This is a genomic window from Accumulibacter sp., assembly GCF_029255125.1.
GTDB lineage: Bacteria > Pseudomonadota > Gammaproteobacteria > Burkholderiales > Rhodocyclaceae > Accumulibacter.
This window is the reverse complement of record NZ_JAPUVR010000037.1, coordinates 1-54881: the sequence shown is the minus strand read 5'-3', so window position 1 is coordinate 54881 and position 54881 is coordinate 1. Positions and strand designations below refer to the sequence as shown.

Sequence of the window (54881 nt, the reverse complement as noted above, 5' to 3'; positions counted from 1 at the left end):
ATCGAAAGCGTATCAAACTGCAGGCCGGCGGCCTGCATCTGCTCGGCCAGCTCGCGCAGCTCGCGAAAGGCGTGCCGCTGTTCGAGAAACTCCGTGCTCGGGCGTGGAATGGTCATCAGGCCGCGCAGGCGCAGCCTGGGCAGCGCGGCAATCGCCTGCGCCAACGGCAGCGCTGCGGCCGGCGCAACGCCGCTTTTGCTCGCCTCGCCGCTGACATTGACCTGCAAGCAGACTGACAGCGGTGGCAGACTGGGCGGCCGTTGGGCCGAGAGACGCTCGGCGATCGGCAAGCGATCAAGCGAATGCACCCAGGCAAAATTCTCCGCCACCAAGCGCGTCTTGTTGGCCTGCAGCGACCCAATGAAATGCCAGTCGAGGGCCAGCGGTGCCAGTTCGCGGGCTTTCGCGACGCCCTCCTGGACATGGTTCTCGCCAAATGAAAGTTGCCCGGCGGCAGCCACGGCGCGGACGCAATCGGCCGAGCGCATCTTGCTCACGGCAAGCAGGCGAACCTCCTCCGGCTGGCGTCCGAATTGCCGCGCAGCAGCGGCAACTCGCGCGAGAACGGCTTGCAGCTTGGCGGGAAGTGTGGTCATAATCGGGCGTTGCGCAGATTAGTCGAAGTATAGCACTGCCCCCCTGCAACCGCCCGAGGACCGAACCGGATGGACATCACCGAACTGCTCGCCTTCAGTGTCAAGAACAAGGCGTCTGACTTGCATTTGTCGTCGGGTTTGCCGCCCATGATCCGGGTCAATGGCGACGTGCGCCGGATCAATCTGCCGGCGATGGAGCACAAGGATGTGCACTCGATGGTGTATGACATCATGAGCGACGCGCAGCGCAAGCACTACGAGGATAGTCTGGAGTGCGACTTCTCGTTCGAGATTCCGAATCTGGCGCGTTTCCGCGTCAACGCCTTCGTCCAGAATCGCGGTGCCGGTGCGGTCTTCCGAACCATTCCGTCGAAGGTGCTGACCCTCGAAGAACTTAATTGTCCACGCATTTTCAAGGACATTTCAGAGTATCCACGGGGCATCGTGCTGGTCACCGGACCGACCGGTTCGGGCAAGTCGACCACCCTGGCGGCGATGGTCAACCACGTGAACGAGACGGCTTATGGCCACATTCTGACTGTCGAGGATCCGATCGAATTCGTGCACCAGCCAAAGAAGTGCCTGATCAACCAGCGCGAAGTGGGTCCGCACACGATGTCCTTCCAGAATGCGCTCAGGTCTGCTCTGCGCGAAGACCCGGACGTCATCCTGGTGGGCGAAATGCGCGATCTGGAGACGATACGCCTGGCGCTGACGGGTGCGGAAACTGGCCACCTTGTCTTCGGTACGCTGCACACCTCGAGTGCAGCCAAGACGATCGACCGGATCATCGACGTATTTCCCGCGGCCGAGAAGGAGATGGTCCGCGCGATGCTCTCCGAGTCGTTGCGCGCAGTCATCGCGCAGACGCTGCTGAAGACGAAGGATGGCCAGGGGCGTGTCGCAGCGCACGAGATTCTGATCGGCACGCCGGCGATTCGCAATCTCATTCGCGAGAACAAGGTCGCACAGATGTACTCGGCGTTGCAGACAGGACAGCAGTTCGGCATGCAGACACTCGACCAGAGCCTGACCGAATTGGTCAAGCGAAACCTGGTGTCTACGGCTGAGGCGCGTAGCAAGGCAGCCAACAAGGACGCTTTCTACGGCGCCTGAAGCCCGGTGCAGACGGGGGAGACGGAATGGAGCACGATCAGGCACTGAAATTCATGCACGAGCTTCTGCGCTTGATGATGCAGAAGAACGGGTCTGACCTTTTCATCACCGCGCACTTTCCACCGGCGATCAAGATCGACGGCAAGGTGTTGCCGGTTTCCAATCAGCCGCTCCAACCTCAGCATTCCGCCGAGCTTGCGCGTTCGATCATGAACGATCGTCAGGCGGCCGAATTCGAAGAAAAGAAGGAGTGCAATTTCGCCATATCACCGACCGGAATCGGGCGCTTTCGGGTCAATGCGCTACTCCAGCAGGGGCGGGTGGCCATCGTCTGCCGGACGATCAACATGACGATTCCCACGCTGGACGAGCTTGATTTGCCGCTCGTCCTGAAGGATATCGCGCTCACCGCGCGCGGCTTGGTGATCTTCGTTGGTGGTACCGGAACAGGCAAGACGACCTCACTGGCGGCGCTCGTCGACCACCGCAATCGAAGCACCCAGGAACACATCATCACGATCGAAGACCCGATCGAATTCGTGCACGAACACAAGAAATGCATTGTCACCCAGCGCGAAGTCGGGGTCGACACCGATTCCTGGGAAGTGGCGCTGAAGAATACGCTGCGCCAGGCGCCGAACGTCATCATGATGGGGGAGATTCGCGATCGCTCGACGATGGATTACGCCGTCGCTTTCGCGGAAACCGGGCACCTCTGCCTGGCGACGCTGCACGCCAACAGCACGAACCAGGCGATCGACCGCGTGATCAACTTCTTTCCGGAGGATCGCCGCGCGCAACTCCTGATGGACCTGTCGCTCAATCTGCGAGCGATCATTTCGCAGCGGCTCCTGCCCAAGAAGGATGGCAAGGGGCGCGTCCCGGCAGTCGAGATCATGCTCAATTCGCCGTTGATCTCCGATCTGATCTTCAAGGGGCAGGTGCACGAAATCAAGGAAGTGATGAAGCGCTCGCGCGAACTCGGCATGCAGACCTTCGATCAGGCGCTGTTCGATCTGCACGAAGCGGGTCAGATCACCTATGCCGACGCGCTGCGCAACGCCGATTCGTTGAACGACCTGCGCCTGCAGATCAAACTGCACGGCAAGGAATCGAAGGACCGGGATCTGACCGCCGGTATCGGCCACCTGGACATCGTCTGAAATACCTGCGACTCCAGGTCGTCGCCGCAACACCGGTGCGCCACGCTTGGCATGGTCCAGCCAGGGCCGCCGCGCTGCCTGTGTCTGGCGCGTAGCGACGCGCCGCCGCTGTCAGCCGCCATTTCGGCCGATCAGGCTGGGTCTAGCCGGTCGTCGGCTGGGCAGTACCGGTGAGCGGGCGGCGGTTGCTCCCGGCGACCATTCTGAACTCGTACAGACGGCATTCGAGCGGCCCGTTGAAGAGCGGGGTCTTGCGGCTGGGGGTCAGGCGGACGAGTCGCGGCAAGCGCGTGTCGGGGCTGACAAAGAAGCACGTCCAGCCGACAAACCGGCGCTTCAGCGCGCTGCCCAGACGAGCGTAGAATTCCGCTGCTTCCTCGTTGGTGTGAACGCGTTCGCCGTACGGCGGATTGGCGATCATGATGCCTTGCGCCGCCGGTGCTTCGCGTTCGAGCAGGTTGCTGACTGCCAGCGTGACGGCGGGCAGCAGGCCGGCGCGATCAAGATTGGCCAGGGTGGCGCGCACTGCTGCTGGCGAAAGATCGCTAGCGAAGATCGCTGTCGCGCCGGCCACCTGCTGTTCCGCGCGCGCCGCGTCAGCAAGCTTCTGCCAAACTTCCGGGGCGAAGTGGTGCAAGCGCTGGAAGGCAAACGAGCGTCCGCTGCCGGGCGCGATGCCAAGGGCGATCTGGGCAGCTTCGAGGACAAACGTGCCGCTGCCGCACATCGGGTCGAGCAGCGTGACCCCGGGCTGCCAACCGGTAAGACGCAGAATGCCGGCCGCCAGGTTTTCTTTCAGAGGCGCGTCGACGGACTTCTGGCGGTAGCCGCGCTGATACAGCGGCGCCCCCGAGGTGTCAACATAGAGCGTGCATTCATCTTCGCCGAGAAAGGCGTGCACACGGATTCCCGGCTGACGGGTGTCGACGTCCGGGCGCCGACCCGTGTCGCGACGAAAGCGATCGCAAATCGCGTCCTTGATGCGCAGCGTGACGAAGTCGATACTCCTTAGCGGGCACTTGATCGCATTGACGTCCACCCGGATCGTCTGCTCGGCGGTGAACCACTGCGGCCAGGGGGTATCGAGGGCGAGCCGGAAGATGTCTTCCTCGCTGCGATAAGACCCGTGTGCGACGCGCCACAGGATGCGCGTGGCGATTCGCGAGTGCAGGTTGGCCCGATAGCAGGCCGTCCACTCGCCGACGAAGTGCACACCACCCGGAATCTGGTCGCCGACATGCGCCCCGGCGATCGTCAGATCCTCGCTCAGCAAGGGCTCGAGGCCGCGTGGGCAACTGGCAAAAAAGGTTTCCACGATGGTTGCTCCAGTTGGCGGAATCAGAACGGCTTGAGAACCGCAAGGTAAGTGGCTGCCAGCAGGGCGAGCACCGGCATCTCGTTGAACCAGCGAAACCAGACGTGTCCACGCCGGTTTTGCCCCAGCCGAAAGCTGTGCAGGATGCGACCACAATAGGCATGATAGGCGACCAGGAGCAAGACGAGTGCCGTCTTGGCGTGCAACCATCCGCCTGCAAAGCCGAAACCAAACCACAGCCAGAGCCCGAGGGCAATCGCCAGCACGCCAATTGGCGTCATGAAGCGATAGAGCTTGCCCGCCATCAGAAGCAGCCGCTCGCGCTCGGCGACGCTGCGCGGCTCGACCATTGCCAGGTTGACGAAAATGCGCGGTAGGTAGAACAAGCCGGCAAACCAGCTGACTACCATCCACAAGTGCAGAACCTTCACGATGAGCACTGCTGCTTCCTTTCCACCCAGGCTGCGTCAAGGCCATCGCGTACCTGTGGGTAACGCAAGGCGATGCCTAGTTCGCGCTTGATTCGCTCGTTGCTCAAGCGCCGCGATTCGCGCATGAACGAGAGCTGGACGGCCGACAAATGCTGCTCTGCTGCGCTTAGCGCGAGGCGCGGCGGGCGCGGCAAACCGAAACGGTCGGCAAGCAGATCGAAATAGTCACCCATCCTGATTTCCGAATCGTCGGTGGCATTGTACGCCCGGTTGGATCGTCCTCGACGGAGCGCGGCGCACGCCAGCATGGCCAGATCGTCGGCATGGATGTGGTTGGTGAACACGTCGTCGTCGGCACGCAAGACCGGTTTGCCCTCGGCCAGACGGGCAAGCGGAAGGCGCTCGGCGGCATAGATTCCCGGGGCGCGCAGGATGCTGACGACGACTCCACGGCGGCCAAACGCCCGCAACTGGCGCTCGGCGTCGACCCGTCGCCGGGCACGCGCGCTAATCGGCTGCACGGCACAGGTTTCGTCGATCCGCCGGCCTGCACAGTCGCCATAGACGCCGGTCGTGCTTATATACACGATTCGCTGTGGTAGACTGCGCCCACGGGCGAGGGCAGCGAGTAGCTGGCGAGTGCGCCGGTCGCCTTGTCCGAGGTGGGCGGGGTCCTCGCCGCTGGTCGGTGGAGGAGCAAGGTGAACGACAACATTGGCCAGGCCGGCGATGCGCCGCAAGCTGTCCGGCTGATCGAGGTCGGCAACCACCGGATGCGCGCCCTGCGAACGCCAGAACGAGCGCTGTGCGGCATCACGAATCAGCGCAAGAATGTGGTAGTGGCCACGGAGGCGGGGCAGCATGCGGCGGGCAATGTCGCCGCATCCGACGATCAGCAGCTTCTGCACGGTGCGATTCTTCCGGGTTCAGACATCAGCGAAAAGGCAATGGCTTATCAGGTCACTATTCAGGACAGTCAGCGTACTTTTCTTGCCGAGCCGGACGAGACCATCCTCGCCGCGGCCTTGCGGCAAGGTGTCAAGCTGCCGTACGGATGTCGCGAAGGCGCCTGCGGCACCTGCCGGGGACGCGTTCTGCTCGGTCAGGTCGAACACTGCGAGGCACAATTGACGGCGCTCAGCGAGGCGGATCGGCAAGCCGGTTGGGCGCTCTTCTGCTGTGCCAGAGCCTGTAGCAATCTCAGCATAGAGTGTCGCGAAGCCGCTGCCGGCAATGATACTCCGATCCGCACCCTGCCGGCACGCATCGTCAGGCTGACCCGCGCTGCTCCCGACGTCATGCTCGTCGACCTGAAGCTTCCCAGCGGCGACCGCTTGGAGTTTCGCGCCGGTCAGTACATCGACATCCTGCTCGGCGAAGGCAGGCGGCGCGCTTTCTCACTGGCCAATTCGCCGCAGACCGACGGCTGCCTGCAACTGCACGTGCGCCATGTCGTCGGCGGGCGCTTTACCGATCGTCTCTTCGGGCAGATGAAAGAGCGCGACATTCTTCGTCTGCGCGGCCCTTTCGGCAGCTTCTTCCTGCGCGATGCGCCCGACAAACCAGCCGTTCTGGTCGCCGGAGGAACCGGCTTTGCGCCGATCAAGGCCATTGTCGAGCAGGCGATCGCCGAGGGTAATGCACGCGCCCTGCACGTCTATTGGGGTGCCCGCCAGCGCGTCGATCTCTACCTGCTTGAACTCGCTGAGCGGTGGGCACGCCAGCATGCGAATGTCCGCTTCGTCCCGGTTCTTTCCGACTCACCGAAAGGCGAGTGCTGGCGTGGCCGCACGGGTCTGGTTCATGCAGCGGTGATGGCGGACTGGCCGCAGCTTGGCGGCTGTCAGGTCTATGTTTGCGGCTCGCCGGCGATGGTTGCCGCTAGTCGCAGGGATTTTCTGGCCCACTGCGGTTTGCCGGAAGAAGAGTTCTTCGCCGATTCATTCGACTTTGCGGCCGATACACTTGAGGCAATTGGCGCCTCCGATGATGCTGAGGAAAGAGTAGAAGACCATGCGTGAAGTTTTCCTGTCGCACCAATCGATGGTCAATCGTCAGAGCAGGATCATTGCAACGCGGCTCGTGCTGAATCTTCCCGAGGCGGGGAGCATGGCGGATGCGGTGGGTGCGCTCAACGCGCTTGCCAGCGTCTGGCCAGCCGGCGACAAGCCGCTTTTCGTCAGTTGTGGCAAGGCGAACTGCACGGCTGAGTTGCTCGACTGGTCGCCGCCGAGGAACGCGGTGATCGAGATCCCGGCCGCCAGCCTGGTTGGCGAGCGCGGTTCTGCCTTGCTCGGCGCGCTGCAGGTTTGGCAACCCAGTATCTGTCTCCAGTTTGATCCGGCCGCCGTCCAGGCGCTCTCAGCCGCCGTTCAGTTTCGCTTCATCGGTTTCGATGCGCAGCAGTTCAGCCTGTCGCAGTTGAAGATGCTGGGCGCGCGGACGCGGGCGCTGGGCATCGGCATTGCTTTCAATGTCGAGAACAGCGAGGATTTCCACGCCTGCCTGGACGCTGGGCTGAGTGCCGCGTGTGGCTGGTTCTTCACGAAGGCGATTAATCCGTCGACCAAGACGCTCACTCCCGGACAAGCGAACATCGTGCGCGTGCTCAATCTTGTCCGCAAGAATGCCGAAATCCGCGAGATTGAAACCATCCTGCGCCAGGACGTGGCGATCTCCTACAAGCTGTTACGCTATATCAACTCGGCAGGTTTTGGCCTGTCGTGCGAAATTCAATCGTTCCGCCATGCGGTGAGCATCCTCGGTTATGACAAGCTGAACCGCTGGCTGTCGCTGCTGCTGGCTACGGCCAGCAAGGATCCGATGGCCACCGCGCTGACGCACACGGCCTTGTGGCGTGCGCGTCTGCTCGAACTGCTGGCGCAGGGTCTGGTCGACCGCTCGGAGTATGACAACCTGTTCATTACCGGTGCCTTCTCCCTGCTCGACGTCCTGCTCGGCGTCGGCATGGAGCGGGTTCTTGAAACCATGCGCCTGCCCGATGTCATTTGCGACGCGCTGCTTGGCAACGGCGGTCGCTATGGCCCGTTTCTCGACCTGGCGCTGGCCAGCGAGCGTGCCGATGGCGCGGGTATGGCCGAACAGGCGGCGATGCTCGGGCTGCGCGCGGAAACCGTCAATCGCGCGCAACTGCAGGCTTTGGCGTTTGCCGAGTCGATGGAGTTCTAGGCGCGCGGCGAGTCACTCGCCGAGGTAAGCGGCTCTCACCTTGGGGTCGGCGAGCAGTTTGGCCGATTCTTCGGTAAGACTGATCGTGCCGCTCTCCATGACGTAGCCTCGTTGACTCACTTCCAGCGCCAGTTTGGCGTTCTGCTCGATGAGCAGGATGGTCATCCCCTGGCTGGCGACCGTGCGGATCACCTCGAAGATCTTCTGCACCATGATCGGCGCCAAGCCCATCGATGGCTCGTCGAGCAGCATCAGCTTGGGCTGGCTCATCAGCGCACGACCAATTGCCAGCATCTGCTGTTCGCCACCGGACAGGGTCCCGGCGACCTGCTGCGCGCGTTCGGCAAGGCGCGGAAAGAGGCTGAACACGTGTTCAAGGTCGCGTTCGACCGCCTGCTTGTCGTTCCGGCTGAAAGCGCCCATGCGCAGATTCTCGCTCGTCGTCATGCGTGGGAAGATGCCTCGCCCTTCCGGGACGAGCGCGATGCCTTCCGCCACCAACTGATGGGCGGGCAGCGAGAGAAGCTCCTTGCCACGGTATCGCACATTTCCACCGACCGGATTGACCAGTCGGGCGAGCGCGCGCAGCGTGCTGCTCTTGCCGGCGCCGTTGGCACCGATCAGGGCCACCATCTCGCCTTCGTCGACATGAAAGCTGATTCCGCGAACCGCCTGAATTCCCCCGTAGGAAACGCGCAAGCCATTGACTTCAAGCATATCTGATCCGTTTCTTCAGGCCAGTGAACCGCCAAGATAAGCCTCGATGACGCGCGGATCACGTTGTACGACCGCCGGCACGTCCTCGCAGATCTTCTCGCCATAGTCGAGCACGGCCACTCGTCCGCACAGCCCCATCACCAGTTTTACGTCGTGTTCAATCAGCAGGACGGTCACTCCATCTCGGCAGATTCCCTCGACCAGGACGCGCAGGGCGTCGGTTTCCGTCCCGTTCATGCCGGCGGCCGGCTCGTCGAGGGCAAGCAACTTCGGTTCGGTGGCGAGCGCGCGGGCAATCTCCAGGCGGCGCTGATCGCCGTAGGACAGGTTCTTGGCGTAGTCGTGCGCGCGTTCGTGGATGCCGACATAGTGCAGGAGTTCTTCCGCACGACGAGCGATTGCCGCTTCTTCGGCGCGCGTCGAAGCGTTGCGGGTGATCGCCCCGAGGACGCCGGCGCGCGTTCGCAAGTGGCGTCCAACCATGACGTTCTCGATCGCCGTCATGTTGCCAAACAGGCGAATGTTCTGGAAGGTGCGGGCGATTCCGACCTCTGCTGCCTTGTGCGGAGCGTCCGCCGCGAGGCGTGCGCCGTCGAAGACGAAGTGCCCGCTTTCGTTCTTGTACAGACCGGTCAGACAGTTGAAAAAGGTCGTCTTGCCAGCGCCGTTTGGCCCGATCAGGCCGTAGATTTCGCCTCGCCGAATCGTCAGCGAAACATCGTGCAGCGCCTTGACGCCGCCGAAGTGCTTGGCCACAGCATGTGCTTCAAGGAGAACCTGTTGCGCGCTCATGGTCAATCCGTGCTCTCGGACAACTCGCGCCGCCGCTGTGGTGACGGCCACAGTCCGGCCGGGCGAAAACGCATGACCAGCACCAGAGCCAGACCAAAAACGAGCATTCGCAGACTCTCCGGGTCAATCAGCAGGCGGCCGAAAACCATCTTCTGAAGAGGCTCTATCCCGTAGCGTAGCGCTTCCGGCAAGCCGGTCAGGAGGACGGCACCAAGAATTACGCCGGGGATATGCCCCATGCCGCCCAGGACAACCATGGCCAGGATGGTGATCGACTCCATCAGCGAGAAACTCTCCGGGCTGACGAAGCCCTGCATGGCGGAGAAGACGCCACCAGCGATTCCGCCAAACGAAGCGCCCATGGCAAAAGCGAGCAGCTTGATGTTGCGCGTATTGATGCCACACGCTTTGGCTGCAACCTCGTCCTCGCGTATCGCCTGCCAGGCGCGACCGATGCGGGAATCCTGCAGGCGAATGTTGATCACGATGACCAGAATGGCCAGACCAACGAGCAAGAAGTAGTACTTCTGCGGTCCACTCAGCGTCACGCCCAGGAAGGTGCTGCTTTGTGACAGCGAGAAACCGCCGATGCGGATTGGATCGATCAGAGTGATTCCCTGGGCGCCGTTCGTGATGTTCACTGGCGCATTCAGGTTGTTCATGAAGATACGGATGATTTCCCCGAAACCGAGGGTGACGATTGCCAGATAGTCACCGCGCAGCTTGAGCGTCGGCGCTCCGAGCAGGACGCCGAAGACGCACGCCAACCCCGCGCCAAGCGGCAGGATCACCCAGAACGGCAGGTGAATGGCAAAGTGCGGTGAGGCAAGCAGGGCATAGGTGTAGGCGCCCACGGCATAGAACGCAACATAGCCGAGGTCGAGCAAGCCTGCGTAACCGACGACGATATTCAGGCCGAGCGCCAGAAAAACGTAAAGAATGGCGAAGTTGGCGATGCGTACCCAGGCCTGCCCGCCGAGAGCGGCAACGAAAGGCACGAGGAGGAGTACGACGCCGACCACCAGCAGAGCCAGCCAATGCTGATGCCGCGCCAGGGATTTGATCGCAGTGCTCATGCCCGATCTCCGGTGCGCTCGCCAAACAGACCCGATGGACGAAACATCAGGACGATGATGAGGACGATGAAAGCAAAAATGTCCTGATAATGGCTACCGAGGAAATCGCCGGTCAGATCGCCGATATAACCGGCACCGAGCGCCTCGATGATGCCGAGCAGCAATCCGCCGGCCATCGCTCCGGCGAGGTTGCCGATGCCGCCGAGAACGGCTGCGGTAAACGCCTTCAGGCCAAGCATGAAGCCCATCTGGTAGTGGGCGATCTCGTAGTAGGAGCCGACCATGCAGCCGGCAATGGCGCCCAAGGCCGAGCCGATGACGAAGGCCATGGCAATCACGCGATTGATATCCACCCCCATCAGCGACGCAACCTGCGGATTCTGTGCCGTTGCGCGCATGGCCATGCCGATTCGCGTGCGGTGTACCAGATAGATCAGGCCGATCATCATGAGCGCGGCGAGAAAGACGATCGACACCTGAACGTTGGTGAAGCTCGCGCCACCCAGGTCGTAAATTTGTTTGTTGATCATCGGGGGAAAGGTAATGTAGTTGCGGCCCCAGATGATCATCGCCACGTTCTGCAGGACGATCGACATGCCGATTGCGGTAATCAGCGGCGTCAACCTCGGCGCGTGGCGCAGCGGGCGATAGGCGACACGTTCGAGCGCCCAGCCCAGCACCATGCAGACCAGCGTCGACACGGCCAGTCCGAGGGCGAGGACCAGCAAGGGCGGCATTCCCGAACCGGCCAGCGAGACGATGACTGTGAAGGCGACCATCGTGCCGATCATCACGACTTCGCCGTGTGCGAAGTTGATCAGCCCGATGATGCCGTAGACCATTGTGTAACCCAGGGCAACGAGGGCATAGACAGCGCCCAGCGTGACGCCGTTGATCAGTTGCTGGATGAGAGTATCCATGGTCAGATTTTTTGCACCAGATGATCGCGTTTCAGGCTTCCTGCCTCGACCGCCAGCGTTCCGCCGAACGCTGTCGGAGAGTGGTGGCGGGCGTGCAAGGCATACCCGGTCAGTTGCCGCCAGCCGGCAACAAGCGCAGGCACGGCAGCCTTGCTGCCGTGCCGCGCGCTGTGAAGCTTGTCCGGAGCTTCGCTTGCGAGCAGGTTACTTCTTCGCTTCCGGTGCTGGCGCTGCAGCGGGCGCAGCGGCCGGCGCCGGTGCGGCCGCCGCCGTCCCGCCTTCAGTCTTCAGGGTGACCAGCTTGCCGTCCTTGATTTCGAAAACGGTAATTGCACCGTTCTTGATGTCGCCCTTCTCGTCAAAAACGATCTTGCCGGTCACGCCGTCATAGCTCGTCTTGCCGACTTCCGCCAGGTACTTGGCCGGATCGACCGAGTTGGCACGCTTCATCGAATCGATCAGCACCATCACGGCATCGTAGCTGTACGGCGAATAGATCTGGATTTGCCCATACTTCTTGGTGAAATCTTCGACGAATTTCTGGCCATTGGGCAGCTTGTCGACCGGCAGACCGGCCTGTGTGCAGATGACGCCTTCCGACGCAGGCCCGGCCAGTTTGATCAACTCGGGCGAGCAGCCGCCGTCACCCGTGGTGAACTTCGCCTTGATGCCCAGTTCCTTCATCTGCTTGAGCATGGGTCCGCCGACCGCATCCATTCCGCCGAGGAAGATCACATCCGGGTTCTTCGCCTTGATCTTGGTCAGAATGGCTTTGAAATCAGTCGCTTTGTCATTGGTGAATTCACGCGCGACGATGTTGGCGCCGGCTTCCTTGGCGGCCTTCTCGACCTCGTCCGCCAAGCCCTGACCATAGGCCGTACGGTCATCGATGATGGCGATCTTCTTCGCGCCCATATCCTTCGCCGCGTAGGTGCCGACGACCGAACCCTGCTGAATGTCGTTTGCCATGACGCGGAAGGTCGTCTTGAAGCCCTGCTGGGTGTACTTCGGATTGGTTGCCGAGGGCGAAATCTGCGGTAGACCCGCCTGATTGTAGATTGCCGAGGCGGGGATCGTCGTACCCGAGTTCAGGTGACCGACGACGCCCGCGACCTTGGCATCGACCAGCTTCTGTGCGACGACCGTACCCGTCTTCGGATCAGCCTGATCGTCCTCGCCGAGCAACTCGAACTTGATGACCTTGCCGTCGATCTCGATCTTCTTGGCATTGGCATCGTCGACCGCGAGGCGTGCACCGTTCTCGTTGTCCTTTCCGAGGTGCGCGATGGGACCGGTCAGCGGGGCGACATGGCCGATCTTGACGACCATTTCGGGCTTCGGTGCGGGCGCCGCGGCGGCCGGCGCGGGAGCTGGGGCGACAGCCTTGGGTTCTTCCTTCTTGCCACAGCCAATCACCGCCAGCGAAGCAGCCAGAACGACAAGTACACCGGGAATACGTACATGGTCCATGAGTTTTACCTCCAATGTTGTGGTGTTACTGGGATGGCGAACGGGCGATTGTCCAAGCACATCATGACCTTGTCAACATGCGCGTGGCGGTGCGAGCGCTGCGCCTGCTGGTCTGGAGGCATAAAAACAAAAAACCGGCCAGCGGCCGGTCTTCTTGTCGCGCCGAAGATTACTTCTGGCTGAGGATCCACTTGACCAGTTTGGTGGCTTCTTCCGGCTTGACGGTAGCGTTTGGCGGCATCGGTACTTGACCCCATACGCCCTTGCCACCCTTGATCACCTTCTCCGCCAGCATCGCCTCGTCTTTGGCCGTGTACTTCTTCGCGACGTCCTTGTAGGCCGGGCCGACCAGTTTCTTGTCGATGGCGTGGCACGACAGGCAGTTCTTTGATTTGGCCAAGGCTTCATCGGCCTGGGCGACGCCGGCAGACAGGATGCCGGCCGCAGCCAGCAGGCACACGTGGATCGCTTTCATGCTTTACTCCGTTCGGATGGGTGGGTTGAAACAGTCGGATAGTATTTCACTTCGGGCAAGTTGGGAAGACTGTTGACCTGCCTTGCCGCAAGCGCCTACCACCAGCCGCTAAACGCACCTGATCTGCCCTCGTTGACGCTTTGCTGTGGGCGAGACGCTCGACCGCCGGAGGCCTCGCCGCGCGCTCCGGCTCGCGCGCGCCGATCAGCGTCCCTGGATCTGCCCGATATCGCGTACGGCCCCGGTTGCCGCCGAGGTAGCGAGCAGTGCATAGACCTGCAGCGCGTGCGAAACGACACGCTGGCGGGCAACCGCCGGCTGCCAGGCGGCGTTGCCACGCGCCAGCATGGTTGCTCGGCGGGCTGCCAGCTCGTCGTCTTCGAGCGCGAGGTGAATGCGACGTTGCGGGATATCGATTTCGATCATATCGCCGTCAAGCACCAAGGCGAGCGCGCCACCTTCGGCGGCTTCCGGCGAAACGTGTCCGATCGACAGCCCGGAAGTTCCGCCCGAGAAGCGCCCGTCGGTGAGCAAGGCGCAGACCTTGCCCAGTCCCTTCGCCTTCAGGTACGAGGTCGGATAAAGCATTTCCTGCATTCCGGGTCCGCCTTTCGGCCCTTCGTAACGAATCACGACCACATCTCCCGGCTTGACCTGATCGCCCAGGATGGCGTGCACGGCGTCGTCCTGACTTTCGAAGACGCGTGCCGTGCCGCGGAACAGCCAGATGCTCTCGTCGACTCCGGCAGTCTTGACGATGCAACCGTCGCGTGCAATGTTGCCGTAAAGAACGGCGAGGCCGCCATCCTGCGAATAGGCATTGGCTTGGCTGCGGATACAACCGCGAGTTCGGTCGAGGTCGAGTTCCGGGAAGCGCCGGTCCTGGGAGAACGCCGTCTGCGTCGGAATCCCGCCGGGCGCTGCCTTGAAGAAATCGATCACCTGCCGATCCTGCGTGCGCCGCACATCCCAGGCATCGATCGCTTCGCCCAGGCTGCTCGCATGCACCGTTGGAACGTCACGATGAATCAAGCCGGCGCGTTCGAGCTCGCCGAGCAGGCCGAAAATTCCGCCGGCGCGGTGCACGTCCTCGATATGGTAGTCGGGTGTTGCCGGAGCGACCTTGGCCAGGCAGGGAACCCGGCGCGAGATGCGATCGATGTCTGCCATCGTGAAGTTGACGCCGGCTTCGCGCGCCGCCGCCAGGATATGCAGGACGGTATTCGTCGAACCGCCCATCGAAACGTCCAGCGCCATGGCGTTCTCGAAAGCGGCGAAGCTGCCGATCGCGCGTGGCAGCACGGAAGTGTCGTCGTCCTCGTAGTAGCGCCGGCAAAGCGCAACGACGCGTCGGCCGGCCTGGACGAACAGATTTCTGCGCTCGGCGTGGGTGGCCAGCAGAGTCCCGTTGCCGGGCAGCGAGAAACCCAGCGCTTCGGTCAGGCAGTTCATCGAATTGGCGGTAAACATGCCCGAGCAAGAGCCGCAAGTCGGGCAAGCGGATCGTTCGAACGAGTCCACTTCCTCGTCCGAGCATGCGGTGTCTGCGCCCTTGACCATTGCGTCAACGAGGTCTACGGCAATCAGCTTGCCTCCCCAGTTCACCTTGCCGGCTTCCATCGGGCCACCCGACACGAAGATCGTCGGTATGTTGACCCGCAGCGCGGCGAGCAGCATGCCGGGCGTGATCTTGTCGCAATTGGAAATGCAGACCATTGCATCGGCGCAATGCGCATTGACCATGTACTCGACCGAGTCGGCGATCAGATCGCGTGAAGGCAGCGAGTAGAGCATTCCGTCGTGTCCCATGGCGATTCCATCGTCGATCGCGATGGTATTGAATTCCTTGGCAATTCCGCCCGCCGCCTCGATCTCGCGCGCGACCAGTTGTCCGAGATCCTTGAGGTGGACATGGCCGGGGACGAACTGGGTGAACGAATTGACGACGGCGACGATCGGCTTCCCGAAGTCACCGTCGCGCATTCCGGTTGCCCGCCAGAGCGCGCGCGCGCCGGCCATGTTGCGGCCATGGGTGGAGGTACGGGAACGATAGTGGGGCATGGCAGGTCTCCAGGCGAGCGCGCTCGAAGGTGGGAAGGATATAATCGGGATTCTATCCGAAAGCTCTGAGGTGTTACCGGCGTGCTGATTCATCCTCAGTTCAACCCTGTGGCGCTGTCGCTTGGCCCGCTCAAGGTGCACTGGTACGGGCTGATGTATCTGCTCGCCTTCGCCCAGTTCTGGTGGCTTGGCCGGCGGCGCATCCGCGGGCACGCTGCGGTGATCAGGCAGGGGTGGACCCTCGGGCAACTCGACGATCTGCTGTTCTACGGTGCTCTTGGCGTCGTCATCGGCGGCCGTCTGGGACAGGTTCTGTTTTACGAGCCAGGCTATTATCTGGTTCAGCCGCTCGAGATCTTCGCGCTGTGGAAAGGGGGCATGTCGTTTCACGGCGGTTTCCTCGGCGTCCTTGTCGCGATGGTCCTGTACGCTTGCAAGAGCGGTCGCGCCTGGATCGATGTCACCGACTTCATCGCGCCGCTCGTGCCGCTGGGTCTGGCCTGTGGTCGCCTTGGCAATTTCATCAACGGCGAACTTTGGGGCAGGGTTGCCGACTCGGCCCTGCCGTGGGCAATGGTCTTTCCGCACGTCGATGAGTTGCCGCGCCATCCCTCGCAGCTTTATCAGGCGGGTTTCGAGGGGCTGGCGTTGTTCGCCATACTCTGGCCATTTGCCGGCAAGAGCCCGCCGCGCGGTGCGATCTCGGCGGCTTTCCTGATCGGTTACGGCGTCTTTCGCTGGCTTGCCGAGTATTTTCGCGCCCCCGACGCGGGGATCTTCGGGTTATCGCACACGGTAAGCATGGGGCAGTGGTTGTCGCTGCCCATGATCCTGGGTGGAATCGTTTTGTTCGTCTTCGCCTATCGCCGAGCTGGCTGATTCGTCTGGCGCACTGGGTGCAAGACAAAGGAGAAGGGAATGCCTGCAGGAATTGTCAGCCGCGGGCTGACCAAGGTGCGCACCTTGCTCACTGAGGGAGGCGGTTTGCGTCGTCTCGAAGGGAAGGAACTGGCGCGCACACGCGATCTGCTGCACGAATGCGCAACGGCTGTCGGCGGCGAGGTGTCGGCCAGGCAACGTGCCGTCCGTCTGGCCGACACCTATCTGCGCCTCGATGACGAGGGGCGCAGCAGCTTTCTGCGTCTGATTGCCACCGAGTTCGGGCCCGATCCCGAGCAGGTTGCGACGGCGCACGCCGCTTACCTGGCGGCGATTGGCAGCGACGCGCAATGGACGGCCGAATCGGAGCTGCGCAATGCCATGCGCTCTCCCCGTCTGCGCATACTCACGCAGTTCAACGCGCTGCCGCAAGGGGTCAAGTTTCTCGTCGACCTGCGCGCAGATCTTTTGCGTTATGCCGAACACGACTCGGCGCTGCAGTCGCTCGACCGCGAACTCGAGACCCGCCTTGGGGCATGGTTTGACGTCGGCTTTCTGGAGTTGCAGCGCATTACGTGGAGTTCGCCGGCGGCGCTGCTCGAGAAGCTGATCGAGTACGAAGCGGTGCACGAGATCCGCTCGTGGAGCGATCTGAAAAACCGGCTCGACTCCGATCGCCGCTGCTACGCCTTCTTTCATCCGCGCATGCCGATGGAGCCGCTGATCTTTGTCGAGGTGGCGCTGACCGATCACCTGGCCGATAACGTGCAGGCGCTGCTTGATGAGCAGGCTCCGGTTTTCGACGCGCAACGCGCCAGCACGGCGATTTTTTATTCGATCTCGAACACGCAGGTCGGCTTGCGTGGCGTTTCCTTCGGCAACTTTCTGCTCAAGCGTGTGGTCGAGGCACTGAAGCGTGACTACGCGCGGCTGACCACTTTCGCCACGCTCTCGCCGCTGCCCTCGTTCAGGCGCTGGGCCGAGAAGAACCCTGAGGCGTGGCAAAAGGCGTTCAGCGCGGCTGACCTCGAGCGCATCAGGCGCCATCTGACAACCAACGACGCACCGGTCGCCGCTGCCGAGGATCTGCGCACCTTGCTTTCGGGCGATCGCTGGGCCGATGATCCGCGTCTGGTGCGTGCACTGCAGCACGGTCTAAGTCGCCTGGCCGCGCGTTACCTGCTCAACGCCGGCCGCGACGGGCGGCTGGTTGATCCGGTGGCGCGCTTTCACCTGGGCAACGGCGCGCGCATCGAGCGCCTGAATTTCCAGGCTGACTGGTCTGTACGTGGGCGTCGCCAATCCTATGGGATGATGGTGAACTATCTGTACGACCTGGACTCGATCGAAGAAAACGTCGAAGCCTTTTCACGCGACGGGCAGCTGGCCTGTGCCGCCGCGCTACGCCGTTCTGCTCGCGATGCTTAGTTGGTCAGCGGCAGAACCTTTCCGTGCAACCTCCTACGACCCAGAAAGACCATGCAATGAATCAACAACGTCCCTTCAAAGTTCTCGGTATTCAGCAGATCGCCATCGGTGGCCCTGACAAGATGAAACTCCGCCAGTTGTGGGTCGACATGCTGGGCCTCGAGATTACCGGCAATTTCGTCAGCGAACGCGAGAACGTCGACGAAGACATCGCGGCGATGGGTACAGGCCCATTCAAAGTCGAAGTCGATCTGATGCAACCGGTTGACCCGGAGAAAAAGCCGGCCGTGCATGCAACGCCGCTCAATCATGTCGGGCTGTGGATCGACGATCTGCCCAAGGCGGTTGAATGGCTGGCTGCCAACGGCGTACGTTTTGCACCGGGCGGCATTCGCAAAGGCGCTGCCGGCTTCGACATTACCTTTCTGCATCCAAAAGCCAGCCCGGAGTTCCCGATTGCCGGAGAGGGCGTGCTGATCGAACTGGTGCAAGCGCCGCCCGAGGTCGTTCAGGCGTTTGCCAGGCTCGCCTGAGCGAGGACGACCGTCGGGGACTTCTTGCCGGGAATTTCGGCACGCGATCTCGGTCGGGACACTTCGGGAGCGAAGCGCCTCGGCCGAAATCCTTGCCGGGTTGGCAAAGTTTGCACGTTTTGTGCGCAAGAATGTTCATTTCCGCGGAAAAAGAGACGATAATTGCTGCCCCAGGCCAGTCAGACGCAAAACCACATAATGGAGGCACCAATGAGTGAAGAAAAACCCGTCTCGGGCGGTGAGCTGCCGGCCAGTGCGCCAGCCAGCACCGCCAGCGACGCCGTGAGCCAAGCGGTCCCCCCGGCGGCCGAAGATGCGGTGCCGGCCAAGGCGGCAGCCAAGGCAAGCGGCAAGCAGACCTCAGCCAAGGGTAATGGCGGGAGCAGCGGGCAGAATGCACCAGCCAAGAAGGCGGCTGCCAAGGCAAAGCCGCAAAATGGCGGCAAGGCGAAGTCAGACGACGGCAAGACGGCTGTCGCCGAGGATACGACTGCTGACGGATCTGCACGCAATGGTACGCGCAAGCCTCCGCTGAAATTGAAGTTCTACGAAGAGACCCTGGCGAAGCTGCAGATCGAGCTGGTCAAGCTGCAGGAGTGGATCAAGTTCAAGAAGCTGAAGGTCGTTGTTCTGTTTGAGGGACGCGATGCAGCCGGCAAAGGTGGAACGATCAAGCGCATCACGGAAAGCCTCAGCCCCCGGGTGACCCGCGTCGTCGCCTTACCCGCGCCAACCGATCGGGAACAGACCCAATGGTATTTCCAGCGTTACGTGCAGCACCTGCCGGCCGGTGGCGAAATGGTTCTGTTTGACCGTAGCTGGTACAACCGTGCGGGCGTCGAGCGCGTCATGGGGTTCTGCACCGACGAGGAATACCGCGAATTCCTGCGCACCTGCCCGGAATTCGAGCGGATGCTGGTGCGCAGTGGCATCATTCTGATCAAGTATTGGTTCTCGGTCAGCAACGAAGAGCAGGAGCGGCGTTTCCAGAAGCGCATATTCCATCCGGAGAAGCACTGGAAACTCAGCCCGATGGACCTCGAATCACGCGCTCGCTGGGTAGAGTACTCGAAGGCCAAGGACGCGATGTTTGCGCATACCGACATCAAGCAGGCGCCGTGGTATGTGGTCGATGGTGACGACAAGAAGCGTGCGCGCCTGAACGTGATCACTCACCTGCTCAACATGATCGATTACGAGGATCTGACGCCCGAACCGATCGTCCTGCCGCCGCGGCAAAGCGAACATGGTTATGTCCGGCCGCCGATCTCTGACCAGACCTTCATTCCCGAGATCTACTAGACCAGACGCCTAGGCCACGATCCGGTGCGCCGATGGCGAAAGCCGGTCTAGCGCACAAACACGCGGAGGAGGAGCCAGTCGGCTTCTCCTCCGCGCATCGTTTTCGCCGATCCCACCCTTTATTCAGCGTGTCAGCGGTTCTTGCTGCCCGCTACTTATAGTAACCGACCGCACAGACCTGATCGCCAACCTTGGTGACATAGGCTACCTTCTGCACCGGCTCGGTTTGTCCAGGACGTGGCCACATGTAGGCGACCTCGGCAAACGCTCCCTCGCTGGCGGCTGCGTATACATCGGCGCCAAGCGGCTTGCCAGTCTTGTCCTTCAGGTCCTTCAGGCTCTTACCGAGAAGCGTCGGATGGGCGGTGAAGTTGCCGTCTGGGCCGCCGCAATAGGGGTACAGGTCACGGTCCTTGAACCCGCCCTCGCCCTTGGCGAACATGCCCAGAGCCTTCGCCTTGTCGGCTTTCACGGCTGCCACGGCCTTCTCGAGCATGGCTTTTGCCTCGCCCGGAGTGCCGAACTCTGCCGACCAGGCCGTCCCGGCAAAGCCAAAAACGGCGAGAGTGGAAACCACTGCCAGTTCGCGTCGCATCGAAACCCTCCTTGTCAGGTGATGGGAAATTTTCCAGGCTGCGCGTTTGACCGGGCAGCAAGCCCGCGTCGGCGCAGTCTGCTTGCCGGATGGTAGCGCAAATTCCGCTGTGGCATGCGCTCTGGAGAAGTTAATTTATCGCGGCTGGCCCCCTTGTTCGTGGCGAGTCAATCGGCGATAATCAAGCAAGCGTTTGCTTGAATCGCGCACACCTCGTCAAGAAACCAACCCGTCCCAGGAGAAAGTCAGAATGTTCGCGAAAGCGTACCCGCACCTGCTTGCCCCACTTAACCTCGGATTCACGACGTTGAAGAATCGCGTCCTGATGGGTTCGATGCACACCGGCCTGGAGGAGGCGCCGCAGGGTTTTGCCCGCCTGGCTGCCTTCTACGCGGAGCGTGCGCGCGGTGGTGTTGGTTTGATCGTCACCGGTGGCATCGCCCCTAACCAGGATGGCGTGGTGATGCCGGGTGCAGCGGTGCTGGAGAATGCAGCGCAGGTCGAGGAGCACCGGCAGATCACCGAAGCGGTGCATCGGGCAGGTGGCAAGATAGCCCTGCAGATTCTGCATACTGGACGCTATGCCTACCATCGTGGTGCGGTAGCGCCGTCGGCCAGGCAGGCGCCGATTTCGCCGATTCGTCCACGCGAGCTCAGTGAAGAGGACATCGAGCGTACACTCGACGACTATGCTCGCTGCGCCAGTCTGGCCCGCCTCGCCGGCTACGACGGCGTCGAGGTGATGGGATCGGAAGGTTATCTGATCAACCAGTTCGTTGCGCCGCAGACCAATCTCCGCCAGGATGCCTGGGGTGGCAGCTTCGAGAACCGCATCCGTTTTGCCGTCGAAAGCGTCCGCCGGGTGCGCGCTGCGGTCGGTACCGACTTCATCATCATCTTTCGCCTGTCGATGCTCGATCTGGTCGAAGGCGGCAGCACGTGGGACGAGATCGTCAGCCTCGCGAAAGCGATCGAAGCGGCTGGCGTGACCCTGATCAATACGGGTATCGGGTGGCACGAGGCGCGAATTCCAACAATCGCCACAATGGTCCCGCGGGCGGCGTTTACCTGGGTCACCAAGCGCCTGATGGGTCAGGTAGGCGTTCCCCTGATCACAACCAACCGGATCAATACGCCGGAGGTTGCCGAGGAAGTGATTGCTGACGGTTGTGCCGACATGGTTTCGATGGCGCGCCCCTTTCTTGCCGACGCCGACTTCGTCAACAAGGCCGCAGCCGGGCGCGCCGATGAGATCAACACGTGTATCGCGTGCAACCAGGCGTGTCTCGACGAAATCTTTGCCGGTCGGCCGAGTACCTGCCTGGTCAACCCGCGTGCTTGCCGGGAAACCGAGTTGGTCGTCGCGCGCACCTCAGCAGCGAAAAGAATCGCCGTCGTCGGTGCCGGACCGGCAGGGATGGCGTGCGCGCTGCTCGCCGCGCAGCGCGGCCACCAGGTGACCCTGTTCGAGGCCGCCGGCGAGATCGGCGGGCAGTTCAATCTGGCTCGACGCATTCCGGGCAAAGAGGAGTTCGGTGAGACCTTGCGTTACTTTGCCGTGCAGCTTGCGCGCGCCGACGTGACGCTGGAGCTGGGCAAGTGGTGCCAGGCCGCCGACTTGGTCGCGGCCGGTTTCGACCATGTCGTGCTGGCCACCGGGGTTACCCCGCGCTGCCTGCAATTGCCCGGAATTGAACACGAGAAAGTCATCTCGTACGTCGACCTGATCGAGGGATATCGCGTTGCTGGAGCGCGTGTGGCAATCATCGGCGCGGGTGGTATCGGTTTCGACGTGGCCGAATTCCTGACTCACGCCGACGACGACCGCGAGGAGACCGTGCGCTTTCAGCAGGAATGGGGGATCGACGCCGAGTATTCCGCGCGCGGCGGCCTGATCACGCCCCAGCCGGAAGTTGCCCGACGCCAGGTATGGTTGCTGCAACGCAAGGCAAGCAAGCCTGGCGACGGATTGGCCAGGACGACCGGCTGGATTCGCCGGACGCTGCTCAAGAAGCGCGGCGTGCAGATGCTTTCCGGGGTGACCTACGAGCGCATCGACGATGCCGGTCTGCACATCCTGATCGACGGTCAGCCGCAATGTCTGGCGGTAGACCACGTCATCATCTGCGCTGGGCAGGAGTCACGCCGCGATCTCGAAACCGATCTGCGTGCAGCGCAGGTGCCGGTCTCACTGATCGGCGGTGCCGATGTCGCTCAGGAACTGGACGCCAGACGCGCGATCGATCAGGGCACCCGCCTTGCCGCGGCGCTCTGACCCGTTCGCCGGTGAGCTGGCAGAGCGCCGACGACCAGACCGGGGCGGTTGTTGGACGCCGGTCGAGTGGCCGGCAGATGCCGCACTGCTCTCGCCCGACAATGGCGGCTGAGCGCAAGCGACAAGGCTTCGCGCTTGATGCGAATCGACGCGACGAACTCGTGCTTGCCGCAGCACGTCTGTTCGTCGACAAGGGCTTCGCGGCGACGACAACGCGCGACATCGCCGAAGCGGTCGGCATGCGCTCGGGCAGCCCGTTCTATCACTTTCGCAGCAAGCAGGAGTTGCTCAAGGCGGCGATGCTTGCCGGCTTGGACACCGGCCAACGTCGGCTGCAGGCGGCGATCGCCGGAATTCATGACCCGGAGCGACGCCTGCGGGTGATGATTCGTACCCACCTGGGCAGCCTGCTTGAGGGCGAATGTCAGGCGCCGATGCTGCTCTACGAATCGCGTTCGCTGGACCCGGCAGCGCGGCGCGAGGTCGCTCAGCTCACCGACAGCTATCAGCAGGTCTGGCAGCAAACGCTCGATGAACTGGCGAGCGCCGGCCGTTTGCGGCGGAGTTCGCCACCGGTGCGCCTCTTTCTGTTTGGTCTGCTCAACTGGAGCAGTCAGTGGTACAAGCCCGACGGCGCGCTCTCGCTCGACGAAATCGCCGACGCTGCGGCCGACTTGTTGCTCAGATGAGGTCCGCCTCGTACGCTGCCATGCCGCCGATCACCTGTACCACGAAATCATGCCGCCGCTTCGTCGCCGTCGTCGAGCCAGGCACGTGCCTCGTCTTCCTCACCGAAGATCTCTATGTCGGCATGCACGAAGATCTGCGATAGCCAAGCGCTCCAGGCGACCCACTGGCTGTGCGTGAGCACGGCGATGCGACGGAAATCGTTGGCGTGGGCGCGCGCGAAGACAATGTCTTCCCAAGCCACATCAAGGGTGAAGTCCGCCATCTCGCGCAGGTCGAAGAGCAGGTCAACCTCGCCGACCAACGGGACATAAGCATTGACCGCGTTTTCGAACTCCTTGTAGTCGGCCAAGGTGAATTCTGCATACACGGTAAGCTCGACGCGCTTGGGTTTCTGTTCTATGACGATCATCGCTGCCTCCCTCCATTCGTCTGCAAGTGTAGCACCAGTCCGCGCTTGCCGCCGGTTGCGGCGAACCCGTCGTCGGGCGTGCGCCAGGGGAGGCCGGCGCGCCGCACAGCGGGCTTTGGCCAGCGTCCGGCCGACAGCGAAGCGGCAAAAAAAAACCCGACCGCGCTGCGGTCGGGTCTTCTGAGCGAAACGCTCAGGCGCGTTCGAAGATCACCGCAATGCCCTGGCCGCCGCCGATGCACATGGTAACCAGCGCGTACTTGCCGGCGATGCGTTGCAACTCGTAGATGGCCTTGGTTGCGATGAACGCGCCGGAGCAACCGACCGGGTGACCAAGCGCAATCGCACCACCGTTCGGGTTGGTCCTCACCGGGTCGAGGCCCAGGCCTTTGGTGACCGCGATTGCCTGCGCGGCAAACGCCTCGTTGGACTCGATGACATCCATCTGATCGAGGGTCAGTCCGGCCTTCTTCAGCGCTGCCTTGGTTGCCGGGATCGGGCCTTCGCCCATGACGTCATTCGGTACTCCGGCAACGGCGTAGCAGACCAGGCGTGCAATCGGTTGGCGTCCGGCGGCTGCCGCGACGTCGGCTGCGGCGAGGACGAGGAAGGCAGCGCCGTCGTTGATTCCGGACGCATTGCCGGCAGTCACCGTACCGTCCTTGATGAAGGCGGGTTTCATTTTGGCCAGCGTTTCGACGGTGGTGCCGCCTTTGACGTGCTCGTCGGTGTCAAAGACGACATCGCCCTTGCGCGTCTTGAGGACGATGGGAACGATCTGCGACTTGAAGCGACCTTCGGCAATCGCCGCTGCTGCACGGCGCTGCGATTCGACCGCCAATTCGTCCTGCTCTTCCCGGCTGATGTTCCACTTCTTCGCCAGGTTTTCGGCGGTCACTCCCATATGGCCGACACCGAAGGGATCGTTCAGCGTGGCGACCATCATGTCGATCGCCTTGGCGTCGCCCATGCGCGCACCGGCGCGCATTGCCGGCAGCATATACGAGCCGCGCGACATCACTTCGACACCGCCGCCGATGCCGTAGTCGGCATCACCCAGCATGATGTTCTGCGCGGTGGTGACGACGCCCTGCAGGCCGGACGCGCACAGGCGGTTGACGGCCATGGCCACCGAGTCCATCGACAAACCAGCCTGAATCGAAGCGACACGGGCGACATAGGCAAAACGCGAGTCGGTCGGGATGCAGTTGCCCACTGTGACGTAAGTGATTTCCTGTGCGTCGACACCGGAACGGGCGATCGACTCCTTCATCACGATGCCGGCCAGTTCGTGTGGCTCCATGTTTGCCAGGGAACCATTGAATGTGCCAATGGCTGAACGGGCCGCGCTAAGTACAACGACTTCTCTGCTCATGAAGAAACTCCTGTAATAGAATCGATCAAACGCCTACCAGTCCGGCAAGCCCCAGTAGCAACAACAACAACGCCCACAGCACGAGAGCCCGCCAGACCAGCCCAACGGCGCTCTCGATGAAGTCTACATCTGCTTCTTCGCCGATCCCCAGCACAACCCGTTCGCTGATTGCGTGCGTTCGATTGACCAGCATTTCGAGACGAACCCCCAGCGCGCCGGCTCCGCTTGCCAGAACGATACCCAGCCCGTCGTCCGACAAGCGGTCGGTTTGCGAACGCCAGCAATAGACGGCATCCTCGAAATTGCCGACGATGGCAAAAGCGGCTGCCGTGAACCGCGCGGGAAGCCAGTCAATGATAGCAAAGCTTCGCTGTGCGAAACTTCCGAAGTCGCCAAATTCGGCGTCTTGGCGCCTGCCCCAGGCCTCGGCAAAGCAGGCGCTGGCTCGGTACAGGACGGCGCCGCACGGTCCTGGCAGGAGGATGAACCAGACGAGAACGGCAAAAAGATGGCGGTGCGACGCGGCCAACGTTGCTTCGATCGTCAGCCGCGCGAGGTCGGCTGGCCGCTGGCTGGCCGCCGCACCGCCCTGCCAGGCAGCGAGAAGCCCGGCGGCGTGCGCCGCCTCGCCGCGTCGTAAAGCGAGCAGTACCGCCTTGCAGCGCTCGCGGAAGTGGCGAAAGCCCATCGCCAGATAAAGGATGAAAACGTCCCATAGCCAGCCGAGCAGGGGGCTGGTGCCACTCAGCAGCGCGCTGATTGTCGCGGCGGTGGCGATCAGCCCGCCGACGCCGACGCACCAGGCAAGTACGCCTTGCCGCTGCTCGCCGGCGTTCAGCCTGCTTTCGAGGAAGTCAGCCAGGCGCGCCAATGGTTCCTGGACGAAACGACGGTAGGGTAGTGGTCGCAGGTGTTCGACCAGCAGGACGGTCAACAGTGAAAGCAGACTCATTCGGAACTCCTGCCCGGCTGCGGCGCGGCCAGCGGACGTGGCGCCGCCTGTTCACCCGGCAGCGGGCGAGGATACCAGGAATCGACGCGATCAAGCGCTGCCGGCGCACCGATGGCAGGGTCGGCGGGCAGCAGGCGGATGGCTGATTTCTGCAACTGCAGAAGCACAATGGCCCCGGGGACGATGCACCGGCGCCCGGCAACCGAAGCGCCGATGGCAAAGGTGAGCGACGCTTCCCCCTGCTTGCCGACGCTTGCGGTGACCGTCGCGTGGCCGCGCCAGGCAAGCCTTTCGTTCACCTTTGCGGAGAGCGTGTTCTCGCGTTCGGACTGGTGCTCGCGGACGAGCACCACGCCGGCTTCCGGGATGACCCAGCAGACGGTTTCGCCGGGAGCGAAGTCGGCATGATGCGTGGCGACCAGGCTGTGGCCCAGCCAATCGATGACCGTCGTATCGCTTGCGCGCGACTGGTGCGTGACCTTGCCGACGAACAGGTTGGTCTGGTCGGTCAGGCGAGCGACCAAGGCGCTCGCCGGTCGGGCAAGCATTTCTTCCGGCGTCGCCGTCTGCAGCGTGCGGCCGCGGTGCAGAACGGTCATCTGGTCGGCGAGCAAGCTTGCTTCTTCCAGATCGTGCGTGACCAGAATGATCGGGATGGCCAGCGAGCGCCGGAGGTCGATCAACTGGTTGAGCAGTTTGCGCCGGGTCACCCGGTCGACGGCGGAGAAGGGTTCGTCGAGCAACAGTACGCGCGGTTCGCGCGCCAGGGCGCGGGCTAGCGCGACGCGCTGCTGTTGGCCGCCGGACAGTTCACCAGGGCGACGGTGGTCAAAGCCCTCAAGGTTGGCGCGCGCCAGCCAATCGCGCGCGCGCGCCGCACGCTGGTCCGCCGGCAGGTCGGTGAGCGCCAGCATGACGTTGGCCAGCGCAGTCAAATGGGGAAACAGCGCGTAGTGCTGGAAGACAAAGCCGACGCGCCGCCGCTGCGGCGGCAGGTCGATCCCGCGCGTGGCGTCAAACCAGGTTTCCTCGCCGCATCGAACGTGACCGCCGGCGGGTCGGTGCAAGCCGGCGAGACAGCGCAGAATCGTTGACTTGCCGCTGCCCGACGGGCCGACCAGAGCGAGCAGCTCGCCGCTCTCGCAGTCGAGGTCGGCGGCGAGCGGAATCGGCGCCGACTGCTCGATCCGGGCGCTCAGTCTCATCGGCCGGTGCGCCCGCGGCCGAGTCGGGAAACGAGGACCACGGCGACGAAAGACAGGCCGAGGAGGAAAGCGGACATGTTGGCGGCGGCAGAATCGTTGAACGCCTGCGCCTGGTCATAGATGGCGATAGCGATCGTCTTCGTCTCTCCCGGCAGGCTGCCACCGACCATCAAGACGACGCCGAACTCGCCGAGCGTGTGGGCGAAGCACAGCGCGAGTGCCGCGGCGACACCTGGCCAGGCGAGCGGGAGTTCGATGCGCAGAAAGGTTTGCCAACGCGATAGTCCGGAGACCCAGGCTGCCTCGCGAATCTCGCATGGGATCGCGGCGAAGGCGCGCTGCATTGGCTGGACGGCGAACGGCAAATTGAAGATCAACGAGGCGGCAAGCAGCCCGTCGAAGCTGAAGACGAGGCTTCGCCCGCTGAGCACGTGATAGATCTGACCCAGGAGCGAGCTGCTGCCAAAGCCGAGCAACAGGTAATAGCCCAGCACGGTCGGCGGCAGGACGAGCGGCAGCAGGATCAACGCCTCGAGTACGCTGCGTCCGCGCATGCTCGACCAGGCGAGGAGGCGAGCCAGCCAGAGGGCCAGCGGCAACAACAACAGCGCGGTGGCGCTGGCCAGGTGCAGGGAAAGCGCCAGGGCTTGCCAGTCCATCGTCCGTTCAGCGGTGGGCAACACGTCTGCCGCGTGGCCAATCAGCAGCCTGGCTCATCGGCTCACTTTTCGCACACTCAAGTGACCTCGCGCCGCGTGTGTTGGTCGGCACCGTACGCCTGGCCTGTCCGTGTCGATTTCGGCACAATGACTCAGCTTTCCGGCAGGGCGAAGCCGTGGCGCTCGAGAACTGCCCGCGCAGCGGGTTGTTGCAGGTAGTCATAAAAGCGTATTGCTGCCTCCCCAGCGCCGCGCGTCAATGCCATGCGCTGGCGTATTGGGGGATGCCAGGCGGCGGGAATGAGGGCTGCGCTGCTGCGTCTGGCCAGCTCCGGCGAAAGACTGAGCGACCAGGCGACGATGCCACCCTCGGCCGATCCGCTGAGGGCGAATTGGGCGGCTTGGGCGACGTTCTCGCCGAGGACGAGTTTCCCCTGCAACACGTTCCACAGCCCGGCATGCTCGAGCGCGGCGCGCGCCGCGCGGCCATAGGGGGCATGCTCGGGGTTGGCGATCGCCAGTCGCCGCAGGCGTCCGTCGGCGATCGCCGCGGCCAGGCCGCTGAGGCTTTCGTCGGCCGTCAACCGCGAGCCGCGCGGCACGAGCAGCGCCAAGCGGCCGATCGCGTACAGTCGCCCGCTATCGCGCAGCATTCCCTGCGCGGCGAGTCGGAGGACATATTCCTCGTCAGCCGAAATGAACAGATCGAAGGGCGCCCCCTGCGCGATTTGCCGTGCGAAGTGGCCGGACGAACCGTAGGCAATCGACACCTGGCGACCGGTCAGGCGGCTGTAGTCGGCGACGATCTCGGCGAGCGCAAACTGCAGGTCGGCGGCCGCCGCGACTTTCGCCGCCAGGCAGTGGTTGGGCAGGATGGATACGGCCAGAGAGAAAAGCCAGGCGCGCCAGCCAGGCATCGCGAGCGACACCCGTTCAGCCGATGATCGGTGTGCGGTAGCGCGCGGCAATGGCTTGTACGTCGCTGTACAGTTCGTTGTCGCCGGAGCACGCCAGCAGGTCGACGGCGGCCAGCGAACAGAGCGCTTCGACGACATCAAGATTACCGTGCAGGATGTTGTAGACGCCGGCCGGGAAGTCGCTGCGGGCGGTAAGCTCGGCCAGTGCAAAAGCGGCTGAGGGGGTCTGCGGGCTCGGCCGGACAATCAGCGTGGCACCGCCGAGCAGCAACGGAACCGCTGAGCGCAGCGGGCCAAGGAGAGGTGCATGCTGGTTGCCGACGATCGCTGCGACGAGCGTTCGAGGCGCGTTCGGCGAGCCCTGGCCGGCAGCGCGCAGGAGCATCAGTGCGGCGTCGACCTCGGCCATTGCACTGCTCGAGTCCTGACCAGTCTCTTCGCTAATCAGCCCGGCAAAATGCTCAGCGAAGCCGGCCAGCGCATCGGCTAGCGCGACGAGCAGCGCTGCCCGTCGGTTCGCGCTCGTTGCTGACCAGTCGTGCAGCGCGCCGCGCGCCGCATCGGCCGCGGCCTGCGCCTCGCGCGCGCCGCACATGGGAGTGCGTCGCCGGGTCTGGCCGCTACGCGCATCGCGCACGTCGCAAAAATCCGGCGCCATGGTCAGGAAAGCGTGTCCGTTGATCCACAGGGGGATTGCTTGAATGTCGCGGCCGGCGTGCGTCATTGATGACTCTCGGAAAGCGCCTCGCGACGGGTGTGCCGCGCGGCGCCGCGCGCCCCAGGCAGGCGGCCAATCGCGCGCGGATAGACAAGGTGTAAGGCAAGGCGCAGGGCACGGCGCATGATGGTAAGATACGGCATGGCGCAAGGCTGGCTCGGCGGTAGGCAGAACCCGTAATGGTAGTCTCCCGCCGGGCAAAACGGAAGGTTTGAAGCGACGGCAATGGCGGAACAGCAGGCAGAGCAGGGCTCCATTCAGGTTATTGAGCGCATGATGTCGCTGCTCGACGCCTTGGCCCATGCGCCCGATCCGGTCAGCCTCAAGGTCCTGGCGCAAAGCACCGGCCTGCACCCGTCGACCGCGCATCGGATTCTCGCCGCGATGACTGGATCCGCACTCGTCGAACGGCATGAGGCGGGGACCTACACGCTGGGCATCCGGCTCCTTGAACTGGGCAACATCGTCAAGTCGCGCATCAGCATCCGGCAGGTTGCCCTGCCGCATATGCAGCAGTTGCACGAACTGATCGGCGAGGCGGTCAATCTCGGCATTCGGCTGGAAGACGAGATCATTTATGTCGAACGGACATCGAGCGATCGTTCGCTGTTGCGCGTCGTTTACCTCGTTGGTGGGCGTGCACCGCTGCACCTGACCTCGGTCGGAAAACTGTTCCTCGCGGCGGACGGCCTCAGCGAGGTGCGCGCCTACGCCCGCCGTACCGGCCTGCCCGGCAAAACGCCGCATTCGCTGACGCGCCTCGACGCACTGGAAAAGGAACTCGACAAGATCCGCCGGCACGACTATGCCGACGACAACGAGGAGGCCGAGATCGGTTTGCGCTGTATCGCTGCGCCGATTCGCAGTGACGAGGGACAGCTTGTCGCTGGCCTGTCGGTCTCGGCACCGGCGGATCGCCATAACCCGGATTGGGTTAAGCCGGTAAAGCTGACCGCTGCGGCGATTTCGCAAGCGCTCGGCTACCGTAAGCCGGCGCGCCGCTGACCGTGCCGGCTGAACGGCCATGCGGGTTGCCTATTTCAGCCAGTGGGTCAACGCCTGACGCCGGGCGACCGTTTATCGTCCTTGCAAGACACCGGGGGCGGTAGCGCGCGGCCCGGTGATTTGCTCAATTTATCCCAACTGGAGGAGCTCCATGCCCAAGATCATTACCCTGTTGCTGGCCTTGCTGATGGTGACGTTGAACGCTTTTGCCGGCGTCAACGTGAATACGGCCAACGAAAAGGAACTGCAGATGTTGACCGGTATCGGCCCGGCGAAAGCGAAGGCGATTATCGACTTCCGAACAAAGAACGGCGAGTTCAAGGCGGTGGATGATCTCCTCAAGGTTCCCGGTATCGGCCCGGCCGTGCTCGGCAAGATGCGGTCTGACGTGACCCTGAGTGGCGCGACCACCGGTAAGGCGAGCGCAGCACCGGCTGCTCCGGCAGCAAAGACGGCGCCCCCGGCAGCCGCGCCCAGCACGCCAGCGGCGGCAGGCGCTGCTGCGGCGCCTGCCAAGCCGGCGAGCCCGGCCGCACCGACGAGTGCTCCGGCCGCGGCTGCCGGCGCTTCGGCCGCGGCACCGGCGCCGGCGGCAAAGAGCGCGGCACCTGCCAACAAGCCTGAAGTCGCCCACCCCGAAGCCGCACACGGCAAAGCGTCGGACAACAAGGCCGACAAGAAGGCTGACAAGAAGGCAAAGAAGGAAGCCGAGGAAGCCGCCAAGAAAGGCGACACCGGCGCAGCGAAAAAGTAGTTTTCGGGTAGTTCGGCAAGTCCCGACGTTCACCAGACCCCGCTTCGGCGGGGTTTGTCTTTGCGGCTGATTCGCGCCAACGCTCACTGCCGGCAGGTCTTCCGGCGATCGTTCTCGGCTGCTTGTCGGCGCGCCGCATCGATGCTTGCGATAAACTTCGCGCTTGCCGTCAGAGACCGACCCCATGTCACGCTCGTCACGCCTGCTGCCTTTACTCTTCGTTTTCCTTTGGAGCACGGGCTTCGTCGGTGCCAAGTTCGGTCTGCCCTATGCCGAACCGCTGACCTTCCTGCTCGTCCGCTATCTATTGATTCTCACGCTGATGACGCCTTTTGCTCTTGCTACGCGCGCTCCCTGGCCGTCGGATGTGCGCCAGAGCGTGCATATCGGCGTCTCCGGCCTGCTCGTCCACGCGCTGTATCTGGGCGGAGTCTTCATGGCGATCAAGCGCGGTCTGCCGGCCGGTGTCACGGCCCTGGTTGTCGGCATGCAGCCCTTGCTCACCGCCTGCGGCGCAGGACTCGTACTGGGCGAGCGCGTCTCGCTGCGCCAGTGGGCTGGCCTGCTGCTCGGGTTTGTCGGCGTCGCGCTGGTGGTTTCCGACAAACTCGGTGACGTTCCGCTGCTCGGCATGCTGCTGCCTGCCTTTGCCGCTCTGTGCGGAATCACCCTTGGCACGCTCTACCAGAAGCGCTTCTGCCCGCACTTCGATCTGCGCACCGGTTCGCTGATTCAGTTTCTGCCGACCGCCGTGGTCACGGCCTTGTTGGCTTGGCAGACCGAAAGCATGCACATCGAGTGGACCGCGGAGTTCACGTTTGCCCTGTTGTGGTTGGTTCTCGTCCTCTCGTTTGGCGCGATCAGCCTGCTCAATCTACTGATTCGCAGTGGCAGCGCGGTCAATGTCGCCCGCCTCTTCTACCTGACTCCGCCGAGCACCGCGCTGATCGCCTGGTTCGTTTTCGGAGAAACGCTCGGCGGTCCGGCAGTCGCCGGAATGGCGCTGGCTGTCGGCGGCGTCTATCTGGCCCGGGCGCGAACCGCATGAACCGGGAGGGTGATCCATCACTGCGCATCCTCGGCATCGATCCAGGTTTGCGGGTGACCGGTTTCGGGCTGATCGAAAAGACCGGCCAGCGCTTGGCCTACCTTGCCAGCGGGTGCATCCGGACGCTGCGCGAGGATTCGCTCCCGGCGCGCCTGGGGACGATCCATCGTGGCCTGCACGAACTGGTGGCTCGGCATCAGCCCGATCAGTCGGCGGTGGAAATCATTTTCGTGAATGTGAACCCGCAGTCGACGCTGTTGCTCGGCCAGGCGCGTGGTGCAGCGATCGCGGCGCTCGTCGCGAGCGGACTCGAGGTCGCCGAGTACACCGCCTTGCAAGTCAAGCAGGCTGTCGTCGGCAACGGTCATGCCGACAAGCTGCAGGTGCAACACATGGTGCGGCGCCTGCTGTCACTGGCCAGCGATCCCAGTCCGGATGCCGCCGACGCACTGGCGTGTGCAATTGCCCATGCGCATGGCGGGCAGGGGCTTGGCCGCTGGTCCGGCGCCGGCCTGCACGTGCGCAGGGGCCGCCTGGTGGTCGGCAAGTGAGGCGGGAGCGGCGATGATTGGCCGTCTGAGCGGTATCCTGGTCGAGAAAAGTCCGCCGCAGGTGGTGGTCGACGTACAGGGTGTGGGCTACGAACTCGATGTGCCGATGAGTACGTTTTTCAACCTGCCGGCGAACGGCGACCGAGTCGTTCTCCTGACGCACTTCGTCGTCCGCGAGGACGGTCATTTTCTCTACGGCTTTGCCACCGAGGGCGAGCGTCTGGCGTTTCGCCAACTCCTCAAGGTCTCGGGCGTCGGGCCGCGGCTTGCTCTGGCGGTGCTCTCCGGCTTGTCGGTTAATGATCTGACGCAGGTGATTGCGCGGCAGGAAGTCGGGCGCCTGACCAAGGTCCCCGGGATTGGCACCAAGACGGCCGAGCGCCTGCTGCTCGAACTGAAAGGCAAGTTGCCCGATGCACCGGTTGCGGCAGCGCCTGAGGCGGCGCACGGTGACATTCTGAATGCACTCCTGGCACTGGGTTACAATGACCGCGAAGCGGCTGCTGCATTGAAGCAACTGCCTGCCGATGTCAGCACAGCGGAGGGCATTCGACAGGCGCTCAGGCTGCTGTCCAGAGTATAGACCAAGCCCACATGAACGCCAGTTCCAAGCAACTCATCCAGATTGCGCTCGTCGCGCTGCTGCTGATCGGCTGCGTTGCCGTCCTGTTGCCGTTCACCGGTACTTTGCTCTTCGCCGTGGTGATCTGCGTCATCACCTTGCCGATTCGGAATCGCCTGCTGACGCTCTGCCGTGGGAGGAGCAATCTGGCCGCCCTGCTCATCTCGATGCTCCTCCTCCTCCTGCTCGTTGCTCCGATGGCACTGCTCTCCGGATCGCTTGCCGACGGTATCGAGATGGCCATACGTTACTTCAAGCCCTTGTTCGAGAAGGGGCTGCCGGTTGATCCGCCGGCTTGGCTCGGGCGCATCCCGGTGATCGGGCCGAATCTGGCCGACTACTGGCACGAGCTCGTCGCCAGCCGGGAAGAAATGAACAATTTGCTGCAGCAGTTCGTCGAGCCGACGCGGCGGCTGGCGCTGGCGGCCGTGGCGCTCTTTGCGCAAGGCTTGCTGCAGCTCGTGCTGGTCATTTTTTTCGTTTTCTTCATTTTTCGTGACGCGCACATCTATGTCGACGCCCTGCATACGGGTAGCCGCATGCTGGCCGGCGACCTCGGCGAACGGATGCTGGCGTTGGCCGAAGGAACCGTTACCGGCGTCATGGTCGGCATTGTCGGCACGGCGGCTGCACAAGCGATCGTCGCGATGATTGGCTTCATCATCGCCAGCGTTCCCGGCGTCGTCGTCCTGACTTTCGCGACCTTTTTCTTTTCGATGATTCCCGTCGTCGGTGCGACGCTGATCTGGCTTGGCGCCGCCGTCTGGCTGTACAACGAAGGGCAGGCGGGTTGGGCCGTGTTCATCGTCCTCTGGGGAATGTTCGGCATCAGTAGCGTGGACAATTTCCTGAAACCGATCCTGATTTCGCGTACGGCCAGCCTGCCGCTGTTGCTGATCGTCGTCGGCGTTCTCGGTGGCGTGCTGGTGTTCGGCTTCATTGGCCTCTTTCTTGGGCCGACGCTGCTGGCCCTCGGCCAGGTGCTGATCCGCGAATGGTTGGCACACGCCCATGCCAGTTCTACGACGGCCAGCGGTGGCGATGGCGTCAGCCGATGATTGAAACGGACGATCTGCGCAGCGCCGGGCTTGACCGGCTGGTCTCCGGCGAAGCGAAATCGGCGCAGGAGGAAGCTTTCGAGCGTGCTCTCCGCCCCCGGCGTCTGGCCGATTACGTCGGGCAGGCCAAGATCCGCGAACAGTTGTCGATTTTCATCGAGGCGGCCCGGCGCCGCGCCGATACGCTCGACCACGTGCTGCTCTTCGGCCCGCCGGGACTGGGCAAGACGACGCTGGCACATATCGTGGCGGCCGAGATGGGTGTCAATCTGCGTTCGACATCCGGGCCCGTTCTCGAACGCGCCGGTGACCTGGCCGCCATCCTGACCAATCTCGAACCGCGCGACGTTCTCTTCATCGACGAAATCCACCGCTTGTCGCCGATGGTCGAGGAAATTCTCTATCCGGCGCTGGAAGACTTCCAGATCGACATCATGATTGGCGAAGGACCGGCGGCACGCTCGGTGAAGCTCGACCTGCCACCCTTTACGCTGGTCGGCGCGACTACTCGCGCCGGCATGCTGACCAACCCGTTGCGCGATCGTTTCGGCATCGTCGCGCGACTCGAGTTCTACACCCCGGACGAACTGACGTTGATCGTCAAGCGTTCGGCCCAGTTGCTCAAGGTGCCCATCGACGCGGGCGGTGCGCTGGAGATCGCTCGCCGCGCACGCGGCACGCCGCGCATTGCCAACCGCTTGTTACGCCGCGTGCGTGACTTTGCCGAGGTGCGTGCCGGTGGGCGAATCACCCAGGAGGTCGCAGACTCGGCGCTGCTGATGCTCGAGGTCGACCACGGCGGGCTCGACGTGATGGACCGCAAGCTGTTGTCGGCGATGATCGACAAGTTTTCCGGCGGGCCGGTTGGTCTCGACAACCTGGCGGCGGCGATTGGCGAAGCGCGCGACACGATCGAAGACGTCCTCGAACCTTATCTCATCCAGCAGGGCTTTCTCCAGAGGACTCCGCGTGGACGCGTTGCCACGGCCGCCGTCTACCGCCACCTCGGTCTGGAGGGTCTGCTCGGCGACCCGCAGGGCGAGCTCTGGCGTGGGCCATGAACTGCGTGACACGGCACGGCAGACGGCGGTCACAAACCCTTACATGGACTCCTCGCTCACTGGCCTAGAATCCGCTGCGCCGATGAACAGGGCAGCGCAAACGTTTGTCATCCCCGTTCGCGTCTATTACGAGGATACCGACTCCGGGGGCGTCGTGTACTATGCCAACTACCTGAAGTTCTTCGAGCGCTGTCGCACCGAATATTTGCGTGCCATCGGCCATCATCAGGCCGATCTGTTGCGCGATCCGGGGATCGCTTTCGTCGTGCGCAGCGCCAGCGTCGATTACCTGAAGCCGGCACGGCTCGACGACCAGTTGCTCGTCGGCTTGGAAATTGAGCGCCTGAGCCACGCGCAGATCTTCTTTCGCCAGTACGTTCGACGCGCCGACGCAACGCTCGCTGGCGACCGAGCCGACCTGGTACGCGCGCGGATTCACGTCGTCTGTGTAAACTCCGCCTTGATGAAGGCGACTGCCATCCCATCGTTCCTGAGGACCAAACTGGAAGCCATGCAATGAACGTTTCGCAAGACCTGTCGATTCTGCACCTGATTCTCAACGCCAGCGCTGTCGTGCAGGCTGTCATGCTGCTCCTCGCTGGCGTTTCGTTCATGTCGTGGTATTACATCTTCCGCAAGTGGTTCACGGTCAAACGCGCGCGCGCGCAGACCGATCATTTCGAGCGCGACTTCTGGAGCGGTGGCGAGCTCAACAGCCTCTATCAGAGCGCGATCAACGACCGCCACAGTACCGGCAGCATGGAGCGCATCTTCGAAGCCGGATTTCGCGAATTCACCAAGCTGCGCAGCCAGAAGAATCTCGATCCGAAGGATGTGATCGACGGCGCCCGGCGCGCGATGCGGGCCACTTATCAACGCGAGATGGATGGCATCGACTCGCATCTGGCGTTTCTCGCCTCGGTCGGCTCGGTCAGTCCCTATGTCGGTCTGTTTGGTACCGTCTGGGGGATCATGCACTCGTTTCGTGGTCTGTCGAACGTCGGGCAGGCGACGCTCGCGGCGGTTGCGCCGGGAATCGCCGAAGCGCTCGTGGCGACTGCCATCGGCCTCTTCGCGGCGATTCCGGCAGTCGTCGCGTACAACCGCTTCGCCTACGAGATCGATCGCCTATCCTCGCGCTTCGAGTCCTTCATGGAAGAGTTCTCGAACATCCTGCAACGCCAGATGAGGTAACGGCCATGCGCTCACGCCGTTTGAAAAACGAAATCAATGTGGTTCCCTATATCGACGTGATGCTCGTCCTGCTGGTCATCTTCATGGTCACGGCGCCGATGATGACCACCGCCAGCATCGATATTCCTTCGGTGGGCAAGGCGGTGCAGGCACAACCTCCGGCCAACGCGCTGCAAGTCGAAGTGAGCGAGAGCGAGGAGTTGACGCTGATCGATGCCAAACAGAATCGCCGCCGCGTCTCGCGCAGTCAACTTGCCCAGGAAATCGCCGCTGCACAGCGGCGCGATCCCGATCTGGCGGTTGTCGTTGCCGGCGATAAGGCGGTCCGCTACCAGGCGGTACTGCGCGTGATGGACGAACTGCAGCAGAAGCAGGTCAAGCGTATCGGTCTGCTCGTACAGCCGACCGGCAAGTGACTTCATGTCCGCACAGACCGTTGACACGCTGACGCGACCGGCGCCGGACGAGCAGGCGAAATGGAGCTCGCTGGCGCTCTCGGCGCTCGTGCATCTGCTCTTGATCGGTGCCCTGTTTGTCGGGATGCAGTGGAAGAGCAAGCCACCGTCGTCGGTCGAGGTCGAAGTCTGGCGCGCGCCGCCCGCCCCGGTCGCGGCACCGCGGCCGGAAAAGGCGGGCGACGAAAGACCTGAACCCCGCCAGCCTCCCCAGCCCGCAGTCAGGCCTGAGCCAAGACCGAAGCCGGAGCCCAAGCCGGAGCCGCAACCCGAAGTGAAACCCGAGGCGAAGCCTGAACCCAGGGCGGCGGCCAAGGTACCGGCCAAACCCGAAGCGCGCGCCCCCGTCCGGCCCGACATCGCGCTGAAGAACGAGCGCAAGCCAAAAGAGCTGCCGAAGAAGGAAGAAGACAAGCCCAAGGAGACGAGCCGCAAGGAGCCTGCGAAGGCGAAGGAGCAACCGCCCAAGGAAGAAGCAAGAGCCAAGGCAAGCACGAAGAAGGACGAGGCGAAGCCCAGGGAGCCTGAGCGGAAGGACGATCAGCGCGTCCGCGAGCAGGCGCGCAAGGAAGAGGTCAAGAAGCTGCAGCCCGAACGCGGGCCAAATTTTGGCGAGGCGCTGGAACGAGAACAGAAGGAGCTGCAGCAGCAGAAGGCGGCGCAAAAGGCGGTGGCCGATCAGCGCGCGCGCGCCGAGGCCGAGGCGCGCCAGATGCGGCAACTGGAGGCGGAACAGAAGGCAAGCGAAAACAAGCGGGCGCTTGAGGAGTACCGAAACCGGGTGCGCGGCAAGATTCGTGGCAACATCTCGCTGCCGCCCGGTATCCAGGGCAATCCCGAAGCGATTTTCGAGGTCACGCAACTGCCGACAGGCGAAGTGCTCGAGGTCAAGGTGCGGCGGTCGAGCGGCAATCCGGCGCTCGATACGGCGGTCGAACGTGCCATCCGCAAATCGTCGCCGCTGCCCAAACCGGCACAGCCTGAACTGTTCGAGCGCGTCCTCAGGATCCCGTATCGGCCGCGTGACGAGTAGTCCGCCAGCCGACCTCCCGGTAGCGCGCGTCTCCTTGCTCGTGCGGCGAGTTCGTGCGCGTGGGCAGCGATTGGCGCGCGGGCCGGCTCCCGGCGACGATCGATCGCGGGATGGGGTGACGATTTAACGTTTCGTTACAAAGCCGGCGGCTACGGAGGCGATATAATCGCGCATTCAGTACTGGACTTCGCCATGTTGGGAATAGGGCTCAAACTACGTCGCATGGGTCTGCTCGTGGTCAGCGCGCTGGCTCTATTGCAGGCTCCCGCGCGGGCCGAACTGACGATCGAGATTACCGGTGCGGGTGCCAACCGCATCCCGGTGGCGATTGCCGATTTCGCCGGTGACGCTGCATCGGCGCGCGTCGTCACCTCGGTCATCCGCGCCGACCTGGAGCGCAGCGGCCAGTTCAAGCTGATCGAGACTGGCGGCGCAGTGGTCACCGAAACATCGCCGCCAGCCTACGATGAATGGCGAGGCCGTGGCGCCGATGCGCTCGCCGGGGGTACGCTCGGTGAAGGGGCCGACGGTCGCCGCGAAGCACGTTTCCGCTTGTACGACGTGGCCAAACAAAGCGTGCTCGCCGGTTCAGCCTATATCACCTCGCGCACCATGCTGCGCGCCACCGGGCATCGCATCGCCGATGTCATCTACGAGAAGCTTACCGGCGAACCCGGCATATTTTCGACGCGCGTCGCTTACGTCGTGCGGGCGAGTGCGGCACGCTACGAACTGCACGTTTCCGATGCCGACGGACAGAACGCGCAGATCGCGCTGATTTCCAAGGAGCCGATCATTTCGCCTACCTGGTCGCCGGATGGCGGGCGTCTGGCGTATGTCTCCTTCGAAAATAAGAAACCGGTGGTTTATGTTCACTCGCTGGCCTCGGGCAAGCGAATCGTCGTCGCGAATTTCAAGGGGTCGAACTCGGCACCTGCCTGGTCGCCTGACGGGCGCAAGCTGGCGGTCGTCCTGAGCAAAGACGGTGGATCACAGATCTTCACGGTGAATGCCGACGGTTCGGGCGTTCAGCGACTGACGGCGGTGAACTCGATCAACACCGAGCCCTGTTTTTCTCCTGATGGGCAGTACGTTTACTTCACTTCCGATCGTGGTGGCAGTCCACAGATTTACCGTGTCGGCGCGGGCGGTGGCGATGCCCAGCGAGTCAGCTTCGAAGGTAGCTACAACGTGACGCCGCGCATCTCGCCGGACGGCCGGACAATGGCCTTCATCAGCCGGCGCGATGGCGGTTTTCGACTCGCCGTGATGGACCTGGCGAGCAAGCAGGTGCAGGTGCTGACCGACTCGCACAAGGATGAATCGCCGACCTTTTCGCCGAACGGGCGGATGATCCTGATCGCGACCGAAAACGGCGGGCGCGGTGTGCTGTCAGCAGTGTCGATCGATGGTCGCATCAAGCAGCGCCTGTCGATCGGCGCCGGTGACGTACGCGAGCCGGCGTGGAGTCCGTTCAACAAATGACGGCAAGGACACTGATGATGCTTCTTTCCAATTGGGAAAAAAATACTGCAGGAGAAATCTCATGAAATCACTCGTCGTTCCGGCCGTCCTGGCCTTTTTGCTGGCTGCTTGCGGTTCGACGCCGGAAAGTGGCGACCAGGCGACCGGTGCTCCAGTCGAAACTCGTGGGGGATCGGGCGGCGTAGCCACGGTGACGACGAGCGGGGTGGAAAGCCGTGGATTACCAGCGGTGCTTACCGACCCGAAGAGCATCTTGTCGAAACGCAGCATCTACTTCGATTTCGACAGCTACGAGGTGAAGAGCGAATACAAGGATCTGGTGACCGCGCACGCGAAGTTCCTGACCGAGAACCGCCAGTTCAAGATGTTGATTCAGGGCAACACCGACGAACGCGGAAGCCGGGAGTACAATCTGGCGCTTGGGCAGAAGCGTGCCGATGCGATCAAGAAGATGCTGGCTTTGCTCGGTGCGCGCGAGGATCAGCTCGAATCCGTCAGCCTGGGCGAAGAAAAGCCCAAGAACGATGGGCACGACGAAGCCGCTTGGGCGCAGAACCGGCGCGGCGACATGCTGTACAGCGGCGAGTTCTAGAATGTTGCGCAGGCAACTGAGCGGGCAGGTGCGGCAAGGCCTGGCAAGCTCGCTGGCGGTTGGTCTGCTCGCGGCCCTGCTTGCACTGCCGGCGGGCGCCGGCCTGCTGGACGACGACGAGGCACGACGCCAGATCAGGGATCTGGCGATCAAGACCAACGAGCGCCTCGATACGTTGTCGAAAGGGCAGATCGAACTCGCCAACCAGATCCAGGCCTTGCGCGAAGAGAACGCCCGCCTGCGCGGCCACGTCGAAACGCTCACCTATGAACTCGAGTCGGCACGAAAGCGGCAGCAGGATTTCTACGTTGACCTCGATGGTCGTTTGCGCAAGCTCGAACAGGGCCCCAGTCTTGACGCTAAGCCGGGCGAGGAAAGCAAGCCGCTTGCCGAAACGCCGCGCAAGCCGGCCAGCGATCCGGCGGCCGAGACGCGTGAATACGAATCGGCGCTCAATCTGTTCCGGGCCAATAAACTCAAGGAAGCGGCGGCGGCCTTCGACAGCTTCGCGCGCGCCCACCCTGAAAGCGCGCTGACTCCGGGTGCGTATTACTGGTCCGGCAACGCGCATTATGCGCTGCGCGATTGCCGCAAGGCGAGCGAAGCGCACCGCCTGGTCGTCAGCAAGTGGCCGGCCAATGCCAAGGCGCCCGACGCCTTGCTCAATATTGCCGTCTGCCAGCAGGAACTTGGCGACAGCAAGGGCGCGCGCACATCGCTCGAGGCGCTGGTTGCCAAGTACCCGGACAGTTCAGCCGCCGGCACAGCTCGCCAACGCCTGAAGAAATAGGCGGGTGAAGGAATCGACGCGGGTCTTGGGCCTGAAGGTCAGCGAGATCTTTCTCTCGCTGCAGGGGGAAAGCTCGCGCGTTGGCCTGCCAACGGTGTTCGTCCGCCTGACCGGATGTCCACTGCGCTGCCGTTGGTGCGACACGACGTATGCGTTTACCGGTGGCCAGGCGATGTCCATGTCGCAAGTGCTTGCCGAGGTTGAAGCCTACGGCGTTCGGCAGGTCTGCGTAACTGGCGGAGAGCCGCTCGCCCAGTCGGCGTGTCAGCCGCTGCTCGCGGCGCTGTGTGCGGCCGGCTACGCGGTCTCTCTCGAAACCTCCGGGGCAATCGACATCGCGGGCGTCGATCCGCGGGTCGCCCGTGTCGTCGACCTGAAGGCGCCCGGATCCGGCGAGTCGGAGCGCAACTTCTGGCCGAACATCGAGCGCCTGGTGGCGAGCGACGAGGTGAAGTTTGTTCTCAAGGACCGCGCCGATTACGAGTGGGCGCGCCAGCTCATCGCTGACCAGCGATTGACCGAGCGCTGCCCGATCCTCTTCTCGCCGGTGGCCGACGAACTCCCGGCGGCAACGCTGGCCGACTGGATTGTCGCCGATCGCTTGCCTGTGCGCTTGCAGGTCCAACTGCACAGGCTGCTTTGGGGTAATATGCGGGGCAGATAAGCTGAGGGAGTTCCCGCCGTGCCAGAAGAACGCCGACGCCATAAGCGTATAGTCTTTCATTCCACCGCCCACCTGAGCGTGTCCGGCGAGTCGCACGCCGTGCGCATCGACGACCTGTCGCTCAAGGGGGCACTGATCGAGCGGCCGCCGACGCTCAGGCTGGCGCCCGGTACCGACTGTCGGCTCGAACTCAGCCTGGGAGCGGAACAATCAATCGCGTTGCAGGGGGTTGTCGCACATCTCGATGCGCGACGAATCGGCATGCTCTGCCGGGTGATCGACATTGACAGCGCGACGCATCTGCGCCGCCTGGTCGAGCTCAACCTGGGCGCTTCGCACCTGCTCGACCGGGAACTGTCAGCCCTGCTCGAGGATGCGACTGACGACACGGCGTACGCGGAAGATCACCTGCCGCGACCGTGAACGCGCGTCTGCGTTTCGCCATTTCGGTCATCGTTCTGGGTTTGCTGATGACCGGGCCTTTCGTCGTCACCGCGGCGCTGATCTGGGCCGATGCGCAGCCGGCCGAGCAGGCGCTGCTGATCCAGTTGATCGTGCCGCATCTTTCGCTCGGCGCGCTGATGACGATTTTCGGCTTCATCGTCGGCCTGCTGGTGATCCGGCATCTTTTCCGCCAGTATGTGCAGGGTCTGCTCAAGATGGTCGAGAACTTGCACCTGATGCTGTCGGCCAATCGCAACTTCCGGGTCAGTCCGGAGGGTCCGCCGGAGATTCGCTTGCTCGCTCAGGCGACGAACGATCTGGCGCAACAGCGCGACGGACTGATGGACGACGTTGCCGCCCAGATTGCTGCTGCCAAAGCGTCGGTAGAGGAGGAAAAGAACCGGCTGGCTGCCCTGATGTCGGAGTTGGCCCAGGCGGTCGTCGTATGCAACGTCGATGGTCGCATCCTGCTCTACAACAATCGTGCCCGACTGCAGTTCAAGGCGCTCGTCCAGGGCGCCGCGGTTGCTGCCGGGGGGGCGCTGATCGGCCTTGGACGTTCGATCTTTTCGATTCTCGAACGCAATCAGATCGACCATGCGCTTGATGTCGTTCGCCAGCGCCTGGGTAAGGGTATGGCCACCGCCCTGGCTAATTTCATTACGACGGCGCGTGGCGGACAACTGCTACGCGTCCAGCTCGTCCCCGTGCTGAGTTCGAATGCCGCAGCGCCGCGCGAAATCAGCGGCTACGTGCTCACCGTCGAGAACATTACGCGCAGCCTGGAACAGGAATCGCAGCGCGACCAGGTTCTCCAATCGCTCACCGATGGTAGTCGCGGCAGTCTGGCCAACATCCGCGTCGCGGTGGGCAACCTGCTCGACTACCCGGACATGGATGGCGATACGCGCGAGCGCTTCATCGGCATCATCAGTGATGAAGTTGTGCGCATGAGCCAGCGGCTTGACCAGACGATGAGCGAGTTCGCCGATTCGCTGAAGACGCGCTGGCCGCTCGAGGACGTGCTCGGCGTCGATGTCATCGCTGCGGCCCAGCGCCGGATCGAGCAGCAGCTTGATCTGACGACGAAAACCGAGGAGGTCGACGAGGGTCTGTGGCTGCGCGTGGAGAGCTTCTCGCTCGTCTTTTCGATCTGTTTCCTGGCTTCACGTCTGATCGAACACTACCAGATCAAGGAATTGCGCTTTCGCCTCCTTCCGTTCGGCAAGCTGGCTTATCTCGACCTCATCTGGGCTGGTCACGCGATGTCGTCGGAAACCTTCTACTCCTGGGAAAACGACCCGATGCACGTCGGTCGTGACGCTTCGCCGCTGTCCTTGCGCGATGTCGTCGACCGTCATGGCGGTGAAATCTGGTACGACCGCGAGAAGGCCGCGCATCGTGCTTTCTGTCGCTTTGTTCTCCCGGTGGCGACGCCCGATGAGGCGGTGCAGGCGGATGCGCTGCCCGTCGACGGTTCTCGTCCGGAATACTACGACTTCGATCTTTTCCATTTTCGTGATCAAAGCATCGACCTGGATCGGCCATTGTCCGACTTGACGTACACGGTTTTCGATACTGAAACCACTGGCCTCGAGCCGGCAGCCGGCGATGAGATCATTCAGATCGGCGCTGTCCGTATCGTCAATGGGCGCCTGCTGCGCCAGGAGAGCTTCGATCAGCTCGTCGATCCGGAAAAATTCTTGCGTCCGGAAGGTGTCCGCGTACACGGCATTACCGACGACATGGTGCGTGGTCAGCCGCACATCGACGTCGTTCTCCCGGCGTTTCATGAATTCTGCAGCGATACGGTGCTGGTTGCGCACAATGCCGCTTTCGACATGCGCTTCCTGCAACTGAAGGAAGAACGTACTGGTGTCGTCTTCAGCCAGCCGGTTCTCGACACCTTGCTGCTTTCCGGTGTCTTACAGCCCAATCAGGATTCGCATCAACTGGACAGCATCGCCGAGCGGCTGGGAATCAACGTCACCGCGCGGCACAACGCGCTCGGCGACGCTCAGGCGACTGGCGAGGTGTTCCTCAAGATGCTGCCGCTGCTCGGGCAGATGGGAATCGTCACCTTGCGGCAAGCGCTCGAAGCGTCCGAGAAGACCTACTTTGCGCGCGTCAAGTATTGATCGACCGACGAGTTGAGGTCGCGGGTCGAAGCAGGATTGTCGCCGGCGACCAGGCGCGCTGCCTTCGGTCAGGGCGAGCGGGCAAGAGGTGCGAGCGGATCGCGTTTGCCGGATAATGCCGGGAAACCACCTAGAGAGCGCGCATGACTGTTACCCATTCTGGCCGTCCAGCCCTTTTCGCCGGTTGCTGGCGCGCTTGCCCACGGCTCGTCATCGGCCTATTCATGGCGAGCGTGGCGACCGCGTCCTGGGCCGCCATGCCCGAGCGTTTGCTCTGGTTTGCGCAGACGGGCCCGACGCCGGCCAGCGAGCGGGCGCTGCACATTCTCTCGCAAGCGTCGGCGGACGGTCTTGCAGCATCCGACTATGCGGTCGAAGATCTGCGAGCGGCGATCGCCAACAGTGTGCGCAGCGGCGTCCAGGACGACGAGCGCGTGGCCAGGCTCGATCGGGCGATCGGCACGGCGATACGTCGCTATCTTTCAGACCTGCACGGCGGGCGAGTCGATCCGCGCCAGTTCGCCATCCGCTACAGTCGCTCGGCCGAGCTCGATCAGGTCATCGACCGACACCTCGAGGAGCTTGCTGGCGAGGGCGCAACGGACGCACGCACCAGTCGTCACCTGCCGAGTGCGCTGCCTTACCGCGAGTTGCGCCAGGCGCTGGCGGATTACCGCGGATTGATCGGCAACGAGGCTTTTCGCCAAGCGCTACCGCCACTGCCCGGCGGCCGTCTGCGGCCCGGCCAGCCGTACAGCGGGACTGCTTTGCTCGCCCGCCGACTGGCCCTCTTTGCCGACCTGCCGGAAAACACGGCGACGACGGCGCGCTACGAGGGCAAACTGGTCGACGGCGTCAAGTCGTTCCAGGCGCGCCACGGACTATACCCCGACGGCGTGCTGGGCAAGGAGACTTGGGTGCAGCTCGAGGTCCGTCCCGAAGCACGCTTACGCCAGATCGAGCTGGCGCTCGAGCGCTGGCGCTGGCTGCCGTACCGGGAAGCGCAGCGGCGCATCGTCGTCAACGTCCCCGAGTTCATGCTCGACGCTTACGCTGCGGCGGCCGACAGTGGGAAGCCGGCTCTCTCGATGCGGGTGATCGTCGGCAATGCGCGCAAGACGCGCACCCCGCTGTTCTCTGGCGAAATGCGTTTCGTCGAATTCAGCCCGTACTGGAACGTGCCGCCGTCGATTGCGCAGAGCGAAACCTTGCCCCGCCTGCGGCGTGACCCGGGTTACCTGGCGCGCCAGGGTTTCGAGCTGGTTACCAGCGAAGGGAAGGTGCTCACCGCCTTGTCCGAAGGCGACCTGGAGGCAGTTGCGCGCGGCCAGATGCGCATCCGGCAGAGGCCGGGGGCGAGCAACGCGCTGGGCGACATCAAGTTCGTTTTTCCGAACCCGGACAACATCTATCTCCATCACACCGCCACGCGACAGCTTTTCAAGCGCGAGCGGCGCGACTTCAGTCACGGCTGCATTCGCGTCGAAGCACCGGTCGAACTGGCGAAGTTCGTCCTTGCCGGCGATGCGGAATGGACCCGTGAGCGTATCGTGCAGGCGATGCGGCGAGGCAAATCGATGACCGTGCGGCTGGGCGAAACGCTGCCCGTCATCATCAGCTACAGCACCGCAGTCGTGCGCGACGGGCGGGTACATTTTCTGCCCGACATCTACGGCTACGAGGCGATGCTCGGCGAGGCTCTGCAGCGGCGCTCGGCGGCACTGCAGGGCGAGGCTGCGCGGCTGCGCAAACTTGGGATAGAATCCAGTAATTAATCCCGAGTAGCGAATGAACATGTCAATCTGTCGAGCGCCCGCACGCCGCAACTTCCTGGAGTGCGCGGGCAAGCTGGTGGTCGCCGGCGCGTTGTCGGGCTTCGTTCCGCCCGCCTTGGCCGCCTTGCCGAAGGTGCGCCGCCTGCAATTTGAACATCTGCACACAGGCGAAACGATCTCGCTGGTCTTTGCCGTCGGCCATCGGTACGTGCCATCGGCGCTCGCGGCGCTGAACAACTTCCTGCGTGACCATTACACGGGCGAGGTCGGAACGATCGATCCACCGTTGTTCGACCTCCTTTTTCAGACGAGCCAGGAGCTTGGCTGTCGTGAGCCGTTCCAGGTGATTTCCGGTTACCGTTGTCCGGCGACCAATAGCAGTCTACGCCTTGCCGGCGGTGGCGGTGTCGCCAGGCAGAGCCTGCATATGGAGGGAAAGGCGATCGACGTTCGCTTGCCGGGGGTGGCGCTGGAGGATTTGCGCGATGCGGCGATTTCCCTGCAGGTAGGTGGGGTCGGATTCTACGCCCGCGAGCAGTTCGTTCATCTCGATACCGGTAGGATTCGTTCCTGGTAGAGGTCGAGTTTTGCGCCAGGTGGCCGGCTTGGGCAAGCGTGCGCGCGTCCTCCTCGGCTGATCCGATCGCCGGCGAGTGCGTCCGCGGCGCGACTTTCCGACAGCTTGTTGCCGTGCTCCGCGCCTGCCGCAAGCGGCGCGCCACGTGTGGAAGGAGAACATGAAAGACACCAATTTGCTCGACGAACTGATCTGGCGTAGTGCCGCTCGTTCGCCGGAAAGCCTTGCCGTCACCTGCGGCCAGCAGTCGATGAGCTATGGTCAACTGGCGCAAGCGCTCGAGGCGATGGTCAATGGTCTCGTCAGCCTCGGCTTGCAGCGTGGCGAGCGCGTTGCCATCTATCTCGAGAAGCGACTCGAAACGGTGACCGCCATGTTTGCCGCGGCGGCGGCGGGCTGTGTCTTCGTCCCGGTCAACCCGCTGCTCAAGGCAGATCAGGTCGGGCACATCCTGCGCGACTGCAACGCGCGGGCACTGGTCACCTCGGGCGAGAGACTCGCCCTGTTGACCGCCACGCTGGCCGAATGCCCGGACTTGCGACACACGATTCTGGTTCCTTCCACCGCCCGGCGCGCCCAGGCGCCGGACGCTTGCGTCGACTGGGAAGATCTCTTGCAGGCGGCGCGCCAGCGCGGGCATCGGGTGATCGATACCGACATGGTCGCCATCCTGTATACCTCGGGCAGCACTGGCAAGCCGAAGGGCGTTGTCCTCTCGCATCGCAACATGGTCGCCGGAGCAAAGAGCGTCGCGTCGTATCTGGAGAACAGCGCCGACGACACGCTGCTCGCTGCCTTGCCCTTGTCGTTCGACGCCGGCTTCAGTCAGTTGACGACGGCCTTTCACGTCGGCGCACGCGTTGCCTTGCTCAACTACCTGTTGCCGCAGGATGTGCTCAAGGCCTTGGCAGGCGAACGGGTGACCGGTCTGACTGCCGTTCCGCCGCTCTACATCCAGCTTGCCCGACTCGACTGGCCGGCGGCGATCGGCGAGCATCTGCGCTACTTTGCCAATACTGGTGGGCGGATGCCGCGCGAAACCTTGCTCGCTTTGCGTGCGCGTCTGCCGCACAGCAAGCCCTTCCTGATGTATGGTCTGACCGAAGCTTTTCGGTCGACCTACCTGCCGCCGGAGGAGGTCGACCGCCGTCCAGATTCGATCGGCAAGGCGATTCCCAACAGTGAAGTCCTTGTCCTGCGCGAGGACGGTTCGCCGTGCGTTGCCAACGAACCGGGCGAACTCGTCCATCGCGGTGCGCTCGTCGGCATGGGTTATTGGAACGACCGGGCGAAGACCGACGAACGCTACAAGCCCTTGCCGGCGCACGCGGCTGGCCGCGCTGGTGGGCTGGTCCTGCCGGAGATCGCCGTTTTCTCGGGCGATACGGTGCGCATGGACGAGGAAGGCTTCCTCTATTTCGTCGGCCGGCGCGACGAAATGATCAAGACTTCGGGCTACCGCGTCAGTCCGACCGAGGTCGAGGAGGTCGTGTATGCGACGGGTATGGTTGGCGAGTGTGTTGCTTTCGGCGTCGAGCACCCGACGCTCGGCCAGGCGATCATCTTGATCGTCACGGCTGCGGCAGGCGAGGCGATCGATTGCGCGGCGCTGCTTGCCGAGTGCCGGACGAGGATGCCGGCGTACATGGTGCCAGCCGGCATGCGAGTGCTGCCCGGGCCCTTGCCGCGCAACCCGAATGGCAAGATTGACCGCAAGGGTCTGCTTGAAGCTTATCGTGCCGGAGCTTTCCCCGACCCGAGCGCGTTGGCCGCCGACGCCGATCGAGAAGGGAGTGGACAGTGAACCAGGCCGAGCGGCTGTGTCCCACCCATTTGCTGGTGAACCCGTTTCCCGTGCACGACGGTGAACTTGTCGTCGGCGGAGTGGGCTTGCGCCGGCTGGCTGATCGCGTTGGACGGACGCCTTTCTACGCCTACGATCGGGCTCTGCTGACGCAGCGCGTCGGCCAATTGCGCGCGGCGTTGCCCGAGGCCGTCAAGCTGCACTACGCGATGAAAGCGAATCCGATGCCGGCCCTCGTCGCGCACATGGCCGGACTCGTCGACGGGATCGATGTCGCCTCGGGGGGTGAACTGAAGACCGCCCTCGACGTTGGCGCAGATCCGCAAGCGATCAGCTTTGCCGGGCCTGGGAAAGGCTGCAACGAGTTGCAGCAGGCGGTCGCGGCGGGCGTTCTGATCAACCTGGAATCATGGCGCGAGCTTGGCGAACTGGCCGAAATCAGTTCGCGGACTGGTCGTCCGGCGCGCTGCGCAGTGCGCGTCAACCCAGACTTCGAACTGAAAAGCTCCGGCATGCGAATGGGCGGCGGCCCCAAACAGTTTGGCGTCGACGCCGAGCAGGTGCCTGAACTGCTCAGCGAGATTGGTCGTCGAGGCTTGCTCTTCGAGGGGTTTCACCTCTTTGCCGGTTCGCAGAACCTGAAGGCGGAAGCAATCGTCGAGGCCCAGACGAAGAGTTTCGAGCTTGTCCTGCGCCTGGCCGAAGCGGCACCCTTGCCGGTGCGCTTCGTCAACCTCGGGGGTGGTTTCGGAATCCCCTACTTTCCGGGTGAGCAGGCGCTTGACTTGGTGCCGATCGGTGCCGCGCTCGCCGGGTTGGCTGAGCGCGCCGCGCGTGAACTGCCGCAGGCCGAGTTGGTCATCGAACTGGGTCGCTATCTGGTCGGGGAAGCCGGCGTCTACGTCACCCGCGTCGTTGACCGCAAGGTCTCGCGTGGACAGACTTTTCTCGTTTGCGACGGTGGATTGCATCACCATCTGTCGGCTTCCGGCAACTTCGGTCAGGTCATCCGCAAGAACTATCCAGTCGTCGTTGGCACCCGGATGGCGTCCAGCGAAACGCACACGGCGTCGGTCGTTGGCCCGCTCTGCACGCCACTCGATCTGCTGGCTGACCGGATGCCGCTGGCCGATGCCGCGCCAGGTGACCTGGTTGTCGTCTTTCAGTCCGGTGCCTACGGTTTTACCGCCAGCCCGCAGGCCTTCCTGGGGCATCCGGCGTGTCTTGAGGTGCTCGTCTGATCGTTGCTGCGCGACCGCCCGCTGCGATCCGTCGGCCATGCTGCTGGTCGATGGGGCAGGGTTAGTCCTCGGCCAGCACGACAACCCCGCCACGCCGGCGATCGCCCGCTCCCGCCAAACGGCCGTCAAGCCGGGCAGCACAGTTGACCCCGCCAAAGAACATGCTGGGCGCGGCGAACCGGGTCGCCGCTGGCCAGCGCTGGTCGAGCGCCTTTGCTGCAGCAGCCGGCAATCCGGCCTCCTCGAACCAGAGCTTGTCGCCTTCGAGGTGCATACGCGGTGTGTTGACCGCCTCGTCGAGCGGCCTGCCGTAGGCCAGGAGGTTGAGCAGCGCCTGCAGGATGGCGCTTCGTATCCGGTTGGAACCGCCGCTGCCGAGCGCGAAACACGGCTCCCGATCGATGACCACGATCGTCGGCGACATCATTGTGCTCATCCAGCTCCCCGGCGGCGAGCGATGAAAGCCGGCGGGATTGATGTCCTCTTCGCCGAGGAAGTTGTTGACGTGTATGCCGAGTTCGGGCAAGGCGTGCCCGCAGCCTTCGCCGTTGCTGGTGGTCAGTGCGGCCGCCATGCCCTCGGCGTCGATTACCGAGATATGCGTCGTCGCACCCAGGTGATTTTCATTGGCGCCCGGCGACTGCTGCGCGCCCGACGACGAGTTGATCTTGCCGGCAACCAGGTTGCGAATCGACTCCGGGTCACGGTGTAGTCGTTGATCGTAGCCCGCCCGACGGATCAGCGAGACGTCGGCGAGAACGGTCGCCACTGCCGATTGGTGGGCTGCCGATAGGAACTCCTCCTGGCCGAGCGCACGATCCTCGGCCAGGCGCAGTCCGGCGCCAACCAATCCGCCGCCGGCCGAGGGCGGCGGATTGGTCAGCACCGTGTAGCGCCCAAAGGGGACCGACAAGGGTTGGCGTACGACAGGTGCGTAGCTCGCCACATCGTGTGCGGTGATCAGTCCGCCCTGGGCCGGCCCGAAATGTTCGACCAGCGATGTCCAGTAGCGATCAAGCTGCTCGTCTGCCTTGCCCTCGCCAAGTGCGTGCAGGAAGTCGCCCAGGCGCGGGTTGGCCAGACGCTCGCCGGCTCTGGCGACGTGCCCCAACGGACAGAAAAGGGCGGCCACGCTCGGCGAGTGCAGCAGGATTGGCGCGATCAGACCGGCCATCATGGAAATTTGCGGACTGACGATAAAACCGTTACGCGCCCAATCCGCGGCTGGCGCGACGACTTCGCGCAGCGGCAGGCGGCCGCCTCGCTGATGCAGGTGCAACAGACCGACCAGTTCGCCGGGTACGGCGGCGGCCGCCTTGCCGATGTGAAAAACCTGTGCGGCCTGGCCGAAGTCGACCGTAATCGGCAGAAAGTCGAGCGTTGGTAAAGCCGGCAGGCCGCGACCGGGGGTCGTTGCGAAGAAATCGACGACTTCGTAGCCTTTGGCCGCGTTGCCCCAGATGCACGCGCCGCCGCCACCCAGTGAAGTCAAGGGCAGTTCGGTGATCGTGGCCGCGAGTTTGGCGGCAACGATCGCGTCTACCGCGTTGCCGCCACGGCGCAGGATACGCGCACCGGCCAACGCCGTGTGCGGCTCAGAGGCGGCAATGACACCGCGCGCACTCATCGCCGGTGAAACCTTGCGCGCCGCCGGCGGCTGAGCGAGCGGTCAATCGCCGCTCCGCCAGCGGCTGACACGCGCTGCATCAAGGGATCCCGGCAACGGCCTGGCGGTGTCGCAGTAGCCGCGGCCGAAGGCTGCCGTCGCTGTGCAGCCTGCCGCGGCGAGTCGTCACGCACTGGCCGCCGGGGAGTTCCTCGGCTTGGCGGGTTCGCCCGTTTGCGGGGTGAGTTCCCTCGCCTTGGCCGCCGAGATGGTCTCGAACAAGGTAACGACTTTTCTGACATCCTTCGTCGTTCGGGCAATCTGGACTGCCGCGTCGGCTTCCGCCTGGGTGACCAGGCCGAGCAGGTACACGACCCCAGCTTCGGTGACCACCTTGACGTGGATCGGATTGAACTTGCGCGCGTCGACAAAGCGCGCCTTGACGCGGGTTGTGATATAGGAATCGTTGCTGCGGTTGGAAAACGAACTCAAGCGAGCAATGTTGACCTCGTTGAAGACCGCCTGGACCTGCGGAACGCCGCTGACGATGCGTTCGATTTCTGCCTTGACCTCTTCCGACGGTGCTTCGCCCGAAATGAGCACACGCCGGTTGTAGCTGGTGAAGCTGAGTTGGATCGTGTCGGCAAATCGTTCGTTGGTCCGCGCGCGCGCCTTCCATTCGATGGCTTCGTCGTCGGTTTGCGTTCCCAGCGTCCGCCGATCGAGAGTTGCCAGGGCGCCGGTCGTGGCCCCGGCGGTGACGATGGGAACGCAACCCTGGAGGGTCGGGAGCAGGCAGATGCCGAGCAACAGGCTGGCCGCCGTGACGATTCTTCTCATTCTTCAACTCCCATCAGCAGGCAATCGATGCCATCGCACAAGCAATGGATCGTGAGCAGGTGTGTTTCCTGTATGCGCGCCGTTCGGCTGGCCGGAACGCAAATATGGATGTCGCTTTCGTACAGCATTTCGCCGATTGCTCCACCGCCCTTGCCGGTCAGTGCAATGACTGGCATCTGGTTCTCGTGGGCCGCGCTGATCGCTTCGAGCACATTCGGCGAGTTGCCCGAGGTCGATATGGCGACCAGGACATCGCCTGGCTGGCCAAGCGCGCGCACCTGTTTGGCGAAGATCATCTTGAAGCCATAGTCGTTGGCGACCGCCGAGAGGATCGACGTGTCGGTGGTCAGCGCGATCGCCGCCAGTTCGTGGCGCTCGGCTTCAAAGCGACCGACGAGTTCGGCCGCCATGTGCTGGGCATCGGCTGCCGATCCGCCATTGCCACAGATCAGGATCTTGCCGTTATCGAGCAGGCTGCCGACCATCATCTCGACCGCCCGGGCAATCGGCGCCGCCAACAGTTCGCTGGCGTCGAGCTTAGTCTGCGCGCTCTCCTTGAAGTTTTCACCGATACGGCCAATCAGGTTCATGAGCCAGGTTTTTCGAGCGGAATATGAAGTGGCGAAATTCTAACACTAGAGGATCAGGAACACTTCGAACTCGATGCGCCGCCAAGGATCGGGGTCGTCGCGCAAACGCGAAACGCGCGCTTCGAGGCGCTCGCCATCGTCCAGCGCCCGGGCGACCGCGCGGTTTTCGGCGCGCGGGACGTAGCCTAGCTGTCGCCCCTGCCATTCGACGCGCACAGCCTGCCGGTCGTGCCGGTTGGCGGGTTCGCGGATCAGGCTCAGTCGATCGCCGAGGCGGATCTGCGGCCACACCTCGGCGACCGCATAGTACTGGCTGCCGGCCAGGGGCGAACTCTGGACCAGAATCTTGACCGTTTCGCCGGCGTCGGCCAGGCCGCTGGCGGCCAGCGCGAGCGCTGCGCTAAGACAACGCAAACGCATCGCGAATCCACTCGATCGAATCCGGCGACAGGCGGTCGAGCAGCACGCAGTCGAAGCGACAATCGACGTTCGCCGTGGTCAGCGTGGCCAAGTAGTGTTCGGCGGCCAGGATGATGCGCGCCTGCTTGTCGCGCGTGATGCTGGCCGCGGCACCGCCGAAGTCCGGATTGCTGCGCAGGCGCACCTCGACAAAGACGAGCGCTCGCCGGTCACGGCAGATCAGGTCCACCTCGCCGCCGCGACAGCGATAGTTGCGCAGGACGATGCCCAGCCCGCGGCGTTCAAGAAAGGCTGCGGCGAGGTTCTCGGCGGCGCCGCCTGAGGTCTTGGTGTAGCCGCTCGGGCGCAGCGTGCTAATCTTGCCCATCGCCAGCCTCCCGAACTCCATGTCAGAAGAATCCGCCGCATTATATGTAGTTCCGACGCCGCTCGGCCATCTCGGCGACTTGAGCGCACGCGCCATCGATACCCTGCGCAAGGTCGCCTGGGTGGCCGCCGAAGATACCCGGCACAGCGCGCCGCTGCTTCGGCACTTCGGCAGCAATGCCCGCTTGCTGGCGTGCCATCAGCACAACGAGGAAGCGGCTGCGCAACAGGTGCTGGCTCGCCTGGCGGCGGGGGAATCGGTTGCGCTGGTCGTGGACGCCGGAACGCCTGCCGTTTCCGATCCTGGTGCAGCGCTGGTCGCGCGCGCGCGCGCGGCGGGGTTTCGCATCGTGCCTTTGCCAGGGCCATGCGCTGCCGTCGTCGCCTTGTCGGCGGCCGGGATCGAGAGTAGCCATTTCCTTTTTTACGGTTTCCTGCCAAGCAAGGCCGGGCCGCGTGCGCAAGCGCTGGTCGAACTGGCCGACTTGCCCTATGCGCTGGTCTTCTACGAGGCTCCGCACAGGATCGTGGAGACCGCAGTCGCCCTGCGTTCCGCGTTTGGCGAACGGCGGCGGGTGGTCTTGGCGCGCGAACTGACCAAGCTCTACGAGGAAATGCATGACTGTCTGCTGGCTGACCTGGAGCACTGGCTGCTCGCCGATGCCGACCGCCAGCGGGGAGAATTCGTGCTTGTCGTGGCGGGCGCGCCAGCAGCGCCGACCGATGGTGAAGGCGAGCGCGTGCTCGCCCTGCTGCTCGCCGAAGGCTTGCCGGTGAGCCAGGCGAGCCGGCTGGCGCAGGCGATCACCGGCACCAGCCGGAAAGCGCTCTACAGTGCAGCCTTGCGCATGCAGCGCGCGGAGTGATCGCCGGCCTTTTCCGGTGCGCCGCCATCTGCCTACCGGCTTCCCGCCTATCTCTGGCTCCTGCCGGCTGCTAGAATTGACGGGTATATCCCGGTTGGAGCAGGCATGCAGATCACCATCACGCGTCCCGACGACTGGCACCTTCATCTGCGCGACGGCGCAGCCTTGGCGACCGTCCTGGCGCACAGCGCGCGCCAGTTTGCTCGCGCCATCGTCATGCCCAACCTGCGTCCGCCAGTAACCACTCTCGAAGAAGCGCGCGCCTATCGTCGGCGGATCATCGCGGCATTGCCCGGCGGTGTGCATTTCGAGCCCTTGATGACCTTGTACCTGACTGACAAGACACCGCCGGACGAGATCGCGCAGGCGGCAGCGAGCGGCCTGGTCCAGGGCATCAAGCTCTACCCGGCGGGAGCGACGACGAACTCTGATTCCGGCGTCACCGATGTCGGTCGTTGTGCAGCGGCTTTGGCGGAAATGGAGAAACGCGGTCTGCCGCTGCTCGTGCACGGCGAGGTGACCGACCCGGCAGTCGACGTTTTCGACCGCGAAGCCGTCTTCATTGAACGGATCTTGCAGCCCTTGATGGCGCGCCATCCTGGCCTCAAGGTAGTGCTCGAGCATATCACGACGCGCTCCGCGGT

General features: G+C 63.4%; 58 protein-coding genes (1 of these 58 running past the window's edge). 33 read left to right on the top strand and 25 right to left on the bottom strand.

Features of this window, described 5'->3' with window-relative positions; genetic code table 11:
• A protein-coding gene (locus Q1L59_RS01910; RefSeq protein ID WP_300327602.1) for a YggS family pyridoxal phosphate-dependent enzyme crosses the window boundary here: on the bottom strand, window positions 1-596 show its 5' portion. Its footprint begins 94 nt before the window's first position; 596 of the gene's 690 nt are visible here — the first part of the coding sequence; the start codon lies at window positions 594-596; its stop codon lies beyond the left edge, outside the window.
• 69 nt (window positions 597-665) lie between these two features.
• Here Q1L59_RS01910 and Q1L59_RS01905 point away from each other — a divergent pair, with 69 nt between their 5' ends.
• Both Q1L59_RS01905 and Q1L59_RS01900 read left to right on the top strand, forming a co-directional pair.
• Window positions 666-1712, top strand: a complete 1047-nt coding sequence (locus tag Q1L59_RS01905; protein WP_300327601.1) for a type IV pilus twitching motility protein PilT — start codon at window positions 666-668, stop codon at window positions 1710-1712.
• A 26-nt stretch (window positions 1713-1738) separates the two neighbouring features.
• Entirely contained in the window at window positions 1739-2875 is a 1137-nt protein-coding gene (locus Q1L59_RS01900; RefSeq protein ID WP_300327600.1) for a PilT/PilU family type 4a pilus ATPase, read from the top strand.
• 142 nt (window positions 2876-3017) lie between these two features.
• On the opposite strand, the gene Q1L59_RS01895 is transcribed toward Q1L59_RS01900, so the two are convergent.
• The 3 genes from Q1L59_RS01895 to Q1L59_RS01885 are packed head-to-tail and all read right to left on the bottom strand — an operon-like array spanning window position 3018 to window position 5529.
• The gene (locus Q1L59_RS01895; RefSeq protein ID WP_300327614.1) at window positions 3018-4193 is read right to left on the bottom strand and encodes a THUMP domain-containing protein; all 1176 of its coding nucleotides are present in this window, start codon (window positions 4191-4193) and stop codon (window positions 3018-3020) included.
• Window positions 4194-4213: 20 nt separating this feature from the next.
• Entirely contained in the window at window positions 4214-4630 is a 417-nt protein-coding gene (locus tag Q1L59_RS01890; protein WP_300327599.1) for a CopD family protein, read from the bottom strand.
• Window positions 4618-5529, bottom strand: coding sequence for an SDR family oxidoreductase (locus Q1L59_RS01885; RefSeq protein WP_300327598.1), 912 nt, complete (start codon window positions 5527-5529; stop codon window positions 4618-4620). The genes Q1L59_RS01890 and Q1L59_RS01885 overlap by 13 nt, the downstream gene beginning before the upstream one ends.
• A 39-nt stretch (window positions 5530-5568) precedes the next feature.
• Between Q1L59_RS01885 and Q1L59_RS01880 the strand changes: the two genes are divergently transcribed.
• Both Q1L59_RS01880 and Q1L59_RS01875 read left to right on the top strand, forming a co-directional pair.
• A complete protein-coding gene (locus tag Q1L59_RS01880; protein WP_300327597.1) occupies window positions 5569-6642 on the top strand; it encodes a CDP-6-deoxy-delta-3,4-glucoseen reductase in 1074 nt (357 codons plus the stop codon).
• The gene (locus Q1L59_RS01875) at window positions 6635-7810 is read left to right on the top strand and encodes an HDOD domain-containing protein (RefSeq protein ID WP_300327596.1); all 1176 of its coding nucleotides are present in this window, start codon (window positions 6635-6637) and stop codon (window positions 7808-7810) included. The genes Q1L59_RS01880 and Q1L59_RS01875 overlap by 8 nt, the downstream gene beginning before the upstream one ends.
• 12 nt (window positions 7811-7822) lie before the next feature.
• Here the strand turns inward: Q1L59_RS01875 and Q1L59_RS01870 are convergent, their stop codons facing one another.
• The 8 genes from Q1L59_RS01870 to ilvD form a co-directional block, all read right to left on the bottom strand.
• Window positions 7823-8527 (bottom strand): ABC transporter ATP-binding protein, encoded by a 705-nt coding sequence (locus Q1L59_RS01870; RefSeq protein ID WP_300327595.1) that lies wholly within the window; start codon window positions 8525-8527, stop codon window positions 7823-7825.
• 15 nt (window positions 8528-8542) lie between these two features.
• Window positions 8543-9319, bottom strand: coding sequence for an ABC transporter ATP-binding protein (locus Q1L59_RS01865; protein WP_300327594.1), 777 nt, complete (start codon window positions 9317-9319; stop codon window positions 8543-8545).
• A 2-nt stretch (window positions 9320-9321) separates the two neighbouring features.
• Complete coding sequence (locus tag Q1L59_RS01860; RefSeq protein WP_300327593.1) at window positions 9322-10395, bottom strand: ABC transporter ATP-binding protein; 1074 nt, start codon at window positions 10393-10395, stop codon at window positions 9322-9324.
• Window positions 10392-11315 carry a branched-chain amino acid ABC transporter permease gene (locus Q1L59_RS01855; protein ID WP_300327592.1) on the bottom strand — a complete coding sequence of 308 codons (924 nt, stop codon included), beginning with the start codon at window positions 11313-11315 and terminating at the stop codon, window positions 10392-10394. Before Q1L59_RS01855 ends, Q1L59_RS01860 begins: the two co-directional genes overlap by 4 nt.
• Window positions 11316-11317: 2 nt before the next feature.
• Window positions 11318-11458, bottom strand: coding sequence for a hypothetical protein (locus tag Q1L59_RS01850; RefSeq protein ID WP_300327591.1), 141 nt, complete (start codon window positions 11456-11458; stop codon window positions 11318-11320).
• A 61-nt stretch (window positions 11459-11519) separates the two neighbouring features.
• On the bottom strand, window positions 11520-12785 hold the full coding sequence (locus Q1L59_RS01845) for a branched-chain amino acid ABC transporter substrate-binding protein (protein ID WP_300327590.1): 1266 nt from the start codon (window positions 12783-12785) through the stop codon (window positions 11520-11522).
• A 169-nt stretch (window positions 12786-12954) separates the two neighbouring features.
• Complete coding sequence (locus tag Q1L59_RS01840) at window positions 12955-13260, bottom strand: c-type cytochrome (protein WP_300327589.1); 306 nt, start codon at window positions 13258-13260, stop codon at window positions 12955-12957.
• A 204-nt stretch (window positions 13261-13464) separates the two neighbouring features.
• On the bottom strand, window positions 13465-15321 hold the full coding sequence (gene ilvD, locus Q1L59_RS01835; protein ID WP_300327588.1) for a dihydroxy-acid dehydratase: 1857 nt from the start codon (window positions 15319-15321) through the stop codon (window positions 13465-13467).
• Between the two features lie 81 nt (window positions 15322-15402).
• Between ilvD and lgt the strand changes: the two genes are divergently transcribed.
• The 4 genes from lgt (at window position 15403) to ppk2 (ending at window position 19463) form a co-directional block, all read left to right on the top strand.
• On the top strand, window positions 15403-16200 hold the full coding sequence (gene lgt / locus Q1L59_RS01830; RefSeq protein WP_300327587.1) for a prolipoprotein diacylglyceryl transferase: 798 nt from the start codon (window positions 15403-15405) through the stop codon (window positions 16198-16200).
• A gap of 39 nt (window positions 16201-16239) precedes the next feature.
• Window positions 16240-17628: a malonyl-CoA decarboxylase gene (locus Q1L59_RS01825; protein ID WP_300327586.1), complete on the top strand. Its 1389-nt coding sequence runs from the start codon at window positions 16240-16242 to the stop codon at window positions 17626-17628.
• Window positions 17629-17684: 56 nt separating this feature from the next.
• Window positions 17685-18161: a VOC family protein gene (locus Q1L59_RS01820; protein ID WP_300327585.1), complete on the top strand. Its 477-nt coding sequence runs from the start codon at window positions 17685-17687 to the stop codon at window positions 18159-18161.
• 531 nt (window positions 18162-18692) lie between these two features.
• Window positions 18693-19463 carry a polyphosphate kinase 2 gene (ppk2, locus tag Q1L59_RS01815; RefSeq protein ID WP_300327613.1) on the top strand — a complete coding sequence of 257 codons (771 nt, stop codon included), beginning with the start codon at window positions 18693-18695 and terminating at the stop codon, window positions 19461-19463.
• A 151-nt stretch (window positions 19464-19614) separates the two neighbouring features.
• Here ppk2 and Q1L59_RS01810 read toward each other — a convergent pair whose 3' ends face one another.
• Window positions 19615-20058: a cache domain-containing protein gene (locus tag Q1L59_RS01810; RefSeq protein WP_300327584.1), complete on the bottom strand. Its 444-nt coding sequence runs from the start codon at window positions 20056-20058 to the stop codon at window positions 19615-19617.
• A gap of 250 nt (window positions 20059-20308) precedes the next feature.
• On the opposite strand from Q1L59_RS01810, the gene Q1L59_RS01805 reads away from it, so the two are divergent.
• The gene (locus tag Q1L59_RS01805) at window positions 20309-22333 is read left to right on the top strand and encodes an NADPH-dependent 2,4-dienoyl-CoA reductase (RefSeq protein ID WP_300327583.1); all 2025 of its coding nucleotides are present in this window, start codon (window positions 20309-20311) and stop codon (window positions 22331-22333) included.
• Between the two features lie 77 nt (window positions 22334-22410).
• The gene (locus Q1L59_RS01800) at window positions 22411-23022 is read left to right on the top strand and encodes a TetR/AcrR family transcriptional regulator (protein ID WP_300327582.1); all 612 of its coding nucleotides are present in this window, start codon (window positions 22411-22413) and stop codon (window positions 23020-23022) included.
• A gap of 47 nt (window positions 23023-23069) precedes the next feature.
• On the opposite strand, the gene Q1L59_RS01795 is transcribed toward Q1L59_RS01800, so the two are convergent.
• The 7 genes from Q1L59_RS01795 to Q1L59_RS01765 all read right to left on the bottom strand — a co-directional run bounded on the left by Q1L59_RS01795 (window position 23070) and on the right by Q1L59_RS01765 (window position 29264).
• Window positions 23070-23432 carry an STAS/SEC14 domain-containing protein gene (locus Q1L59_RS01795; protein ID WP_300327581.1) on the bottom strand — a complete coding sequence of 121 codons (363 nt, stop codon included), beginning with the start codon at window positions 23430-23432 and terminating at the stop codon, window positions 23070-23072.
• Window positions 23433-23625: 193 nt separating this feature from the next.
• Window positions 23626-24807, bottom strand: coding sequence for an acetyl-CoA C-acyltransferase family protein (locus Q1L59_RS01790; RefSeq protein WP_300327580.1), 1182 nt, complete (start codon window positions 24805-24807; stop codon window positions 23626-23628).
• A 25-nt stretch (window positions 24808-24832) separates the two neighbouring features.
• Window positions 24833-25759, bottom strand: coding sequence for a CobD/CbiB family protein (locus tag Q1L59_RS01785; RefSeq protein WP_300327579.1), 927 nt, complete (start codon window positions 25757-25759; stop codon window positions 24833-24835).
• Window positions 25756-26964, bottom strand: coding sequence for an ABC transporter ATP-binding protein (locus Q1L59_RS01780; RefSeq protein WP_300327578.1), 1209 nt, complete (start codon window positions 26962-26964; stop codon window positions 25756-25758). Before Q1L59_RS01780 ends, Q1L59_RS01785 begins: the two co-directional genes overlap by 4 nt.
• Window positions 26961-27623 carry a molybdate ABC transporter permease subunit gene (gene modB / locus Q1L59_RS01775; RefSeq protein ID WP_300327612.1) on the bottom strand — a complete coding sequence of 221 codons (663 nt, stop codon included), beginning with the start codon at window positions 27621-27623 and terminating at the stop codon, window positions 26961-26963. Before modB ends, Q1L59_RS01780 begins: the two co-directional genes overlap by 4 nt.
• Window positions 27624-27775: 152 nt before the next feature.
• A complete protein-coding gene (gene modA, locus Q1L59_RS01770) occupies window positions 27776-28540 on the bottom strand; it encodes a molybdate ABC transporter substrate-binding protein (protein ID WP_300327577.1) in 765 nt (254 codons plus the stop codon).
• Window positions 28541-28556: 16 nt separating this feature from the next.
• Window positions 28557-29264, bottom strand: coding sequence for an aldehyde dehydrogenase family protein (locus Q1L59_RS01765; protein ID WP_300327576.1), 708 nt, complete (start codon window positions 29262-29264; stop codon window positions 28557-28559).
• Window positions 29265-29483: 219 nt separating this feature from the next.
• On the opposite strand from Q1L59_RS01765, the gene Q1L59_RS01760 reads away from it, so the two are divergent.
• From Q1L59_RS01760 to Q1L59_RS01660, 21 genes are all read left to right on the top strand, one after another.
• Window positions 29484-30263: an IclR family transcriptional regulator gene (locus tag Q1L59_RS01760; RefSeq protein WP_300327575.1), complete on the top strand. Its 780-nt coding sequence runs from the start codon at window positions 29484-29486 to the stop codon at window positions 30261-30263.
• A gap of 151 nt (window positions 30264-30414) precedes the next feature.
• Window positions 30415-31017 (top strand): helix-hairpin-helix domain-containing protein, encoded by a 603-nt coding sequence (locus tag Q1L59_RS01755; RefSeq protein ID WP_300327574.1) that lies wholly within the window; start codon window positions 30415-30417, stop codon window positions 31015-31017.
• 184 nt (window positions 31018-31201) lie between these two features.
• On the top strand, window positions 31202-32065 hold the full coding sequence (locus Q1L59_RS01750) for a DMT family transporter (protein WP_300327573.1): 864 nt from the start codon (window positions 31202-31204) through the stop codon (window positions 32063-32065).
• Window positions 32062-32616: a crossover junction endodeoxyribonuclease RuvC gene (gene ruvC, locus Q1L59_RS01745; protein WP_300327572.1), complete on the top strand. Its 555-nt coding sequence runs from the start codon at window positions 32062-32064 to the stop codon at window positions 32614-32616. The genes Q1L59_RS01750 and ruvC overlap by 4 nt, the downstream gene beginning before the upstream one ends.
• 13 nt (window positions 32617-32629) lie before the next feature.
• On the top strand, window positions 32630-33199 hold the full coding sequence (ruvA, locus tag Q1L59_RS01740) for a Holliday junction branch migration protein RuvA (protein WP_300327571.1): 570 nt from the start codon (window positions 32630-32632) through the stop codon (window positions 33197-33199).
• 11 nt (window positions 33200-33210) lie between these two features.
• A complete protein-coding gene (locus tag Q1L59_RS01735) occupies window positions 33211-34296 on the top strand; it encodes an AI-2E family transporter (RefSeq protein WP_300327570.1) in 1086 nt (361 codons plus the stop codon).
• Window positions 34293-35357, top strand: a complete 1065-nt coding sequence (gene ruvB, locus Q1L59_RS01730) for a Holliday junction branch migration DNA helicase RuvB (protein WP_300327569.1) — start codon at window positions 34293-34295, stop codon at window positions 35355-35357. The genes Q1L59_RS01735 and ruvB overlap by 4 nt, the downstream gene beginning before the upstream one ends.
• A gap of 82 nt (window positions 35358-35439) precedes the next feature.
• Window positions 35440-35877 (top strand): tol-pal system-associated acyl-CoA thioesterase, encoded by a 438-nt coding sequence (ybgC, locus tag Q1L59_RS01725; RefSeq protein WP_300327568.1) that lies wholly within the window; start codon window positions 35440-35442, stop codon window positions 35875-35877.
• A complete protein-coding gene (gene tolQ / locus Q1L59_RS01720) occupies window positions 35874-36551 on the top strand; it encodes a protein TolQ (RefSeq protein ID WP_300327567.1) in 678 nt (225 codons plus the stop codon). The genes ybgC and tolQ overlap by 4 nt, the downstream gene beginning before the upstream one ends.
• A 5-nt stretch (window positions 36552-36556) precedes the next feature.
• Window positions 36557-36967, top strand: coding sequence for a protein TolR (tolR, locus tag Q1L59_RS01715; RefSeq protein ID WP_300327566.1), 411 nt, complete (start codon window positions 36557-36559; stop codon window positions 36965-36967).
• 4 nt (window positions 36968-36971) lie between these two features.
• Entirely contained in the window at window positions 36972-38039 is a 1068-nt protein-coding gene (tolA, locus tag Q1L59_RS01710) for a cell envelope integrity protein TolA (protein ID WP_300327565.1), read from the top strand.
• A 192-nt stretch (window positions 38040-38231) separates the two neighbouring features.
• Entirely contained in the window at window positions 38232-39524 is a 1293-nt protein-coding gene (gene tolB, locus Q1L59_RS01705; RefSeq protein WP_300327564.1) for a Tol-Pal system beta propeller repeat protein TolB, read from the top strand.
• A 61-nt stretch (window positions 39525-39585) separates the two neighbouring features.
• Complete coding sequence (pal, locus tag Q1L59_RS01700) at window positions 39586-40116, top strand: peptidoglycan-associated lipoprotein Pal (RefSeq protein ID WP_300327563.1); 531 nt, start codon at window positions 39586-39588, stop codon at window positions 40114-40116.
• A 1-nt stretch (window position 40117) separates the two neighbouring features.
• Complete coding sequence (ybgF, locus tag Q1L59_RS01695; RefSeq protein WP_300327562.1) at window positions 40118-40906, top strand: tol-pal system protein YbgF; 789 nt, start codon at window positions 40118-40120, stop codon at window positions 40904-40906.
• 4 nt (window positions 40907-40910) lie between these two features.
• On the top strand, window positions 40911-41570 hold the full coding sequence (gene queE / locus Q1L59_RS01690; RefSeq protein WP_300327561.1) for a 7-carboxy-7-deazaguanine synthase QueE: 660 nt from the start codon (window positions 40911-40913) through the stop codon (window positions 41568-41570).
• Between the two features lie 18 nt (window positions 41571-41588).
• Window positions 41589-41993 (top strand): PilZ domain-containing protein, encoded by a 405-nt coding sequence (locus Q1L59_RS01685; RefSeq protein WP_300327560.1) that lies wholly within the window; start codon window positions 41589-41591, stop codon window positions 41991-41993.
• The gene (locus Q1L59_RS01680) at window positions 41990-44152 is read left to right on the top strand and encodes an exonuclease domain-containing protein (RefSeq protein WP_300327559.1); all 2163 of its coding nucleotides are present in this window, start codon (window positions 41990-41992) and stop codon (window positions 44150-44152) included. Before Q1L59_RS01685 ends, Q1L59_RS01680 begins: the two co-directional genes overlap by 4 nt.
• Window positions 44153-44295: 143 nt before the next feature.
• Window positions 44296-45927: a L,D-transpeptidase family protein gene (locus tag Q1L59_RS01675; protein ID WP_300327558.1), complete on the top strand. Its 1632-nt coding sequence runs from the start codon at window positions 44296-44298 to the stop codon at window positions 45925-45927.
• Between the two features lie 19 nt (window positions 45928-45946).
• Window positions 45947-46504, top strand: coding sequence for a DUF882 domain-containing protein (locus Q1L59_RS01670; protein WP_300327611.1), 558 nt, complete (start codon window positions 45947-45949; stop codon window positions 46502-46504).
• 160 nt (window positions 46505-46664) lie between these two features.
• Window positions 46665-48308, top strand: a complete 1644-nt coding sequence (locus tag Q1L59_RS01665; RefSeq protein ID WP_300327557.1) for an acyl-CoA ligase (AMP-forming), exosortase A system-associated — start codon at window positions 46665-46667, stop codon at window positions 48306-48308.
• A gap of 35 nt (window positions 48309-48343) precedes the next feature.
• A complete protein-coding gene (locus Q1L59_RS01660; RefSeq protein WP_300327610.1) occupies window positions 48344-49549 on the top strand; it encodes a pyridoxal-dependent decarboxylase, exosortase A system-associated in 1206 nt (401 codons plus the stop codon).
• A 61-nt stretch (window positions 49550-49610) separates the two neighbouring features.
• Here the strand turns inward: Q1L59_RS01660 and Q1L59_RS01655 are convergent, their stop codons facing one another.
• From Q1L59_RS01655 to Q1L59_RS01635, 5 genes are all read right to left on the bottom strand, one after another.
• Window positions 49611-51176, bottom strand: a complete 1566-nt coding sequence (locus tag Q1L59_RS01655; protein WP_300327556.1) for a gamma-glutamyltransferase — start codon at window positions 51174-51176, stop codon at window positions 49611-49613.
• A 165-nt stretch (window positions 51177-51341) separates the two neighbouring features.
• Window positions 51342-51995: a BON domain-containing protein gene (locus Q1L59_RS01650; RefSeq protein ID WP_300327555.1), complete on the bottom strand. Its 654-nt coding sequence runs from the start codon at window positions 51993-51995 to the stop codon at window positions 51342-51344.
• A complete protein-coding gene (locus Q1L59_RS01645) occupies window positions 51992-52585 on the bottom strand; it encodes a phosphoheptose isomerase (RefSeq protein ID WP_300327554.1) in 594 nt (197 codons plus the stop codon). The genes Q1L59_RS01650 and Q1L59_RS01645 overlap by 4 nt, the downstream gene beginning before the upstream one ends.
• A gap of 45 nt (window positions 52586-52630) precedes the next feature.
• Complete coding sequence (locus tag Q1L59_RS01640) at window positions 52631-53005, bottom strand: HIRAN domain-containing protein (RefSeq protein WP_300327553.1); 375 nt, start codon at window positions 53003-53005, stop codon at window positions 52631-52633.
• Window positions 52986-53372 (bottom strand): YraN family protein, encoded by a 387-nt coding sequence (locus Q1L59_RS01635; RefSeq protein WP_300327552.1) that lies wholly within the window; start codon window positions 53370-53372, stop codon window positions 52986-52988. The genes Q1L59_RS01640 and Q1L59_RS01635 overlap by 20 nt, the downstream gene beginning before the upstream one ends.
• A 19-nt stretch (window positions 53373-53391) precedes the next feature.
• Here Q1L59_RS01635 and rsmI point away from each other — a divergent pair, with 19 nt between their 5' ends.
• Both rsmI and Q1L59_RS01625 read left to right on the top strand, forming a co-directional pair.
• Entirely contained in the window at window positions 53392-54237 is an 846-nt protein-coding gene (rsmI, locus tag Q1L59_RS01630) for a 16S rRNA (cytidine(1402)-2'-O)-methyltransferase (RefSeq protein ID WP_300327551.1), read from the top strand.
• A gap of 105 nt (window positions 54238-54342) precedes the next feature.
• A partial coding sequence (locus Q1L59_RS01625) for an amidohydrolase family protein (protein WP_300327550.1) occupies window positions 54343-54881 on the top strand: 539 nt, incomplete at its 3' end.

What these genes read in the sequence shown, in the direction of transcription:
- Q1L59_RS01905 (WP_300327601.1), top strand. Translation starts at nt 666, where the DNA reads ATGGACATCACCGAACTGCTCGCCTTCAGTGTCAAGAACAAGGCGTCT.
- Q1L59_RS01900 (WP_300327600.1), top strand. Translation starts at nt 1,739, where the DNA reads ATGGAGCACGATCAGGCACTGAAATTCATGCACGAGCTTCTGCGCTTG.
- Q1L59_RS01880 (WP_300327597.1), top strand. Translation starts at nt 5,569, where the DNA reads ATGGCTTATCAGGTCACTATTCAGGACAGTCAGCGTACTTTTCTTGCC.
- Q1L59_RS01875 (WP_300327596.1), top strand. Translation starts at nt 6,635, where the DNA reads ATGCGTGAAGTTTTCCTGTCGCACCAATCGATGGTCAATCGTCAGAGC.
- Q1L59_RS01870 (WP_300327595.1), bottom strand. Translation starts at nt 8,527, where the DNA reads ATGCTTGAAGTCAATGGCTTGCGCGTTTCCTACGGGGGAATTCAGGCG.
- Q1L59_RS01865 (WP_300327594.1), bottom strand. Translation starts at nt 9,319, where the DNA reads ATGAGCGCGCAACAGGTTCTCCTTGAAGCACATGCTGTGGCCAAGCAC.
- Q1L59_RS01860 (WP_300327593.1), bottom strand. Translation starts at nt 10,395, where the DNA reads ATGAGCACTGCGATCAAATCCCTGGCGCGGCATCAGCATTGGCTGGCT.
- Q1L59_RS01855 (WP_300327592.1), bottom strand. Translation starts at nt 11,315, where the DNA reads ATGGATACTCTCATCCAGCAACTGATCAACGGCGTCACGCTGGGCGCT.
- Q1L59_RS01845 (WP_300327590.1), bottom strand. Translation starts at nt 12,785, where the DNA reads ATGGACCATGTACGTATTCCCGGTGTACTTGTCGTTCTGGCTGCTTCG.
- Q1L59_RS01840 (WP_300327589.1), bottom strand. Translation starts at nt 13,260, where the DNA reads ATGAAAGCGATCCACGTGTGCCTGCTGGCTGCGGCCGGCATCCTGTCT.
- ilvD (WP_300327588.1), bottom strand. Translation starts at nt 15,321, where the DNA reads ATGCCCCACTATCGTTCCCGTACCTCCACCCATGGCCGCAACATGGCC.
- Q1L59_RS01825 (WP_300327586.1), top strand. Translation starts at nt 16,240, where the DNA reads ATGCCTGCAGGAATTGTCAGCCGCGGGCTGACCAAGGTGCGCACCTTG.
- Q1L59_RS01820 (WP_300327585.1), top strand. Translation starts at nt 17,685, where the DNA reads ATGAATCAACAACGTCCCTTCAAAGTTCTCGGTATTCAGCAGATCGCC.
- Q1L59_RS01810 (WP_300327584.1), bottom strand. Translation starts at nt 20,058, where the DNA reads ATGCGACGCGAACTGGCAGTGGTTTCCACTCTCGCCGTTTTTGGCTTT.
- Q1L59_RS01805 (WP_300327583.1), top strand. Translation starts at nt 20,309, where the DNA reads ATGTTCGCGAAAGCGTACCCGCACCTGCTTGCCCCACTTAACCTCGGA.
- Q1L59_RS01800 (WP_300327582.1), top strand. Translation starts at nt 22,411, where the DNA reads ATGCCGCACTGCTCTCGCCCGACAATGGCGGCTGAGCGCAAGCGACAA.
- Q1L59_RS01795 (WP_300327581.1), bottom strand. Translation starts at nt 23,432, where the DNA reads ATGATCGTCATAGAACAGAAACCCAAGCGCGTCGAGCTTACCGTGTAT.
- Q1L59_RS01790 (WP_300327580.1), bottom strand. Translation starts at nt 24,807, where the DNA reads ATGAGCAGAGAAGTCGTTGTACTTAGCGCGGCCCGTTCAGCCATTGGC.
- Q1L59_RS01785 (WP_300327579.1), bottom strand. Translation starts at nt 25,759, where the DNA reads ATGAGTCTGCTTTCACTGTTGACCGTCCTGCTGGTCGAACACCTGCGA.
- Q1L59_RS01780 (WP_300327578.1), bottom strand. Translation starts at nt 26,964, where the DNA reads ATGAGACTGAGCGCCCGGATCGAGCAGTCGGCGCCGATTCCGCTCGCC.
- modB (WP_300327612.1), bottom strand. Translation starts at nt 27,623, where the DNA reads ATGGACTGGCAAGCCCTGGCGCTTTCCCTGCACCTGGCCAGCGCCACC.
- modA (WP_300327577.1), bottom strand. Translation starts at nt 28,540, where the DNA reads ATGCCTGGCTGGCGCGCCTGGCTTTTCTCTCTGGCCGTATCCATCCTG.
- Q1L59_RS01765 (WP_300327576.1), bottom strand. Translation starts at nt 29,264, where the DNA reads ATGACGCACGCCGGCCGCGACATTCAAGCAATCCCCCTGTGGATCAAC.
- Q1L59_RS01760 (WP_300327575.1), top strand. Translation starts at nt 29,484, where the DNA reads ATGGCGGAACAGCAGGCAGAGCAGGGCTCCATTCAGGTTATTGAGCGC.
- Q1L59_RS01755 (WP_300327574.1), top strand. Translation starts at nt 30,415, where the DNA reads ATGCCCAAGATCATTACCCTGTTGCTGGCCTTGCTGATGGTGACGTTG.
- Q1L59_RS01750 (WP_300327573.1), top strand. Translation starts at nt 31,202, where the DNA reads ATGTCACGCTCGTCACGCCTGCTGCCTTTACTCTTCGTTTTCCTTTGG.
- ruvC (WP_300327572.1), top strand. Translation starts at nt 32,062, where the DNA reads ATGAACCGGGAGGGTGATCCATCACTGCGCATCCTCGGCATCGATCCA.
- ruvA (WP_300327571.1), top strand. Translation starts at nt 32,630, where the DNA reads ATGATTGGCCGTCTGAGCGGTATCCTGGTCGAGAAAAGTCCGCCGCAG.
- Q1L59_RS01735 (WP_300327570.1), top strand. Translation starts at nt 33,211, where the DNA reads ATGAACGCCAGTTCCAAGCAACTCATCCAGATTGCGCTCGTCGCGCTG.
- ruvB (WP_300327569.1), top strand. Translation starts at nt 34,293, where the DNA reads ATGATTGAAACGGACGATCTGCGCAGCGCCGGGCTTGACCGGCTGGTC.
- ybgC (WP_300327568.1), top strand. Translation starts at nt 35,440, where the DNA reads ATGAACAGGGCAGCGCAAACGTTTGTCATCCCCGTTCGCGTCTATTAC.
- tolQ (WP_300327567.1), top strand. Translation starts at nt 35,874, where the DNA reads ATGAACGTTTCGCAAGACCTGTCGATTCTGCACCTGATTCTCAACGCC.
- tolR (WP_300327566.1), top strand. Translation starts at nt 36,557, where the DNA reads ATGCGCTCACGCCGTTTGAAAAACGAAATCAATGTGGTTCCCTATATC.
- tolA (WP_300327565.1), top strand. Translation starts at nt 36,972, where the DNA reads ATGTCCGCACAGACCGTTGACACGCTGACGCGACCGGCGCCGGACGAG.
- tolB (WP_300327564.1), top strand. Translation starts at nt 38,232, where the DNA reads ATGTTGGGAATAGGGCTCAAACTACGTCGCATGGGTCTGCTCGTGGTC.
- pal (WP_300327563.1), top strand. Translation starts at nt 39,586, where the DNA reads ATGAAATCACTCGTCGTTCCGGCCGTCCTGGCCTTTTTGCTGGCTGCT.
- ybgF (WP_300327562.1), top strand. Translation starts at nt 40,118, where the DNA reads ATGTTGCGCAGGCAACTGAGCGGGCAGGTGCGGCAAGGCCTGGCAAGC.
- Q1L59_RS01675 (WP_300327558.1), top strand. Translation starts at nt 44,296, where the DNA reads ATGACTGTTACCCATTCTGGCCGTCCAGCCCTTTTCGCCGGTTGCTGG.
- Q1L59_RS01670 (WP_300327611.1), top strand. Translation starts at nt 45,947, where the DNA reads ATGTCAATCTGTCGAGCGCCCGCACGCCGCAACTTCCTGGAGTGCGCG.
- Q1L59_RS01665 (WP_300327557.1), top strand. Translation starts at nt 46,665, where the DNA reads ATGAAAGACACCAATTTGCTCGACGAACTGATCTGGCGTAGTGCCGCT.
- Q1L59_RS01655 (WP_300327556.1), bottom strand. Translation starts at nt 51,176, where the DNA reads ATGAGTGCGCGCGGTGTCATTGCCGCCTCTGAGCCGCACACGGCGTTG.
- Q1L59_RS01650 (WP_300327555.1), bottom strand. Translation starts at nt 51,995, where the DNA reads ATGAGAAGAATCGTCACGGCGGCCAGCCTGTTGCTCGGCATCTGCCTG.
- Q1L59_RS01645 (WP_300327554.1), bottom strand. Translation starts at nt 52,585, where the DNA reads ATGAACCTGATTGGCCGTATCGGTGAAAACTTCAAGGAGAGCGCGCAG.
- Q1L59_RS01640 (WP_300327553.1), bottom strand. Translation starts at nt 53,005, where the DNA reads ATGCGTTTGCGTTGTCTTAGCGCAGCGCTCGCGCTGGCCGCCAGCGGC.
- Q1L59_RS01635 (WP_300327552.1), bottom strand. Translation starts at nt 53,372, where the DNA reads ATGGGCAAGATTAGCACGCTGCGCCCGAGCGGCTACACCAAGACCTCA.
- rsmI (WP_300327551.1), top strand. Translation starts at nt 53,392, where the DNA reads ATGTCAGAAGAATCCGCCGCATTATATGTAGTTCCGACGCCGCTCGGC.